The organism is Leisingera sp. ANG-S5, from assembly GCF_000813925.1.
In the GTDB taxonomy this organism is placed as follows: domain Bacteria; phylum Pseudomonadota; class Alphaproteobacteria; order Rhodobacterales; family Rhodobacteraceae; genus Leisingera.
This window is the reverse complement of sequence record NZ_JWLH01000014.1, coordinates 1-55860: the sequence shown is the minus strand read 5'-3', so window position 1 is coordinate 55860 and position 55860 is coordinate 1. Positions and strand designations below refer to the sequence as shown.

The following is a 55860-nucleotide window of genomic DNA, read 5'->3' as shown; positions in this document are numbered from 1 at the left end:
CAACGCTGTCCACGCCGCTTGCAACGGAGGTGTAGGCAACACCGGCCAGGGCTGCGACAGCTGCGGTCAGAACGACCCAGTCAACAGTCACGGCGCCGTCTTCGTCTTTGCGGAAGTTTTTGATGAACTTGATCATGGTATGGTCCCTCCAAAGGATCTCTGAATTTGCTTCACCTTGCCGTCGCTCTGGAACCTGCTCTCTCACCAGCTTTGGTTCCTGTCCGGCTTGGATGAATACATATAGCCAGTGCAGCGTGGCAGGATTTGGGCTGAAAGCCGGAAATTGCTGCCCAAATTTAACTTTTCAAAAAGAAATGCCTTAACGCCTTGTTTTTGCGGCGTTAAAAAATCGTTACTGGCGGGAGTCCCGTGGTAATTCCGCGCCAGTTGGGGGCAAATATGGCGAATACGCCAGATTCTGGTGCGGAAATGCTGGATTTTGCGGCCCGGTTTTCCGAGTCTTAGGCCAAAGAAAACCAAAAGCAGGCCGAGCAATGTTTGTGCGTAACGCAGTTTTGGCGCTGGCCCTCTGCGCCATGCCCCTGGCCGCGTCTGGGCAGGAGGCGGCGACTCCCTTTCCCGAGTTTGAGGCAAAGCGCGTCAAACCTCCGGCGCCGGGAACGGGCAAGCGTATAACTGTGCAGATCGAACCAGAACCCGAAGCAGAGAGTGCCCCAGCTGCAGCGCCTGCTGCCGGGGACCCGGCCGCTGTGCCGCCCGCGGGACGTTACGGCTGGTTCTGGGACAAGGTCGCGTCGGGGATTGAGGGCGCGGGGCCGGGACGTTTGGACGATGCGATGCAGGCCCTGAACGGCGCCAAGGGGCTGAAGGCACCGCGGCTGCAGCTGATGCAGGACATTGTGCAGGAGCGCGGCGTGCAGATCCTGACCGAAAGCATTGGCACAGAGGTGTCACCTGCCTTGGTGCTGGCAGTGATTGCCGTCGAATCTGCGGGCAAGCCCGATGCTGTCAGTTCCGCAGGTGCGCAGGGGCTGATGCAGCTGATGCCCGACACCGCCGCGCGGTTCGGGGTCAGCGATGCCCTGGAAGCCAAGCAGAACATCTCCGGCGGCATCCGGTACCTGGACTGGCTGATGAAGGAATTCGGCGGCGACCCGATGCTGGTTCTGGCAGGGTACAACGCAGGCGAGGGCGCGGTGCGCAGCCATCAGGGCGTGCCGCCCTATGCCGAAACGCGCGATTACGTGCCCAAGGTCCTGGCCGCTTACCAGGTGGCGCGGGGCCTGTGCATGACGCCGCCGCTGTTCCTGTCGGACGGATGCGTGTTCCGGATGCAGAACTGACCCCCCCTGCGCGCCCCTTGGTTCCAGCAGCCAGTGGCCGGGGAGGGGGAGCCGGGCGAACCCCGCCCGGAATCAAGCCGCAGACGCCGGGCGAGCGCCTGCCGGCAGCGCATTGCGTTGCAATGCGCGAGAGGCCGCCCCACCGGGCTGGCGCTTTCGAGAGTGCTGCGCGCCTTTGATAGCTTGTACGGACGTTGCCGGGATAATTTGCCCTGCACCAGCGTTGCGGCGCCACGCCGCGGGCAGGCGCCCGCCCTTTGCATCAAGCTGTGGGAACGGCACACCGCAGGGTGTTGCGCACCCAGCGTACGCCCCCTTCACGCGATCCTCATTTCCCTGTGCCACACTCCCAAATGATCGCGATCCCCCAGCCATGGATCCCGCGCGCGGGACCATGATACGAGGCCCAGGCATCTGTGCGGCTGAATGGGCAACACCCGGAGACCGGCCCTGATAAAAAGGGGGTCGTCCAAGCGAGCTTGTCCGAGCAGGCCCCCTGTGGGGTCTGTCCACCTCCACCCCGGCGGCGCCGCCCCCTTAATTGGGACCTCAGGCACAACCGAACGGACCGAAGAAAAGAAACAGGGACCTGCAAGGAAAAACCGCCAAGGGCAAATTGCCCCCGGCGGCCAAATCTGCTGCGTATCCGGGGGGGGGGCGCATGACGCCGCCGTTGGTCCTGTCCGATGGCTGCGCAGTCCTGACCCTAGGTGCGCTAAGCCTTTGATCAGGCTGACGCTGCGTTTTTTCGGAAAATTGCCGGTGTCCCTGACGGCTGGCCTTGTTGCTGCCCCAGTTGACTGATTTCTGACCGGTATTTTCAGACGTACAAGTCATTGGAGACAGATTTTGGATTTAGGTATTGATCCGTCGGCGGTGGCCGCGGGCTCGCAAGAGGTGACCAGCACATTTGTCATGTTCGGAACCATTGCGTTTGTTGGTTTCTTCGGCCGGATGATTTTTGTGGCCTTTGGCCCCGGCCTCGCAAAGTCCAACCCGTTCCGGAACTTTTCGGGCGGCGGTTTCATTCTTCTGGCGGCGGCACTTTTTGCCGGCGGGCTTTATGCCTCAGGCAAGATGACCAAAGCCACCGTGCTATTCAAACGGCACCTGGCCGATCCCGTCATTGTAACCTTGCTGGGCAAGGACAGCTGTGATCCGGCGGATGGCAGCTACTGCGTTGTGGTGTTCGAAGACGGGCAGGAAAAGATCGTCAACTGGTACAACAAGCGGGTCTACATGTACGAGATCGTCAACCCGCCAGAGGGGGCAGTCTGGCACACCCTTCGCCCCCGCCACCGGCCCGGCCTTGCCGCCGGAGTATAGGCTGCAACAGAAAGCGGCCCGCCTGAGACAGGCGGGCCGTTTCAAATTCAAGAAAAGAAACTCAGTTCACGATGGTGGCTTCGGTGGCTGCACGCAGCTCGTCTTCGCTGACGCCCTCAGCGCATTCCACGATTTTCAAGCCGCCCTCGACCACATCCAGAACGCCCAGGTTGGTGATGATCCGGTCCACTACGCCCCGGCCTGTCAGCGGCAGGGTGCATTCCTTCAGCACCTTGCTGTCACCATGCTTGTTGGCGTGATCCATCACCACCACCACACGGCCGACGCCCGCCACCAGGTCCATGGCGCCGCCCATGCCCTTCACGAGCTTGCCGGGGATCATCCAGTTCGCCAGGTCGCCGTTCTCGGCCACTTCCATCGCGCCCAGGATCGCCATTGCGATCTTGCCGCCGCGGATCATCGCAAACGACTGCGCTGAGTCGAAATAGGCGGTCTGCGGCAGTTCGGTGATGGTCTGCTTGCCGGCGTTGATCAGGTCGGCATCCTCTTCGCCCTCGTAGGGGAAGGGGCCCATGCCCAGCATGCCGTTCTCCGACTGCAGGGTCACTTCCACACCCTCGGGGATGTAGTTGGAAACCAGTGTCGGGATGCCGATGCCGAGGTTCACATACCAGCCGTCCTGCAGCTCCTGCGCGGCGCGTGCCGCCATCTGATTGCGGTCCCAAGGCATTATGCTTGCTCCTTCTTCTGACGGACGGTGCGCTGTTCGATGCGTTTTTCGTGGTCACCCTTGATGATGCGGTGCACGTAGATGCCGGGCAGGTGGATCGAGTCCGGATCGAGCGAGCCGGTGGGCACGATTTCCTCGACCTCAACCACGCAGACCTTGCCGCAGGTCGCGGCCGGCGCGTTGAAGTTGCGGGCGGTCTTGCGGAACACCAGGTTGCCGGTCTCATCCGCTTTCCAGGCCTTGACGATGGCGAGGTCGGCAAAGATGCCTTCCTCCATGATGTAATCCTCCATCGCGCCGTCCGGCCCGGTGGGGAACTGCTTTTCCATCTTGCCCTCGGCAATCACGGTGCCAACGCCGGTCTTGGTGAAAAAGCCGGGGATGCCCGCGCCGCCGGCGCGCATGCGCTCGGCCAGGGTGCCTTGCGGGTTGAACTCCAGTTCCAGCTCGCCGCTCAGATACTGGCGCATGAATTCGGCGTTCTCGCCCACGTAGGAGGAGATCATCTTCTTCACTTGCCGGGTCTGCAGCAGGATGCCGATGCCGAAATCGTCAACGCCCGCGTTGTTGGAGGCAAAGGTCAGGTCCTTGGTGCCCGCGTCCTTGATCGCCTGCAGCAGCAGCTCGGGAATGCCGCAGAGGCCAAAGCCGCCCGCGGCGATGAACATGCCGTCGTGAAGCAGCCCGTCGAGCGCTTCAGCGGCGCTGGAATATACCTTTTTCATGGAGATCTCCCATTATGCCGGTTGCAGGGAGTTCTGGCGCTCAGCCGGTGCAGAGTCAATGAATACGGAGACGGCTGCGTATTTCTACGGAGCCGCTTTGACGGCCCGCCAGTTCCGGCAGACCGTCAAGGCCGGAAGTCATACAGGCAGGGCGTCTTCGGCGTATTGCGCCGCGAATTCCGCGCTGGGCGGGATCGGGGTGATCACGTCGATCAGCACACCGTTCGGGTCTGCCGTGATGAAGTGGCGCTGCCCGAAGTCTTCGTCGGTGAGCGGCTTCAGCACTGGCAGGCCTGCGCTGGTCAGCCGGGTGTATTCGGCCGCGGCATCCTCCACCTCGAAGTTCAGGATGACACCGGCACTGCTGCCGCGCCCGGCCTCAGGGATCGTGGGGTGCGTGCCATCCAGGATGGCCAGGTTCACGGCAGGATCAGTGCTCGACTGAAGATGCACGTACCAGTCCGATTCAAACGCCGGCTGGAATCCAAAATGGGTTTGGTAAAACGCGGCGGTGCCCGCAACATCGTTTGTTTGCAGCACCGGATAGTATTGAGTGACTTTCATCTTGCACCTCATTTGAAAAACATACAATCTGTATGTATGTGGAAATAAACATACAGGCTGCATGTATGCAAGAGAGAAGTGCTCCCGTCCCAAACACCGCGCGCCGGGCCGCCATGCGGGAGCGGCTGATCGCTGCCGCCCGCACTCTGTTTTCGGAAAAGGGCTACGCCGAGACCTCAACGCCGGAAATCGTCAAGGCCGCGGAGGTCACGCGCGGCGCGCTCTACCATCACTTCGATGGCAAGGAGGCGCTGTTCCGCGCGGTTGCCGAGGCCGAGGCCCAAGCGGTTACCAAGGCAATCGAGGCCGCGGCCAAGGTGCCGGGCGGGGAGGGGCTGGAGGCGGGCAGCCGGGCCTTCTTTGCCGCAATGGCGAAGCCGGGCCGCGCCCGCATACTGCTGGTGGACGGGCCTGCTGTGCTGGGGGCCGCTGCGATGGACGAAATTGATGCCGGCGGCGGGCGCAGTGCGCTGCGCGCGGGGCTGGCGTCTGCGGGCACGGGCCTGAAAGAAGGTGAGCTTGATGCGCTGGCAGCGGTGATGTCGGCGGCCTTCGACAGGGCGGCGCTTGCCATTGCCGAAGGTGCTGGGTCCGCGCCTTATGAGGCGGCGATGGCGGCACTGATGCGCGCCGCCATCGGACCGGAGACCTAGGTCGAGGCTTTCTTGGCGGCAGGTTTCTTCTTGGCGGCGGGCTTTTTCGCCGCTGCTTTCTTCTTGCCGCCCTTCGACGATTTCTCGGCAATCAGCTGCACTGCCATCTCCATGGTGACGTCCTTGGGTTCCACGTCCTTGGGCAGGGTGGCGTTCACCTTCTCCCATTTGACATACGGCCCGTAACGCCCGTCCATGATGTTGATGGCGCCGCCGCTGTCGGGGTGTTCACCCAGTTCCTTCAGCGGCTTCGCAGCCGCCCGGCTGCCGCGGCGGCCTGGGTTGGCGCGTTTCTCGGCCAGCATCTCCACCGCCCGGTTCATGCCGATCTCAAAGACGTCCAGCGTTTCCTTGAGGTTCACGTAAACCGGCTTTTCCTCATCCGGCAGCTGGTGCGCGATATACGGCCCGAAGCGCCCCAGGTTGGACTGGATGGCGCCGCCGTCCGGGTGCTGGCCGATCTCGCGCGGCAGGGTCAGCAGGGTCAGCGCCTGTTCCAGCGTGATCTCATTCGGGCCCCAGCCGGGCAGGAAATCCTTGCCCTGTTTGGGCAGCGAGGAGCGCGGCGGCTTCTTGTTCTCGGGCGTCGCCTCGCCGCGCTGGACATAAGGCCCGAAACGGCCGGATTTCAGGTGGATCTCGTCGCCGTCGTCCTCGCCCAGAATACGCTCATAGCCTTCGGCGCCTTCGCCGGAGATCGGCCGGGTGTAGTTACATTCCGGGTAGTTGCCGCAGCCGACAAAACCGCCGGTGCGCGAGGTCTTGAGGTGCAGCTGGCCTGCGCCGCACTTCGGGCAGGTGCGCGGGTCGGTGCCATCTTCACGCGGCGGATAGAGCTGCGGTGCCAGCGCATCATCCAGCACATCCAGCACCTCGGTGATGCGCAGGTCGGAGGTTTCCGAAATGGCAGCGGAGAAATCCCGCCAGAACTTGCCCAGAAGCTCTTTATAGTCGCCGTCGCCCGCGCTCACGTCGTCCAGTTCTTCTTCCAGATTGGCGGTGAACTCGTAACCGACGTATTTGCGGAAGAAGTTCAGCAGGAAGATGGTAACGATCCGGCCCTTGTCCTCCGGGAACAGGCGGTTCTTTTCCTTGCGGACGTATTCGCGGTCCTGGATCGTGGTGATCACGGACGCATAGGTCGAGGGGCGGCCGATGCCCAGCTCTTCCATCCGCTTGACCAGCGTCGCTTCGGTATAGCGCGGCGGCGGCTGGGTGTGGTGTTGCAGCGCCAGCACGGCACCGTCCTCGGACAGTACAGAGGCGTCCTTGCCTGCCTTCTCTGCCTGCGCTGCCAAGGAGGACGCGAATTTCAGCGCCTCGCCCTGCATGATCTGCGGCAGGCGCTTGTCGTCCTCATCCGCCACATCGTCGCGGCCTTCCTCATAAACCCGCATGAAGCCGTCAAACAGTACCACCTGACCGGTGGCGCGCAGCACGACCTGCTGGTCGCTGGAGCCGATATCGACGGTGGTGCGCTCCAGCCGGGCGCCTTCCATCTGGCACGAGAGGGTCCGTTTCCAGATCAGGTCATAAAGCTTGCGCTGATCGTCGTCCGAGACCTTCAGGCTGGCGGCATCGCGGCTCATGTCGGTGGGGCGGATACACTCGTGCGCTTCCTGCGCGTTCTTTGCCTTGTTCTTGTAGATCCGCGGCGAGGACGGCACGTATTCTGCGCCATAGCGCTTCTCGATCTCGGCGCGGGCTTCCTGCACGGCCTCCGGCGCCATGTCGATGCCGTCGGTCCGCATATAGGTGATGAGGCCGGCCTCATAGAGCCGCTGCGCCGCGTTCATGGTCTGGCGCGCGCCCATGCCGAACTTGCGGCTGGCTTCCTGCTGCAGGGTCGAGGTCATGAAGGGAGCAGACGGGTTGCGGGCCGCGGGCTTGGCTTCGACCGACAGCACCGACAGCTTGCGCGAGGCCACCGCCTGCACCGCCATTTCAGCAGAGGTCGAGTTCTTGAGGCTGTATTTATCGAGCTTGTCGCCGCCCATGACGGTCAGGCGGGCCTCAAACTCCTGGCCGCGGGGGGTGGCCAGCTGGGCGCGCACGGACCAGTATTCCTGTGCGTTGAAGGCCTCGATCTCCATCTCACGCTCGACGATCAGGCGCAGGCAGACGGATTGCACACGGCCCGCCGAACGCGCGCCCGGCAGTTTGCGCCACAGCACCGGCGACAGGTTGAAGCCCACCAGATAGTCCAGAGCGCGCCGCGCCAGATAGGCCTCGACCAGCGGCATGTCGACCTGGCGCGGGTTCTGCATCGCCTCGGTCACCGCTTCCTTGGTGATCGCGTTGAAGGTCACCCGGCTGACGGCAGTGTCCTTCTTGATCGAGCGCCGCTTGGTCAGCGCCTCCTGCAGGTGCCAGCTGATCGCCTCTCCCTCGCGGTCGGGGTCGGTGGCGAGAATCAGCGCATTGTCGTCTTTCAGCGCGTCGGCGATGGCCTTCACATGCTTGCGGGAATCGTTGGCGACCTCCCAGGTCATGCCGAAATCATTGTCGGTGTCGACCGATCCGTCCTTGGGCGGCAGGTCGCGCACATGCCCGTAAGACGCCAGAACCGTATAGTCGGGGCCAAGATATTTATTGATTGTTTTTGCTTTGGCCGGGGATTCGACAACTACTACTGGCATAAATTCTGATACCTCTTCGGACCGGTTTGCCGGGGTCTATGGCGGGGCAGGATGTGGGGCGCAAGGGGAGAATGTCAATCCGGGTGCAATGGACGCGGCGCAATTCCTGCCTTTGCGGACCTGCTGCAGAGCGATTTGCCTGGTTCCGGATGCCGCTTTGCCGCCGTTTCAGAGACAGGGGATTAATCGTCGTCCTCAGGGTAGGCCCGGGACAGCAGGCCGCCGGGTTCGCGGCGGATCGCGCCGTCCAGTTCCAGGTCCGTCAATGCGGGGGCCAGATCCTGCGGCGGCAGGGACAGGTCGCGGATCAGCTGCGTCTCGGATGTGGGGGAGGGGCCGAGACTGCCGAGGATCTGCTGATGCAGGGCGTGCGTCTCTGCCAGACTGCGCCGCTGCGGCGGGGGCGGCGGCAGGGCGGCAAGCGCTTGCTGAAGGTCCTGCGGCGCGCAGGCCGGCGCGGCTGGCATTTCCTGCGGCGGCAGCGCCTCCAGCACGTCGCTTGCGTCGCGGACCAGGGTGGCGCCGTCGCGGATCAGCCGGTTGCAGCCGGAACTGCGCGCATCAAACGGGTGGCCGGGCACGGCCAGAACTTCGCGGCCATAGTCGAGGGCGTCGCGGGCGGTGATCAGGCTGCCGGATTTGCCAGCTGCCTCCACCACCACCACCGCGCGGGACATGGCGGCGATGATCCGGTTGCGTTTGGGGAAATCGCGGGCCTGCGGTGTGAGGCCCATGGGCTGCTCTGACAGCCGCAGCCCGGTCTCAGTGATGTCAGCCGCAAGTTTGGCGTTTTCCGCCGGGTAGATCACGTCCGCCCCGCCTGCCAGCACGGCGATGGTGCCGGTTTTCAGGGCAGCCTGATGCGCCGCCGTGTCAATGCCGCGGGCCATGCCGGAGACCACAGCATATCCGGCCTCACCAAGGGAATGGGCCAGTGACCGGGCCATCCGTACCCCCAGCGAGGAAGCATTGCGGGCGCCCACCATTGAGATCATCGGGCGGTCCAGGACCTTAAGATCGCCGATGGCCCACAGCAGGGGCGGGGCATCTTTGATGCCTTTGAGCAGAGCTGGATATTCGGGGTCCGAAAAGCACAAAAGCCGCGCTTTGGCGGCTTTTGCGGTCTTGAGTTCCTTGTCCACCGCCTTGGCAGGGCATGTTTCATACCCTTTGATGCCTGCGGAGCGTGCCACTTCGGGCAGCGCATCCAGCGCGTTCTGCGCTGAACCGTATTCTGCGAGCAGCCGGTGAAAGGTCACCGGGCCAACCCGTTTGGAGCGCAAAAGGCGAAGCCATGAATACCGGTTATCTTCCGTGGTGGGTGGGAGTGGGGGGTGAGTGGAAGAAGGTGTTTCTTCGGTCATCCGCAGCTCCGCCTGTTTGCAGGACAAGAATTAACCTTGAGGGGGTTAACAGGTGGTGAACGGCTGGAAAGATTTTGGCAATGCCCTGAAAATTTTTGCTAAGTTGTGAAAACTGCTTAAGAAATTCACATGCAAGCAAAGGTTGTGCGACTGTGCTTGCAGCGTTTTGGCCCGGCTGGCTGTACAGCCGGGCCCCGGATTTTGCGGCAAGCATATGGTTTTGCCGCGAATTTATGCAGCAGAGCCGCCAACTGTCAGCCCGCCCATCAGCACAGACGGCTGGCCAACGCCGACCGGAACCCATTGCCCGGCCTTGCCGCAGTTGCCCATGCCGGGGTCCAGCGCCATGTCATTTCCAAGGCCGCGAATCTGTTTGAGCGCGGTGGCGCCGTCGCCGATCAGGGTGGCGCCCTTAACCGGTTCACCGACCTTGCCGTCCTTCACGCGGTAGGCCTCGGTGCAGGAAAACACGAACTTGCCGTTGGTGATATCGACCTGGCCGCCGCCAAAGCCCACCGCCCAGATGCCGTTCTTGATGCCCGCCACCAGGTCGCCGGGGTCAGTCTCTCCGCCCAGCATGTAGGTATTGGTCATCCGCGGCATCGGTGCATGGGCATAGCTTTGCCGCCGCCCGTTGCCGGTGGGGGAGACCCCCATCAGCCGCGCGTTCTGGCGGTCCTGCATGAAGCCGACCAGAACCCCGTCCTCGATCAGCGTGGTCTTCTGGCTGGGGGTGCCCTCATCATCCACGGTGATGGAGCCGCGCCGGTCGGGGATGGTGCCGTCATCCAGCACCGTGACGCCCTTGGCGGCGATCTGCTGACCCATCAGCCCGGCAAAGGCAGAGGAGCCCTTGCGGTTGAAATCGCCCTCCAGCCCGTGGCCGATTGCCTCGTGCAGCAGGATGCCGGGCCAGCCGGGGCCAAGCACCACGTCCATTTCCCCCGCTGGGGCAGGGACTGCATCCAGGTTAACAAGCGCGATGCGCAGCGCCTCTTGCACCTGCGCCTGCCAGTGCGCGGGATCAACCAGCCCGTCGAGGCCCAGCCGCCCGCCGCCGCCGGCGGAGCCGCTCTCGCGGCGGCCGTCCTTCTCGACGATGACGGATACATTCAGGCGCGCCATCGGGCGGGTGTCGCGCACCCGCACCCCGTCGGCGCGCAGGATCTCCACTTCCTGCAGCGAGGCAGCCAGTGACGCGGACACCTGCACCACGCGTTTGTCGAGGTTGCGGGCGTAATCATCAATCTCGCGCAGCGTCTCCACCTTGACCGGGAACGGCATGGCGCTGATCGGGTCGGCGTCGGTATAAAGCTTCTTGTTGGTGGCCAGCGGCGCGTCCGAGTAGGTGCCGCCGCCGGTGCCAACCGCCAGCTTGGCGGTTTCCGCCGCCCGCCGCAGCGAGGCGATGGAGACGTCGGTGGAATGGGCATATCCAGCCACATCGCCGTTCACGGCCCGCAAACCAAAGCCTTCGGAGGCATCGTAGCTGGCGCTGCGCAGACGCCCGTCATCAAAGGACAGCGCCTCCGACTTGCGGCGTTCGGCAAAGATCTCGCCGTCCTCGGCACCGTTCAGGGCATCACGCAGGGTGGCCAGCGCCTCATCCTCCGGAAGCGCGGTTTCGAAGGGTCGGAAGGATGGGTTTTCCATGGCACGGTCCTCAGATTTTTTGATCTAAATCAAGAAAGCGACGGTTTGACGCTTGGCTGCCTCTTTATCTGTACGCCCGAATATGGTTTTAAGCTGCATCAAAGACAACGGGGCAGGTGCGTTTTGCGGAATCATTGATTCCCGTGCATTTCGTGCTGCCGCAGGAACAATACGATCAACCGATCAGGACAGAACATGAAAAACGCTTTGATGCTTTCGGGCCTTTTCGCCGGCCTTTCGAGCCTTCCAGCAATGGCGCAAGAAGGCCTGAAAACCATTGGTAAGCCGGTGGACGGCGGCCTGAACTTCCAGCCGGCGGCGACCTCGCTGATGGAAGGGATCCACAAGCTGGACTGGATGATCCTGGTGATCATCACCGTGATCTGCATTTTCGTTGCTGCGCTGCTGCTGTGGGCGATCGTCCGGTTCAACAAGCGCGCCAACCCGACCCCGGCCAAGTTCAGCCATTACACCCCGATCGAGATCGCCTGGACCGTGATCCCGATCCTGGTGCTGGTGTTCATCGGCTCCTTCTCGCTGCCGCAGCTGTTTGCGCAGCAGGAAATCCCCGAGGGCGACATCAACATCAAGGTGACCGGCTACCAGTGGTACTGGGGCTATGAGTATTCCGACCACGAGTTCGGTTTTGAAAGCTTCATGCTGCCGAAAGAAGACCTGGCCGCAAACGGCTATGCCGAGGATGAGTACCTGCTGGCCACCGACACCGCCGTTGTGGTGCCGTCGGGCAAGACCATCGTGATGAACGTGACCGGCGCCGACGTGATCCACTCCTGGACCATCCCGGCCTTCGGCGTGAAGCAGGACGCGGTTCCCGGCCGTCTGGCACAGCTGTGGTTCAAGGTCGAAGAAGGCAAGGAAGGCATCTACTTCGGCCAGTGCTCTGAGCTGTGCGGCAAGGACCACGCCTATATGCCGATCACCGTCAAAGTGGTGACCCAGGCAGAATATGACGCCTGGCTGGAAGGCGCCAAGGAAGAATTCGCGGGCATCCCGCAGGCCTACCAGGTCGCTTCCAACTGATAGCCTGGCCGCATGGGGCCTGCAGGGGCGCCGTGTGGTACAGTGACAAGATCTGGGTGCGCAAGCTTGCGCACCCGTTGCCGCCAAAGGACCCAAGATGAGCGACGCAAGCATCAACGCAAGCCGGGCATATGAGGACGAGGCCAGCTTTGGCGATTATTTCGCCCTGCTGAAGCCCCGTGTCATGTCGCTGGTGGTGTTCACCGCTCTGGTCGGCCTGCTGGCCGCGCCGGTTTCTGTGCATCCCGTTGTCGGCTTCTGCGCGATCCTGTTCATTGCCATCGGCGGCGGTGCCTCCGGCGCGCTGAACATGTGGTGGGACGCGGATATCGATAAGGTGATGAAGCGCACCAAGTCGCGCCCGATCCCGGCGGGCAAGGTTGAGGCCGGCGAGGCGCTGGCGTTCGGCCTGGCGCTGTCGGGCCTTTCGGTGATCATGCTGGCGCTGGCCGCCAATGTCTTTGCCGGTGCGTTCCTGGCCTTCACCATCTTCTTTTACGTGGTGGTCTACACCATGTGGCTGAAGCGGGCGACGCCGCAGAACATTGTGATTGGCGGTGCCGCTGGAGCCTTCCCGCCGGTCATCGGCTGGATCGCCGCCACCGGCACCATGTCGGTTGAGCCCTGGCTGATGTTCCTGCTGACCTTCATGTGGACGCCGCCGCATTTCTGGGCGCTGGCGCTGTTCATGCGCTCTGACTATGACGACGCGGGCGTGCCGATGCTGACCGTGACCCACGGCCGCCGCGCCACCCGCATCCATATCCTGGCCTATACCGTGCTGCTGGCCGTGCTGGCCGTTGGCACCGCGTTCTCCGGCATTGGCGGGCCGATTTACCTGGCCGTTGCCGTGGTGCTGAACGCGCTGTTCCTGCATGGCGCCTGGAAGATCACCCGCCGCGACGAGGACGATTCCGAGGGTGACAATTTCAAGGTGGAGCGCAGTTTCTTCAAGCTGTCGCTGCTGTATCTGTTCCTGCATTTCGGCGCCATCCTGGCCGAGGCCCTGCTGAAGCCCTATGGCTTGGGGGGCTGGTAAGATGGCCCTGCGCAAGGAACATGAGATCCACAAGCGCCGGTCCGGCCTGAACAAGGGCGTCGGCATTCTGCTGGCGGCCTTCGTGGTGCTGATCATGGCGCTGACCATGGTCAAGGTGACTTCGGCCAGCTTCAAGTTTCCCGATGCACAGTCTTCTGGTGAACAGGGGGAGCAGAGCTGATGGCGCTGCAGGGGCCCCAAAAGACTGTTGTCCAGCTGGTCGGCGTTGTCGTCCTGATGGGCGGGCTGTCCTGGGCGTCGGTGCCGTTTTATGACTGGTTCTGCCGCGTCACCGGCTTTGGCGGCGTCACCGGCGTGGCCAGCGCGGGATCGGACACGGTTCTGGACCAGACCATCAAAGTCCGCTTTGACGGCTCCAAGGAACGCGGCATGCCGTGGGAATTCAAGCCAATGCAGCGCGAGATGGAGATCAAGCTGGGTGAAACCGGCCTGGCCTTTTACGAGGCCTATAATCCAACCGACCGCCCCGTGGCGGGGCAAGCGTCCTACAACGTGGCGCCCTATCAGGCCGGCGGGTTCTTTGAGAAAATCGACTGCTTCTGCTTTACCGAGCAGGTGCTTCAGCCGGGGGAGCGGGTGCAGATGCCCGTGACCTTCTATGTTGACCCGGAAATCATTGACGACCGGGACGCAAAATACGTGCATACGATCACGCTGTCGTACACGTTCCATGAAATCGATCTGCCCGAGGGCGTTGCCGCTCTCGACACCGGGGGTAACACCGGGGCAGGCACAACCACGAACTAGGCCGCTAGGTGAGGGACACTTAAATGGCGCATGCTAAAAATCACGATTATCACATTCTGCCGCCGTCGATCTGGCCGCTGGCTGCCGCAGTGGGCACCTTTGTCATGCTGGTTGGCGCAGTGTTCTGGATGAAGGGCATCACCGCCTGGGCGTTCTGGATCGGCTTTGTTGCTGTTCTCTACTCGGCCTATGCCTGGTGGGCGGAAGTTGTTGCCGAGAGCAAGGGCGGCGACCACACACCCGTCGTCCGCATCGGCCTGCGCTATGGATTCATCCTGTTTGTGATGTCCGAGGTGATGTTCTTCTTCGCCTGGTTCTGGTCGTTCTTCAAACACGCCATGTACCCGATGGAGACCTATGTCGGCACTGAATATGTGGCCCCGGCGATCTATCCGGTCGACCCGTTCCACCTGCCGCTGATCAACACCTTGATCCTGCTGCTGTCCGGCTGTGCCGTGACCTGGGCGCACCATGCGCTGGTGCACAACAACGACCGCAAGGCGCTGATCCAGGGCCTGGCGATCGGTATCGCCTTCGGCATCGCTTTCACCGCGCTGCAGGGCTATGAATACGCCCACCTGCTGCACGAAGGCTGGAAGTTCGGCGAAGACGAGTTCTACTCCAACTTCTTCATGGCAACCGGCTTCCACGGTTTCCACGTGATCATCGGCACCATCTTCCTGACCGTCTGCCTGATCCGCGCGATGAAGGGCGACTTCACCCCGGAGCAGCACGTCGGCTTTGAGGCGGCTGCCTGGTACTGGCACTTCGTGGACGTTGTCTGGCTGTTCCTGTTCGTGGCCGTCTACATCTGGGGCACCTCCGGTTTGTAATGGTTACATGTTTGCGGTTCCAAAAACCGCAGACAGACCTTAATGAGCAAGGCGCGCAGGGGACACCTTGCGCGCCTTGTCTTTTGAAGCGGAGCGGCCCGGATGCGGCGTGTCATCTTCCTGTTGATCATCGGAGGCGCGGGCCTGGCGATTCTGATCGGCCTTGGCACCTGGCAGCTGCAGCGCAAGGCCTGGAAGGAAGACCTGCTTCAGACGATTGAGGCCAGCATCGCGGCTGCACCGGCGGCTTTGCCGCAAGTCCCGGTTAAGGAGCAAGACCGCTACCGGGCCGTTACCGTCGAGGGTGAAATCGAAGGCAATGCGCTGCATGTGTTCTGGGTCACCAAAGACGCCGAGACGGGGTACCGTGTCATAGCGCCGTTTGTGACCAGCGATGGCCGCCGGGTGCTCTTGGACCGGGGGTTCATCCCTGCCGCTGAAAAGACCACATCTCTCAGCATCGGGCAGGCAACCGTCACCGGCAATCTTCTCTGGCCGGATGAGGGCGACTGGACGACGCCCGCGCCGGAAGTGGACACCAATATCCTCTATTCCCGGGACGTGGCATATATGGCAGAGCGCCTGAACACCGAACCCGTTTTGATTGTCGCCCGCAGCACAGCGCCTGAGGCGGCGGTCATTCCGCAGGCTGTGACAACTGCGGGCATCCCGAACAACCACTTGCAATATGCGATCACCTGGTTTTCGCTGGCCTTCATCTGGGCCGCGATGACCGTCTACTTCCTGCGGCGCAGCCGCCCCTGAACCCGAAAGAGCTGAAGGCGATGAAATATATCTCGACCCGGGGCCAAGCGCCCGAGCTGACCTTTGAAGACGCAATGCTGACGGGCCTTGCCCGCGACGGCGGGCTGTATGTCCCGGCGGAAATTCCGCAGATGTCCCACGATGATATCGCGGCGCTGGCGGGGCTGTCCTATGAGGAAACCGCGTTCCGCGTCATGCGGCCCTTCGTCGGCGATTGCTTCACCGATGAGGAATTCCGCGCCATCATCGCCCGCGCCTACGAGGGCTTTGAACACGCCGCCCGGGCACCGCTGAAGCAGCTGGCGCCGAACCATTTCCTGCTGGAGCTGTTCCACGGCCCCACGCTGGCGTTCAAGGACTTTGCGATGCAGCTGATCGGCCAGCTGTTCCAGGCTGCACTGGAACGCCGTGGCGACCGGGTGACCATTGCAGGCGCCACCTCCGGCGACACCGGTTCTGCCGCCATGGAAGCCTTCCGCGGGCTGAACAATGTGGATGTGTTCATCCTCTACCCGCATGGCCGCGTGTCTGAGGTGCAGCGCCGCCAGATGACCACGCCGCAGGACGCCAATGTGCACGCGCTGGCGGTTGATGGCGACTTTGACGACTGCCAGGCGCGCGTCAAGGATATGTTCAACGACTTCGATTTCCGCGACGGCGTCAAGCTGGCGGGCGTCAACTCGATCAACATCGCGCGGGTGCTGGCGCAGGTGGTCTATTACTTCTCCTCCGCCGTGAGCCTCGGCGCGCCGCAGCGCAAGGTGAGCTTCACCGTGCCGACCGGCAATTTCGGCGACATCTTTGCAGGCTTCATCGCCAAGCAGATGGGCCTGCCCATTGACCAGCTGGTGGTGGCCACCAACCAGAACGACATCCTGCACCGCTGCCTGTCGGGGCAGGGCTACTACAAGGGCGACACCCAGCCCTCGATCTCGCCGTCGATGGACATTCAGGTGTCTTCGAACTTTGAACGCGCGCTGTTCTATGCCTACGGGCAGGACAGCAAGGCGGTGGCGCTGTTGATGGATGAACTGAAGAACGGCGGCTTTGACGTGTCGCAAGGCGCGATGCAGGCGCTGGCGGAAAATTACGTCTCCGGCCGCACCTCCGAGGAAGAGACGCTGGCGACCATCAAGTCCGAGCTGGCGTCCTCGGGCGAGCTGATCTGCCCGCATGGTGCGGTTGCCGTGAAAGTGGCAAATGAGCACCGCAAGGCGGATGTCCCGATGATCACGCTGGCCACTGCGCATCCGGCGAAATTCCCGGCTGCGGTGGAAGAAGCCAGCGGCATTCATCCGCCCTTGCCTGCGCGCATGGCAGACCTGTATGAGAGGCCGGAACGGGTCACCCGGATCGCCAATGATCTGGCTGCCCTTGAGGATCACATCAGAAAGAACATCGCGAATTGACAGTTCAGCAGCACACACTCGCCAACGGATTCCGTATCGTCTCCGAGCATATGCCGGGTCTGGAATCCGCGGCGGTCGGGATCTGGGTGAGCGCCGGCGGCCGCCACGAGCGGCTGGAGCAGAACGGCATTGCCCATTTCCTGGAGCACATGGCCTTTAAGGGCACCAAGCGGCGCTCGGCCCTGCAGATCGCAGAGGAGATCGAGGATGTGGGCGGCTATATCAACGCCTACACCTCGCGCGAGGTGACGGCCTATTACGCCCGGGTGCTGAAGGATGACGTGCCGCTGGCGGTGGACGTGATCGGGGATATCCTGCTGAACCCGGTGTTCGACCAGCGCGAGATCGAGGTTGAGCGCGGGGTGATCCTGCAGGAGATCGGCCAGTCGCTGGACACGCCGGACGACGTGATCTTTGACTGGCTGCAGGAGGAAAGCTATCGCGGGCAGCCGCTGGGGCGGACCATTCTGGGGCCTGCGGAGCGGGTGCGCAGCTTCAGCCGCGAGGATCTGCAGGGCTTTGTCGGCGAACACTACGGCCCCGGCCAGATGATCCTGGCGGCGGCGGGCGGCGTGGATCACGATGCGCTGGTCAAACTGGCGGAGCAACTGTTCGGCCATATGGAGGCCAAGCCGGAGTTCACCGCCGAGGGCGCGCAGTTCACCGGCGGCGAGGCGCGGCAAGTGAAGGATCTGGAGCAGGCGCATTTCGCGCTGGCTTTTGAAGGCCCCGGCTACCGCGATCAGTCGATGTACACCGCGCAGATCTATGCCAGCGCCCTTGGCGGCGGTATGTCCTCGCGGCTGTTCCAGGAGGTGCGCGAAAAACGCGGCCTCTGCTACACGATTTTCTCGCAGGCAGGGTCTTATGCCGATACCGGCTCGATGACCGTTTATGCGGGCACCTCCGGTGAGCAGCTGACGGAGCTGGCGGGCATCACCATCGACGAGATGAAACGCGCGGCGGATGACATGAGCGATGCCGAGGTGGAGCGCGCCCGCGCCCAGATGAAGGCCGGGATGCTGATGGGTCTGGAAAGCCCCTCAAACCGCGCCGAGCGGCTGGCGCGGCTGGTGCAGATCTGGGGCAAGGTGCCGTCGCTGGAGCGCACGGTGGAGCGGATCAATGCGGTCACCACCAAGGACGTGCGCGAGCTGGCGGAGACCATGGCGGTGACGGCGCCTGCGGCGCTGGCTTTGTACGGCCCGGTCGCGGATGCCCCGGCGCTGGAGAGGCTGCAGGAGAGGCGCGCCGCCTGATGCTGCTCAACCGCCGCAAGGTCCGTATTGAAACCGAGCGCCTGACCCTCAGGCCGCCGGTGCATGCGGATTTTCACGGCTGGGCGGCATTGAGGCTGCAGAGCCAGCCCTATCTTACCCCGTGGGAACCCAGCTGGGCGGCGGACCACCTCAGCCGCAAGAGCTTTACCAACAGGGTCTACTGGGCGCGGCGGTCGGTTTCCGGCGGCACCGCGCTGCCGCTGTTCCTGATCCGCCGGTCCGACAACCTGCTGGTCGGGGCGATTACCCTGGACAATATCCGGCGCGGCCCGGCCCAGGCCGGCACGCTTGGCTACTGGACCGGCCAGTCGTTTGCCCGGCAGGGCTACATGCGCGAGGCGATCGGCGCGGTGGTGCATCACGCCTTTACCAAACTGGACCTGAGCCGGATCGAGGCCGCCTGCCTGCCGGAAAACCAGGCGTCGCGCGGGCTGCTGGAGAAATCCGGCTTCAAGTATGAGGGCGTTGCCCAGTCCTATCTGCAGATCAACGGCCGCTGGCGCACCCATGTGCTCTATGCCTCCCTGCGCCACGACCGCCGCGGCAAGACGCTGGCGGGGCAGGCCTAGGCCGGACATTCTATCAGCCAAGTGCTCCCGCCCGTCGCAGGCGCATCAGAAGATGCGCCGCTCCCGTTGGGCCGGGCGCCGCCCCTGCGGTGCGGCGCGGCGCGTGGGGCAAACGGTGCTGCGCCCTGCGCTAGCAGGGCGCCACGCCCAACGGCGGTGCGGAATTTTCAATTCCGCTGGCGCAGGCGGGAGCGCTTGCAGGGCGAATTTTCTGCGGTAAGGGCTGACAATGGCGGTTTGCGCCCTAGAACCTGCCTCATGCGCGCGTTTGCCACTTTCCTGTGTTTCATTCTGTGTTCCGCTGCCCTCCAGGCGCAGGAGCGGAGGCAGAGCCATTGCATTGCCCTGGCAGAGGCGACGCCCGGTCTGGAGTACCTGCAGCAAGCCAGCTGGCAGGACCCGGTGGCAGAAGACAGCGTGCAGATCCGCTACATCGCCCATGCCTCGTTCCTGCTGCGCACCGAGGGCGGGCTGAATGTGGTCACCGATTTCACCGGCTTCACCGGCGCTGCGCCGCTGATCCCGGATGTGGTCACCATGAACCACGCCCATGAAACCCATTGGACCGCTCATCCCGACCCCGCGATCCCGCATGTGCTGGAGGGCTGGGGGCCGTTTGGTGCAGGCATCGAGCATCACCTCGACCTCGGCGAGATGCTGATCCGCAATGTGCCCACAGACATCCGCAACATGTTTGGCGGGGTGGAGGCGCGCGGCAATTCTATTTTTGTCTTTGAGGCCGCGGGTCTGTGCATCGGTCACCTCGGGCACCTGCACCATGTGCCGACACCAGAGCAATACGCGGCGCTAGGGCGGCTCGATGTGGTGATGGCGGCGGTGGATGGAGGCATAACCCTGCCGCTGGATCAGATGCTGGAGGTGCTGGGGCGGCTGCGGTCCTCGGTGATCATTCCGATGCATTGGTTCAGCGATTATTCGCTGCAGAGTTTCCTGTCCCGGATCGGCCCGGAGTTTGATGTGGTGGATGAGGGCAACAGCGAGTTGTCGGTGTCCCTGCGCAGCTTGCCCAGCCGCCCGACCATCCATGTGCTGCGGCCCAAGTACCTGCTGGACGGGGAGTGAGCTGCCTTGCCAGTTGCGGGGCCTTGCGGCATGGATAGGGCATGACGCTGAACCCCGCCGATCCCGCCTTTGCTGCCCGCCTGTCACCCCTGCTGCCAGAGGGCGTTTTGCGCGCTCCCGAACCGCGGTATCTGGAAGAGCCGCGTGGGCGGTACCGGGGGCAGGCGGGGCTGCTGGCCTTGCCGCGCAGCGTGGAGGAAGTGTCCATCCTGGTCCGCGAAGCCAATGCCGCGCGGGGGCCGGTTGTACCTTATGGCGGCGGCACCCGGGCGGGCGGCGGGCCGGGGGTGGGGGGCNNGCCGGTTGTACCTTATGGCGGCGGCACCGGGCTGGTCGGCGGCCAGGTGATGGCGAAGGGACCGGCGCCGCTGCTGATCTCGCTGGAGCGGATGGCGGCGATCCGGGCGGTGCACGCCCGGGAGAATGTCCTTATCGCGGAAGGTGGCGCCATTCTGGCGGACGTGCAGGCGGCGGCGCAGGAAGCCGGGCGCCTGTTCCCGCTGTCACTGGCGGCAGAAGGTTCGGCGAGGATCGGCGGCAACCTTGCGACCAATGCGGGCGGCGTTAACGTACTGCGCTACGGCAATGCCCGCGACCTCTGCCTGGGGCTGGAGGCGGTGCTGCCTTCAGGCGAGATTTGGAACGGGCTGTCGCGGCTCAGGAAAGACAATACCGGCTATGACCTGCGGAACCTGCTGATCGGGGCCGAGGGCACATTGGGGGTGATCACCGCTGCCGCACTGAAACTGTCGCCGATCCCGGCGTCGCAAGGCACCGCGGTCTTTACCGTGACGGACCCGCAGGCGGCCATTGATCTGCTGGCCCTGGCCCGGGATCACGCGGGTGAGGGCGTCAGCGCCTTTGAGCTGATCCACCGGCAGGGGCTGGATTTCCTGGCGGAGACGCTGCCGCAGGTCCGCCAGCCCTTTGCCGAGGCGCCGGAATGGTGCGTGCTGATCGAGCTGGGACTGCCGCGCGGGCTGGAGGCGGAGGACACTTTGGCCGCGCTGTTTGAAGCCGCCGAGGCAGCAGGGCTTGCCAGCGACGGGGTGATCGCCCAGTCGGACAGCCAGCGGCAGATGCTGTGGGCGGTGCGCGAGCATATCCCGCTGGCCAACAAGGCTATCGGCTCGGTGTCCAGCCATGACATTTCGGTGCCCATTTCGGAGATCCCGGCATTCATCGAACAGGGCCGGGCGGCGGTTGCCCGGCTTGGCGATTTCCGCATCAATTGCTTTGGCCACCTGGGCGACGGCAACCTGCATTACAACGTGTTCCCGGCCAAGGGCCGCAAGCGCGAGGAGTATGAGGCCGCGCGCGGTGCGGTGAAAGAAGCGGTGCATGATCTGGTGCAGGCCTTCGGCGGCTCCTTTAGTGCCGAGCACGGGGTGGGGCGGATGAAATCAGGTGATCTGGAGCGCTATGGCGACCCGGCCAAGCTGGCGGCGATGCGCGCCATCAAACAGGCGCTGGACCCCAATGGCATCATGAATCCGGGCGCGGTGCTGCGCGCGGAGTGATTTGGTCTGGTATCTTTGGGGGGCTCCCGCACCCGCGGCTGCCCGGCTGTGCCGGACCGCCTGGCGGCTTTGGGCCCGGCGCCGCGCAGATGCGCGGCGCGCCCCTTCCGGCCCAAGGGGCCTGAAGGGGCCATGCCCAACGGGAACAGTCTTTCCCTGGAAAGGCGCCTGACCGGCGGGAGCCTTTCGGCCACGCACAGATGCGGTCAGGAGGCGGGCTTCAGAGACCCTCGAACTCGCAGAGCACATGCACGTCCATGCCCATGTCCTCCAGAAGCTTGCGCCCGCCCAGTTCCGGCAGATCGACGATGAAGGCGCAGGAGATGATCTCGCCGCCCAGCCGTTCGATCAGCTTGATGCCCGCGCCCGCGGTGCCGCCGGTGGCCAAGAGGTCATCGACCACCAGGATCTTCTCGCCCGGCTGGATGGCGTCGTCGTGAATCTCCACAATCGCCTCGCCGTATTCCAGCTTGTAGTCCTGGCTGATGGTGGTGCCGGGCAGTTTGCCCTTCTTGCGGATCGGCACAAAGCCGGTGCCCAGCTGGTGGGCAATCGCGCCGCCGAGGATAAAGCCGCGCGCCTCAAGCCCCACGACCTTGTCGATCTGCTCACCGGCGTAGGGGTGCAGCATCTGGTCGATGGCCATGCGAAATCCCCGCGGATCGGCAAACAGCGTGGTCACGTCGCGGAACATGATCCCTTCGTGCGGGAAATCGACGATGGTGCGGATGTAATCCTTGACGGCGGGTTTCTTGGGCATCGGCGCGGCTCCCCTTGGCGAATTGAATGCGGCGCCCCGGGTTTCGCGCCCGGGGCCACAGCGGGTTTGGCCGATGCTGCCGGGCCATGCAAGGGCTTCCTTGGCAGCACAGGGCTTTTGCGGCGCGGGCTGTCCGCTCGTCAGCCCAGCACCCGGCCCGCCACCGCGTCCAGTTTGGCCAGCAGCGCCGGGTCGCGTTTCTCCGGGGCGGTCATGATGGCGTATTCCAGCGCTTTGTCGCAGCCGTGCGGGCAGTCCTGCCGCGCCTTGCCCAAGAGGCCGGGCAGGCGGCGCACCAGTTCGCGGGCGTTGGCGGAGTTGCCCTGTAAAGTGGCAATGATATCAGTGATTTCCACCGCGCCATGCTCCGGGTGCCAGCTGTCGTAATCGGTGACCATGGCGATGGAGGCGTAGCACAGTTCCGCCTCGCGGGCGAGCTTGGCTTCGGGCATATTGGTCATGCCGATCACGTCGCAGCCCCATTGCGCGCGGTACATCCTGCTTTCGGCCATTGAGGAGAACTGCGGCCCCTCCATGCACAGATATGTGCCGCCGCGGTGGACCTTGACGCCAGCCTCCCGCGCTGCCGCCTCTGCCGCGTCCGAGAGCCGTTCGCAGGTCGGATGCGCGACGCTGACATGGGCGACGCAGCCGGTGCCAAAGAAGCTTTTCTCACGTGCGAAGGTGCGGTCAATGAATTGATCCACAACAACAAAATCGCCCGGCGCCATCTCCTCGCGGAAGGAGCCGCAGGCGGAGACGGAGAACACATCGGTCACCCCCAGCCGCTTCAGCGCGTCGATATTGGCGCGGTAGGGAACTTGCGTCGGGGAATGCACATGGCCGCGGCCGTGGCGGGGCAGGAAGGCCATTTTGACGCCCTCAAGTGACCCGGTCAGGATCTGGTCCGACGGCGCCCCCCAGGGCGTTTCGACCGTGGTCCACTGGGCGCCTTCCAGCCCGTCGATCTCATAAATGCCGGAGCCGCCGATCACGGCGATCATGGTTTCCCGGGTCATGTCCTGCCCTCCTGTTGCTGTTGGTTTTGGATATGCGCAAGCGGGGGCGGATTTGGCAAGAGCGGTGCGGTAAACAGGGGGTGACATGCGTGCACCGCCTGTGCACCCCGTGTGCGCCGGATGGGTGCCGGAGCGGGGATTGCCTGCCCTTATCGGTGGCAAAGCCGCCTGCCGGGCAGCGGGACATGAGTATTTGGGGAAAGATGAAAGAGCGGGGGGCTATTCGCGCCGGATGATCCCGGTCAGCGCCGCGGCACCAAGGGCGGTGACGATCCAGCCGAGGGTGGTGAAGACCCAGCGCAGCCACCAGAGCTGCTTGCCCCACCAGCCGCGCTCGGTCGAGGGCGCCCAGGCGTCGGTTTGGCCGAGGTCAAGAATGGGGATCACAAGGTCGGCTGCATAGGCGTATTTGTCGAAGCTCTCCCAATCCTTGCCGGGCACGGATTGGCCCCAGGCCTGAGCTGGGTTCGGGTCGGTTCTGGCGAGGGCCTTCCATTCGGGCGAGGTCAGGATTGGTCCGGAGTTTGGGGCGAAGCTGCCCTCCTCCCATGCCAGATGGGCAGGACAGACGGCCAAGACCCAAAGAGCAACGAGCGCGGCTACACTTTTTCCCGGGCGAAAACCGTGGTCGGTCAAGAGGCCAAGAGTGTTGTGCCAGATCCAAAGAAATGGATTGGTGAAATCGTACCATAGGCTTAGCCAGGCCGCGGCCCCGGTGCCGTCAAGTATAACGGTCCGACGCGCACGCGTTTGTATTGTCAGCTTCCGCGCAAGTGCGATACGCACCTTCTTGGCGTCGGCTTCATGTCCCATGTCGTGCAGGGTTTTAGCGAGTTGTTTGTATGGCTGTGGGTGGAAGTCTTGCTGGTGACGTTCTCCTAGATTAAGCCATTCTAAGCGAGAAGTGGAATCAGTAGCGCCGTGAATAATTGAGTATTTGAACCCATTGATGTTCAATGGCCCTTGGCAAGCAGTTTTCCAATCCACTTCGTTGTCAACTAAGTCTCTTATGAATGCTGCAGTTAGATCAAGGCCACCTATAAACGTGGTTTGGCCGTCAAGAAAAAGATTGGAGTTTATTCTAGAATCTTGCATGTCTAAAGCGACATCATTTTTTTTAGAGTAAATAAAGCTGGAACCACAGATGGACAGTTGGCCACTCACTCTACTGCCAACAAAATTGGAATGCCCTTTGACTTTCACGGAGCTAAGAAAACAATCGCTTCCGAAGCGGGCACCCTGGAAATTTAGCGGAGAAGGTCGAGCGGATTTTAAGTTTAGGCTCTCTAAAACTACCTGTGATCTAAATTCAGCCTCAGCAAAGTTCAATCCTGGTACCGCGCAGTTTACAATATGCACTGGATTACGCCAAAACGACCTCTCGGCCACTATGCCTGAAAAGAGACGGCAGTCGCATAAAGTAAGTGATCGTTGGATTTCCGCTTCTGTCAGGTCCAGTTCTTGAGATATGTATGCCCCAATAACTTTAATTTCGCGTTTGTAATTTGAAGATTTGCCTTCTTTTTCCAAAAAAAAACGTAGAACTCCGGCTCTGATAACGCGGTCTCGGTTGATACCAGTCCAGCCGTTGTGAAGTGGCGGGATTTCATTTCTGGGGCCAGTTTTACAAATGATCCCTGTACTAGCGGCATGTTTCAGTTCTATTTCCGCTTTTGTCGCGGTAGGCTCTATCTCTGCCCAAGAAGTAAATCGCTGCATCACAAATCCTTCAAACCGAATGGGGGGATCATCGGCGGCTTGGGGCGCGTTTGCAAGGCGGGGCGAGCGGTGAAATCCCAACAAGCGCAAAAGTTTACGTGAGCCCGTCTGACCAGATTTTCGCGCGCGAAAACACTGCGAGCGGGGGCGGGGAGAGGCACCAATAAAGGCACGGGAAAGCCGGCCCGGCCTGCGAACCGGTTTCGCAAGCCGCCCTGAAACGCGAAGACCCCGCCGGGGGGGCGGGGTCTCGGTGGTCTGCAGGGGCAGCGCGGTTGGGGTCAGCCCTCGTAGTCGGGCATTGCCTTCAGTTCGTCCTCGGTCATCGGGATGTAGACGCGCAGGCCGGAGCCGTCGTCGGCGCGCAGGATGTCGATCTTGGAGAGCTCCAGCTCAACCGGCTTTTCGCCAAGGCCCAGGAAACCGCCGACGTCGATGACTGCGGATTTGACCTTGCCTTCGTCGGTCAGCAGCAGTTCGGAGACCTCGCCGATCCATTCGTCGTTGGCGTCATAGGCGGCAGCGCCGGTCAGTTTCTCGGCGGTCAGGTCGGTTTCCTCCGCGGTCATGTAGCCGTCACGCTCAACCGGGGCGCGGGGCTGCATGGCGGCGGTGGTTCCGGTGTCGGACATGGTTTCGGTTTCAGCCGTTTCTGCTTCGGCTGCGGCTTCTGCCTCTGCGGCTTCTTCCGTCACTTCTTCTGCCGCAGCTTCCGCTGCCGCTTCAGCCTCAGCCGCTGCTTCGCTGGTTTCTTCGGCAATTGTCTCACCAGCCTGTTCAGCCGCGTTTGCGGCATCGGACGCCAGTTCAGCGCCCTGTTCGGCGGTTGCCTCGGCGGCTTCCCCGACGGTGGTATCGGAGGCAAAGGCGGGCAGGGCGGTCACGGCGGCAAGCGCCGTGGAAAGTAGCAGCTTTTTCATAGCGTTCACTCCTCGGTGTGTTGGTTGCTTGTGCGTGAGTACTCATCGGAGAAACGCCCTGCGCGGGGTTCGGTTCCCGCGGGATTTGAGAAAAGATGCTGCGGTGCTGCCGGGCAGAGGCAGGCGAAGGTTCACGGGGGACGCAAATATCCCGCGCCCTTGCCCCGTTGGCGGTTTTCCGCTAGGGGCGGGCAGCGAACACTCCTCCTCCCGAGCACAGGTACCTGACATGAGACGCGCAGCCGTGGCTTTGCTGGCCAAGCAGATTTCCCCGCCCAATCTTTCGATCATGCAGGACGAGGGCTTTACCGTGGGCCGCGTGCGCACCGAGTTGTTGTCGGGCCTGACCGTGGCGCTGGCGCTGGTGCCGGAAGCCGTCGCCTTTGCCTTTGTTGCGGGGGTGCATCCGCTGGTTGGTTTGTACGCGGCCTTTATGGTGGGGCTGATCACCGCTGTGTTCGGCGGGCGTCCGGGCATGATCTCAGGCGCGACCGGCGCGCTGGCGGTGGTGATGGTGGCGCTGGTGGCGCAGCACGGGGTGGAGTACCTGTTTGCCACCGTGGTGCTGATGGGGATTTTGCAGATCATTGCCGGTGTCATGCATTGGGGCAAGTTCATCCGCCTGGTGCCGCATCCGGTGATGCTGGGCTTTGTGAACGGGCTGGCGATTGTGATCTTCCTGGCGCAGCTGACGCAGTTCAAGGTGCCGGGCTCAAACGGGGCGGAATGGCTGAGCGGGATGCAGCTCTATATGATGCTGGGGCTGGTTGGCCTCACCATGCTGATCATCTGGGGGATGCCGAAGATCACCTCCGTGATCCCGGCGCCGCTGGCGGGGATCGGCGTTGTGGCGGTTCTGGTCATTGCGCTGAACATCGACGTGCCGACGGTTGGCGATATGGCCTCGATCAAGGGCGGGTTCCCGAGCTTCCACAACCCGTTCGGCACCGGTGAGGGGCTTTATGGCACTGCGCTGGCGCCCTTCACGCTGGAGACGCTGTGGATCATCCTGCCTTATGCGGTGATCCTGGCCGCCATCGGCCTGATCGAGAGCCTGCTGACGCTGAACCTGGTGGGGGAGATCACCGGCAAGCGCGGCGGTGCTTCGCAGGAGTGTATCGCGCAGGGTGCGTCGAATGTGGTCACCGGCTTCTTTGGCGGCATGGGCGGCTGTGCGATGATCGGCCAGTCGATGATCAATGTGAAATCCGGCGGCCGGACGCGGATTGCGGGCATTGCCGCGGCGCTGTTCCTGCTGTTGTTCATCGTGGTGGCTTCGCCGCTGATCGAGCAGATCCCGCTGGCGGCGCTGGTGGGCGTGATGTTCATGGTGGTGATCGGCACCTTTGCCTGGAACAGCCTCAAGATCATGCGGAAGGTGCCGATGATGGACGCCTTTGTCATCGTGCTGGTGACGGTTGTGACGGTTATGTCGGACCTGGCGGTGGCCGTGGTTGTGGGGGTGATCGTCTCAGCCCTGGCCTATGCCTGGAACAACGCGCGCCGCATCCACGCCTATACCCGCGAGTCCGAGAGCGACAAGGGCGCCAAGGTTTATGAGATCGAGGGGCCGCTGTTCTTCGGCTCCACCGACGGGTTCATCGAGCTGTTTGATGTGGCGAATGATCCGGAGCGCGTGATCGTGGATTTTGCCCGCAGCCGGGTGGTCGACCAGTCGGCGCTGCAGGCGATCGAGGCGGTGGCCGGCAAGTATGAGGGTGAGGGCAAGAAGCTGGTGCTGCGGCATCTGAGCCGCGACTGCCACCAGTTGCTGACCAAGGCGGGCCATCTGATGGTCGATAGCGACGACGACCCGGAATACGAGGTTGCGGTGGATTACTCGGTCAAGACCGGGATTCTGGGCGGCCACTGAGCTTTGATGGATTGAACACTGAGGCCCGCGGTTCTGGTGAACCGCGGGCTTCTTGGTTTCTAGGGGGAGCTTCTGGCTCACCGTACCAGCAAACGCGGGTCCGGATCCCCCATCCCCTGATCCGTGCCTGCCACCGGTCCTCGCGCCGCGCCAGCACAATGGCCGCATCCACGCCTGGCGGCGCGGAGCCTCGGCAATTCTGCTGGCCCGCCGCTGCGGGCGGTGCCTGTCCGGTTTCAGGCGACGGCGGCTCCGGACCAGCAAATGCCGGGCAGGGGTGTCAGTCGGGGGCGATGCTTTCGAGCATGTCGAGGTCGCCGGACAGAAGCGCCGGTTCGGCGCGGGTGATGAGGTCTGCGGGCCAGTCCCACCATTTGAGGGCCAGCAGCCGGGCGATCTGCGGCTTAGAGAAGCGGTGCCCATGCACCGCGCCGGGGTTGCCGGTGACGATGGCGTAGGGCGGCACCGTGCCGCGCACCACGGCGCCGGCGCCGATTATGGCGCCGTCGCCGATGCGCGCACCTGGCAGGATCAGCGCGCCGTAGCCGATCCAGACGTCATTGCCCACCGTGGTATCGCGGGTGTCGGGCTGGAAGCCAGCCATCTGCTCCGGGTCAAAAACCGGGAAGGGATAGCAGCTGAGGCCCTCCTGGGCGTGATTGGCCGAGGCGGTGATGAAGCGGACCCCGTGGGCGATCTGGCAGAAGCGGCCGATGACCAGCCGCTCGCGCGATCCGGGGAACAGGTAGGGGGCCAGGTGCTGCGCCCAGTCCTGCGGCGGATCGAAATCGGAGGCGTAGGAATAGTCGCCTGCCTTGATGTTCGGATGATCGAGGACCTGCGAAAGCATCACGGTGCCCGCGTGGGGCGTGCCGTCTGGCAGGGTGATCGGGTTGCGCTTACGGGGATCGGGAAGCGGCATCGCGGGCCTCACTCGCCGGGGCGGGACAGGGAAAACAGGTCGCGCACCACAGAATAATCGCGGTAGCCGAGGCGGGCCAGCGGCTGGAAGGTGGTGACGTCGAAGGCGCCATCGCGCAGGCAGTCGTCGCGCAGGTGCACGCCAGTGACCTCGCCGAAGACCACCTTGTTGGCTTCGCCCGGCAGGGTGACGATCTGGGTCAGTTTGCACTCCAGCGCCGCGGGGGCGGCGGCGACGCGGGCGCAGGCGATGGTTTCGCATTCCGCGGCTTCAAGGCCAGCATGGGCAAACTCATCGGTGCCCTTGGGCAGGGCGGCGGAGCTGGCGTTCATCGCATCGCGCAGCGCGTAGGAGACCACGTTGACACAGAAGACGCCGGTGGCCTCGATATTGGCGACCGAATCCTTGGTTCCCTGCTGGTCCGGCTTGGCGCTGGTGGAGGCAAACATCACCTGCGGCGGGGTATAGGCGACGGCGTTGAAGAAGGAATAGGGCGCCAGGTTGTTCACCCCGTCCGGTGAGCGGCTGGAAATCCAGCCGATCGGGCGCGGCGTTACAATGGCGTTGAACGGATTGTGGGGGAGGCCGTGGCCGTCCTCGGGCCGGTAGAACATTTCTGTTTCCTGCTCTGGTCATAGATGTTTGCCCAAGGCTTACGCGCATGCTAGGCCAAACGCCAGCCTGCAGGGAAGAATGCGGAGGCAGGGCAGCGTGATCGAATTGAGGGCAGAGCAGCCGGAGGACCGGTGGGAGGTCGAGGCGCTGTATGACCTGTGCTTTGCGCCCGGGCGCGAGGCGCTGTCGTCCTACCGTCTGCGCGATGGGGTGCCGCCGGTTGAGGGCCTGAGCGAGGTGGCACGCGACAGCGACGGCATTCTGGCCGCGGCAATCCGGTACTGGCCGGTTCTGATTGGCGGTGCCTCTGCGCTGCTGCTGGGCCCGGTGGCAGTGCACCCGACGCGGCAAGGCGAGGGGCTGGGCGGGTCTTTGATTCGCGACAGCCTGGCCAAGGCAGAGGAAACCGGCTGGGCCAGGGTGATGCTGGTAGGGGACGCGCCCTATTACCAGCGCTTTGGTTTTACCAAGCTGACGGGGGTGGAAATGCCGCCCCCGACCAACCCGGAGCGGGTTCTGGGGCTGGCGCTGCAGGTGGGTGCCTGGGACGGCGTGCGGGGGCCGGTGGGCCGCTGGCAGGCTTGAAATTGTGCCTTTCGCTGCCGATCTTTAGGAAGGCAGAGGAGACACATGTGGCAGATGTTCTGACAAACGCGCGGGCCTATACCCCGCAGGAGATCGACGCCGAGCTGGACGCACTGGCGGCGCGCTACCGGGCGGCTGGCGGGGCCGGCGTTGACTTGCTGAACCGGCTGGGCGGCAGCGGTGAGAGCCTGCTGGAGCGGCTGCCGGAACCGGTGCGGGCAGGGCTGACCGGTGCCACGGAGACCGCGTTGCGGGTGGCGATGAAGGGCGCCAGCCAGTCGCGCCGCCTGGTGCCGGATCAGAAACCCGGCGTTGACCGGATGGTGAGCGCGGCCATGGGGGCCGCGGGCGGCGCTGCCGGGCTGCCGGGCGCCCTGGTGGAGCTGCCGGCCACCACAGCCTTTCTGCTGCGCACCATCCAGAGCGCGGCGGCGGAAGAAGGGTTTGATCCCGATGCTGAAAGCGTGACCTTTGACTGTATCCAGGTGTTTGCCGCGGCAGGGCCGCTGGCGGAGGATGACGGGGCCGACCTGGGGTTTGTCTCTGTCCGGCTGGGGCTGCCCGGGGCCTTGCACAAGCTGATTGCGCAGGTGGCGCCCAAGCTTGGTGCGGTGCTGGGGCAAAAACTGGCGGCACAGGCGGTGCCGGTTGCCGGCGCAGTTGCGGGGGCGGCGGTGAACTATGTGTTTTCCGGCTATTACCGGGAGATGGCGCATGTGCACTTTGGCCTGAGAAGGCTGGCAGTGGAGGCGGATGTGGCGCCGGAGGAGCTGACAGCACGGCTGCGGCAGCGGCTGCAGAACCAGAATGGCGCGCGGTAGCTGCGCGGCGGACACAGAGACCTCTTGCGCTTGCCGGAAAGGCAGATTTAATCAGCCTTTCCTGCTAAGAGAGAAAGCATGATTCAATACAGCCTCAAATGTGCGGACGGGCATGCGTTCGACAGCTGGTTTCAGTCGGCGGCGGCTTTTGACAAGCTGGCGGCAGCCGGGATGGTGTCCTGTGCGGTCTGCGGCGGCGCCAAGGTGACAAAGGCCATCATGGCGCCGCGGGTGCGCACGGGCCGCAAGGCCGTGTCCGGTGTCGGCGAGCCGGAACCACAGGCCGCGCCGAAAGCTGCGCCAGTCCCTGTGCCCCCCGCACCTTTGCCTTCTGCGTCAGGGCCGGGCATGCTGAGCCGCCCCTCTGGCGAGGTGGAAAAGGCGCTGGCCGAGCTGCGCAAGAAGGTTGAGGAAAACTCCGATTACGTCGGCGGCAACTTCGTGCGGGAGGCGCGGGCGATGCATCTGGGCGAGGCGCCGGAGCGGGCGATCCACGGTGAGGCCAAGCTGGAAGACGCGCGGGAGCTGATCGAGGAAGGGGTGCCGGTGATGCCGCTGCCCTTCCGTCCCGGACGCAAATCAAATTGAGGGCCAGAAAACTGAAGGACAGGGCAGAATGCATGCAGTTGTAACGGGAACCAGCCGCGGGATCGGCAAGGAGCTGGTAAAGCAGCTGCGGGAGGCGGGTCATGAGGTGACGGGCACCTCGCGGGACCATTCCTCGGGCGTCAAGCTGGATGTCTCCGACCCGGGCCAGCAGGCGCGCTTTGCCGCCCAGATCAAGGGCCGCCCGGTGGACTTGCTGGTCTGCAATGCCGGCGTCTATATCGACAAGGCAATGGGGCTGGAGGATTATTCGGCCGAGGTCTGGACCAAGACGATGGCCGCCAATGTGACCGGCGTGTTCCTGACCGTGCAGGCGATGCTGCCGAACCTGCGGCTGGCGGAAAGCCCCAAGATCGCCATTCTGTCGTCGCAGATGGCCAGCCACACCAGAGCGCCGGGCGGCAGCTATGCCTACCGCGCGTCAAAGGCGGCGGCGCTGAATATCGGGCGCAACCTGGCAACCGACCTGAAGCCGGAAGGGATTGCCGTCGGCATCTATCATCCCGGCTGGGTGCAGACCGATATGGGCGGTTATGACGGCGATATCACGGTGCAGGAGTCGGTTACTGGGCTGATCAACGAATTCGACGTTCTGACCCTGGACACCACCGGCTGCTTTCACACCTGGGACGGCCGTATCCACCCGTACTGATCAGAGGCTTCAGGCAGCGGAGCGCTCCCGCGCCCGCAGGTGCCTGGCTGCGCCAGCCGCCTTGGCGGCCTTGGGCCGGGCGCCGCGCGGATGCGCGGCGCGGCACCGTGCGCAGGCACGGTGCCATGCCCAACGGGCTGAGGGCCTGAAAAGGCCCGGTGCCGGGCGGGAGCGCGCCACCGCATGGGAGACTGCGGGCACTGCAAAGAAGAAAGCCGGCGCGAAATCCGCGCCGGCTGTTTTGTGTCATCAGTTTGCTTGCAGGCGCAGGTTACTCCCAGCAGCTGACCAGAACGGTCATGCCGGAGGCCAGACGGGTGATCGCCGCGTTCGGCAGGCTGCCCGCGGAGGCCGGCTGTGCAGCCGGGGTTACACCTGCAGCGTCCAGGGCGCCGCGGATTACATCGGCGTTCACCGCAAAGCTGACACCATCGGGCAGCTGCTGGCCGCCGGTCTGCTGCGGCAGCAGCATTCCCAGCACCGCGCCGGTTGCATCCATCACCGGGCCGCCGGCATCGCCGGGCTGTGCTGCCAGCTCCAGCCGGGCAACATTGGTGTTGCCGTCCAGGCTTTTCACATCAGCGATCTTGCCCCAGGTGAGGCTGGGAGCGCCAAGCACGCCCTCGTAGGAGAAGCCGGAGACCGCAACCTCGGACTGCAGGCGGGGCGAGGCGGTACTGAGGCCGGCGACCGCCGCAGGCGCCAGCGCCTCCGCCGGTTTCAGGATAGCGATGCCGTCGGCGGCGTTGCTGGCCGCGACCTCCGCCTGGTAGCCGTGATCGAGGGTGATCCGGGTGCAGCCGGCCACCACGTCGGACGTGGTCAGGACGCTGCCGCGGTCATCCACGAAGAAACCGGTGCGCGACAGTTTCGGCTTGCGGACTTCGAGACCGGAGACCAGGTCGATATCCTGCACGGCTTCACCGCCTGCAGCCGGATCCAGCACGCCGTCGAGGCGGGTGAAGCTGGCTTGCATCGCGGCCAGAACACGGGCGCGGCGCTCTTCGTCACCGGCGGGCCAGACGAGGGTGAAGCCCTTGATCTCGCCGTTGTTCAGGCTGGCCTGAGTGAAGGAGACGATCTGATTGTTGCGGCCTTCGATCGTGAAGCTGCTGGCGCTGCGTTCGCGCGGGCCGTCCAGCGGCACGATTTCCAGCGTCTGCAGGATGTCGTAGAGGCCGAACAGGGTGCGCTTGTCGCCGGGCTGGCTGATCAGCAGCAGCTGGGCACCCAGGCCGCCTTTGCTGGAGTAGTGGGCAAAGGGCGATTCATAGCGGTCAAAGGCAACTTCCCCCGCCGGGATCTGCAGCGCGATGCCGGCCTTGGCGTCCTCAGCCCGGGCCATGCCCACGGAGATCAGCGGCGCGTTGTATTCATCCATCAGAACCTGGCGCTGGGCCGTGGTCAGCACGCCGGTCGGCTCAAAGCCGCGGGCCGCCTGCCAGTCGCTCATCGAGGCGCGGGTGCCGCGGCCAAAGGCGCCGTCGATGCCGGAATTGTAGAAGCCTGCCGCCTTCAGGGCGACCTGCAGCTCCATCCGCTGTTCACGGCTGAGCGCGCTTTCGCTGCGGCGTGCCTGTGCAGGGGTCTCATCCGGCAGGGTGGTCTGCAGAGCGGTTTGCGGCTGCGGTTCGGGCTCCTGCACTGCAGGTTCAGCCGGTGCGGGCGCCGGAGCCGGCTCTGCGGGCTGGGTGGCATCCGCGGCAACCGGGTAGAACTGGCTGCGCAGGTTGCGCTGGAACGCGATGAAGCTGTCGCGCGGGATCTGGCCCTCGGCGCGGTAGACCTGCAGCACGCGTTCCGCGTCCTCGCGGGCGTAGGGGCCCAGCACCACGCCGTACCAGCCGCCGCCAAGCGCATAGCCGGAGACATCGGGCAGGCGGGCGGCATAGCTGCGGGCCTCGTTTTCGGCCTCGCGCAGGGAGGGGCGGGCGGCAATCTGGATCCAGACACCGTCGCGGCTGCTTTGCGCCGAAACCGGCGCCGTGAACGCAATGGCCAGCGCAATCAGCGGCAGGGCCAGAGCGGCAAACAGTTTTTTCATGGTCAGGGCCTCGTATCCCGGAAGTACTCTTATTCTTTGAGGCGGAGATAAAGCATTTTGCGGCGGCAAAGGGAACTCCTCATGACAGGGGGAATTCCCCGCCCGTTGCCGCATTCCCGCACTTTTGTTGCCGATGCGCTGCGGGCATCGGGGCAGAGCCGGGGCCTGACGCGCCGCAGGGCGTTGACCCTGCCAAGAGCCTTGCATAGGAAGAACACCGCAATTGCTGCCCCAGATGCCCCCAAAGGGATAAGAGATGACCCAGACCAACGGCGCGCCGCGCTCCTTCCAAGAGATTATCCTGAGGCTCCAGAACTACTGGGCCGCCAAAGGCTGTGCGGTGATGCAGCCCTATGACATGGAAGTCGGCGCCGGCACCTTCCACCCGGCGACCACGCTGCGCTCCTTGGGGTCCAAGGCCTGGGCCGCGGCCTATGTGCAGCCCTCGCGCCGCCCCACCGACGGGCGCTATGGCGAGAACCCGAACCGGCTGCAGCATTACTACCAGTACCAGGTGCTGATCAAACCCAGCCCGCCGAACCTGCAGGAGCTGTATCTGGGCAGCCTTGAGGCGATCGGGGTCGATATGGCGATGCATGACATCCGCTTTGTCGAGGATGACTGGGAAAGCCCGACGCTTGGTGCCTGGGGGCTGGGCTGGGAAGTCTGGTGCGACGGCATGGAAGTCAGCCAGTTCACCTATTTCCAGCAGGTCGGCGGCCATGACTGCCACCCGGTGTCGGGCGAGCTGACCTATGGGCTGGAGCGTCTGGCGATGTATGTGCTGGGCGTCGATCACGTGATGGATATGCCCTTCAACGACCCGGACGCACTGATCCCGCTGAGCTATGGCGATGTGTTCAAGCAGACCGAGGAAGAATACGCCCGCTGGAACTTTGACGTGGCCAACACCGAAGTGCTGCTGCGCCATTTCGAGGAGGCCGAGGCCGAATGCGCAGCGATCCTGGCGCAGGAGCATCAGGATCCGAAGACCGGCAAACGTATCATCATGGCGCATCCCGCCTATGACCAGTGCATCAAGGCGTCCCACATCTTCAACCTGCTGGATGCCCGCGGGGTGATTTCGGTTACCGAGCGCCAGGCCTATATCGGCCGTGTCCGCGCGCTGGCCAAGCAATGTGCCGATGCATTCGTGCTGACCGAGGCCGGCGGGTTCACGCCCGAGAGCGCGGCCTGAGCAGGGGACAGCACGTTATGGGGAAACTTCTTGCCCTGATCCTGATCGTCTCCGGCCTCGCCGCCGGGGGGGCGATGTATTACCTGCAGGTCTATGGCTTCTATGATGAGGTCGCGCTGCAGCCGGGCCGCGATGTGATGCTGGTGCCGCTGGACGGCGGCGAGGCCCAGCCGATTGCCTATGCGGATTTCGAGGCGATTGACGCGGACAGCTCGCCGATCCGCTACCGGGCCTGTTTCACCACCAAGATGACGCCGGACGCGCTGGCGCAGGTCTTTACCCTGACGGACAAGACCGAGCCGCGCAATGCGCCGGATTGGTTCGAGTGCTTTGACGCCGCCGCTATTGGCGCCAAGCTGGCGGATGGCTCTGCCAAGCCGTTCCTGTCGGTCAAGAACATCTCTTATGGCGTCGACCGCATTGTCGCCGTCACCGATGAGGGCCGCGGCTATGTCTGGCATGAGCTGAATGACTGCGGCCAGAAAGCCTATGACGGAACCGTGGTGGGCGAGGAATGCCCGCCCCGGCCTGACGCGGGCGCAAGCGAATGATGTGCCTTCGCCCCATGCCCGCCTTTTCTGAATTTTCCGCTGCGCCCGCCCGCGCGGCCACGCCCGAGGATATCTGATGCCCGATCTGCTGATTGAACTGTTTTCCGAGGAAATCCCGGCCCGCATGCAGGCGCGTGCCGCCGAGGACCTGAAGAAGCGCGTGACCGATGGTCTGGTCGAGGCGGGCCTCACCTATGCCGGGGCCGCCGCACTGTCGACGCCGCGACGCCTGACCCTGGCGGTGGATGGCCTGCTGGCGGAAAGCCCGACCATCCGCGAAGAGCGCAAGGGGCCGAAAGTGGGCGCGCCGGACAAGGCCATCGAGGGCTTCCTGCGCGGCGCGGGCCTGACCCGCGAGCAGCTGGAAGAGCGCGAGACCCCCAAGGGCGCGGTCTATTTCGCGATGATCGAAAAGCCGGGCCGTCCGGCAGCCGAAATCATTGCCGAAGTGCTGGAAGACACCATCCGCAACTTCCCCTGGCCGAAATCCATGCGCTGGGGCGCAGGGTCCTTGCGCTGGGTGCGCCCCTTGCATTCGATCCTGTGCATTCTGTCGGATGAGGCAGGCGCCAGCGTGGTCGATCTGGACATCGACGGTATCAAGTCCGGCAACACCACCCGCGGCCACCGCTTCATGGCGCCGGAGGAGATCACCGTCACCGGCTTTGACGACTACGCCGCCAAGCTGAAGCGCGCGCATGTGGTGCTGGACGCCCGCGAGCGGGCGGAGGCGATTTGGCAGGAGGCGACCAATCAGGCCTTTGCCAACGGGCTGGAAGTGGTCGAGGACAAGGGCCTCTTGGCTGAGGTCGCCGGGCTGGTCGAATGGCCGGTGGTGCTGATGGGCGCGATTGACGAAGAATTCCTGGCGCTGCCGCCGGAGGTGCTGCAGACCTCTATGAAGGAGCACCAGAAGTTCTTCTCGGTGAAGAACCCCAAGACGGGGCGGATCGAGAAATTCATCACCGTCGCCAACCGCGAGACCGCGGACAATGGCGCCACCATCCTGGCAGGCAATCAAAAGGTCCTTTCGGCGCGTCTGGCCGATGCCAAGTTCTTCTGGGAGAACGACCTGCGCACGGCGAAGTCCGAGGCGGGCATGGGGTCCTGGGTGGAGAACCTGGGCAACGTGACCTTCCACAACAAGCTGGGCACCCAGGCGGCGCGGATCGACCGGATTGCCGCGCTGGCCCGCGAGATCGCACCGGTGGTGGGCGCCGATGCCGATCTGGCAGAGCAGGCGGCGCGGGTGGCCAAGGCTGACCTCAGCTCTGAAATGGTCTATGAATTCCCGGAGCTGCAGGGCCTGATGGGCCGCTACTACGCCGAGGCTGCGGGCCTGCCGCAAGAGGTCGCCAACGCCTGCGAGCAGCATTATTCGCCGCTGGGGCCGGGCGATGATGTTCCGTCGGAGCCGGTCTCAGTCGCCGTGGCGCTGGCTGATAAGCTGGACACGCTGACCGGCTTCTGGGCGATTGATGAAAAGCCCACCGGGTCGAAGGACCCCTTTGCCCTGCGCCGCGCCGCGCTGGGGGTGATCCGGCTGGTGCTGGAGAATGATGTGCGCGAGAGCTTGGAGCAGGTCGCTTTGAAGCATGTCAATGTGCTGAAGAATAGCGTTTTTTCAGCGTGGATGGCGGAGTTCTCAAACCCGAACAGTAAAGCCCGTTTGCAGTTCGTGGACTGGGTTCAGCAGCAGCCCTCTATTCAAGCCGTAATCGAGGAAGGCGAAGGAAACTTTGATATAGTCGAATTGATGGCGGCCAAGTCAGAAGAAGAACTTGGCAAGAAGATTTTTGAGTTCGCTCTGAAGGTGCGCGACTTGTCTGAGGAAAGCCTCGTGAATGTTCCTTCCGACCTCCTCTCCTTCTTCCACGACCGCCTCAAGGTCTTCCTGCGCGATCAGGGCATCCGCCATGATGTGATCGACGCCTGTATCGCCATGGACGGCAATGACGACCTGACCCTGCTGGTGAAACGCGCGCGCGCCTTGGAGGATTTCCTGAAAACCGAGGACGGCACCAACCTCCTGCAAGGCTTCAAACGCGCCAACAACATCCTCAGCCAGGCGGAGGAAAAGGACGGCGTGGAATACTCCTATGGCGCCGACCGCAAGTTTGCCGAGGACGAAACCGAAAAGGCGCTGTTTGACGCGCTGGAGGCCGGCGGGGCGGCGATCTCTCCGGCCATCGAGGCCGAAGATTTCGCGGCAGCCATGCGGGGCATGGCCGCCCTGCGTGCCCCCATCGATGCGTTCTTTGAGGCGGTGCAGGTCAATGCCGACAGTGACATTGTCCGCCGCAACCGCCTGAACCTCCTCAGCCAGATCCGCCAGGTCTGCGGCCAGGTGGCGGATCTCACCAAGGTCGAGGGCTGAGAGAGCCGCCGGCTCTTTCATCTTTCTGAAAATACCCGCCCCGCAGGGACCGGCCTTTCCGCAAGGGAAGGCCGGTTTTTCGTATCTGCGCCTGCCTGATCCGTCACCGGCCCGTTACAAGACTCTTGCGCCGTCGCGTCTTGGCCTTATGGTGACTTTCAAAGGAGACGTGCTGCAGTGCAGAAAGATTTCGAACAGATCCCGCCGGCCTCGCTGATCACTTCGACAGCGCCTATTGCCACCGCCACCCATGGCGGCCGGGCGAAATGCCTGCAGCGGCTGGTGCGGCTGGACCTGCCGGTGCCGCGCACAGTGGCGCTGTCGTTTGACGCAGTGCATTCCATTGCCGAAGGGCAGATGCCGGATCTGAACGCGGTGCTGGCTGAATTTGATCCGGAGGCATTGCTGTGCGTGCGCCCGTCCTCGGAGGACCCTGATTGGGGCGGGCCGGGGGCAATCCTGAACATCGGTATGAACGATGCGCGTTACGTCGACCTCTGCGATAGCCTGGGGCGGGAGGCCGCGGCGGCGCTCTATCTGCGGTTCGTGCAGTCCTATGCAGTGCATGTGGCACGGCTGGACCCGGATGTGTTCGACGATGTCGAGGACGGCGGCCCGGATGCGCTGAGCGAGATCCTGCATGCCTATGAGGCGGAAACCGACGAGCAGTTCCCGCAGGACCCGGGTGAGCAGCTGGCGGCGGTGCTGCGCTCGATGGCGCGGGCGTGGGAGGGCACCTCAGCCCGGCTGCTGCGCCAGGCCAAGGGCGCGCCTGCCGATGCGGGCCTGGGCCTGGTGGTGCAGGAGATGATCCCCGGTGTCGGCCAGGGCGAATGCGGATCGGGCGTATTGCAGCTGGTGAATTCCACCACCGGCATGCCGCAGCTGACGGGGCGTTACCTGAGCCAGAGCCAGGGGCGCGATGCGCTGGGAGCCGGGGCCGGGGCGCTGTATCTGGCGAAAGATGCGCGCGGGCTGTCGCTGGAGGAACTGGCGCCGGAGGCCTTTGCCGACCTGAAAGCCCATGCAGCCTTGATGCGGGTGAAGCTGCGCGAGGAGATGCAGCTGGAATTTGTCGTTGAAAACGGCCGGGTGCATATTCTGGACGGGGTGCGGGTGACGCGCAGCGCCCAGGCGGCGGTGCGGATTGCGGTCGCGCTGGCCGAGGACGGTGTGATTCCAAGGGAAGAGGCGCTGATCCGGGTCGACGCGCATATCCTGAACGAGCTTTTGCACCGGCAGGTGGCGCCGGATGCTGAACGTGATGTGATCGGCCGCGGCATTGCCGCCAGCCCCGGTGCGGCCACAGGCAAACTGGTGTTCACTGCCGCCGGGGCGCAGGCCAGTGCCGCGCGCGGGGAGCCGTGCATCCTGGTGCGCCGGGAAACCTCGCCCGAGGATGTGCGCGGTATGCATGCCGCCGCTGCGGTTCTGACCGAAAAGGGCGGCATGACCAGCCATGCGGCGGTGATCGGCCGCGGTCTGGGGCTGCCGTGCATCGTCGGCGCCTCGAACATGAAGTTCCACAGCAAGCGCAAGATGCTGGAGGCGGCAGACGGGCGGATCTTCAAGCCGGGCGACACGATCACCATCGACGGCAGCAGCGGGCAGGTTCTGGCAGGCCAGCCGCGTATGCTGGAAGCGGCTGAGGATGGCGCGCTGCTGACCTTGCTGGCCTGGGCGGACGAGGCCCGTGATATCGGTATCCGTGCCAATGCGGATACACCGGAAGATGCTGAAATGGCGCGGAAATTCAATGCTCAGGGCATTGGGCTGTGCCGCACGGAGCATATGTTCTTTGAACCCGGCCGGCTGACGGTGATGCGGGAGATGATCTTTGCCGAGACGCCCTCGGGCCGGGAAGCGGTGCTGGAGCGGCTGCTGCCGATGCAGCGCGACGACTTCCGCGAGCTGTTCCGGATCATGGAGGGGATGCCGGTCTGCATTAGGCTGTTCGACCCGCCGCTGCATGAGTTCCTGCCCGCGACCAAGACCGGCCAGCGCGAGCTGTCGGAGGCTTTGGGCATTCCGGTAAGCGATGTGACCCGGCGGGTGGAGGAGATGGACGAATACAACCCGATGCTGGGCCTGCGCGGTGTGCGGCTGGGTGTTACGGTGCCGGAAATCTATGACATGCAGGCGCGCGCCATCTTCGAGGCCACGCTGGAAGCCTCTAAATGGGGTGAGCCGGTGGTGCCGGAAATCATGATCCCGCTGGTCTCGGCCAAGCGGGAGGTGGAGCTGGTGAAGGCCCGCATTGATGCGGTGGCCTCGGCGGTCAAACTGGAACGGGGCGAGGATTTCACCTACCGGCTGGGCGTGATGGTGGAGACACCGCGCGCCGCCCTGCGGGCAGGGGAGATTTCGCCGCACACGGCTTTCCTCAGCTTTGGCACCAACGACCTCACGCAGATGACCTATGGGCTGTCGCGCGACGATGCCGGGCGGTTCATGTCGGAATATGTCAACCAGGGGGTGTTCCCGGAGGATCCGTTCCATGTTCTGGATACCGACGGGGTTGGCGAGCTGCTGAAACTTGGGGTTCAGCGGGGCCGGGCAGAGAACGGCGAAATAACGCTTTCGATCTGCGGAGAGCATGGCGGCAACCCCGAATCGATTGCATTCTGCCGTGACGCGGGCTTTGATTACGTTTCCTGCTCGCCGTTCCGCGTGCCGGTTGCGCGGTTAGCCGCCGCCCAGCTGGCAATTGGCAGCAAAACCGGTCAGATCGCGCCAACTTACACAAAATATTAGGAAAATTCAGGTCATCCAGCCGCAGGAAACGGGGACGGCTCCGCACTTGCGTTAACCATGCTGTCGCACCCCGGGGCGGCAAGCTGGACGTTTGGGGCTGTTTCCATTAAGGGATGCGACCGCATGTGGCCGGGGAAACCGGTTGCAGGCTGTTAGGACGGGGGAACCCTGAATGAAATTGTTGACTATGATTGCCGTGATGGCTGCCACCATCACGATGGGTAAGAGTGTTGCTGCCGAAACCGGCCTGGATACGCTGATCGAGCGTGAGCAGGCCAGTCTCAACGCGGTGCCTGCGCGGAAGTTCAGCGGATTTTTCGGATTCCGCTCCAATCCGTTCAAGAACCGCAAGACCGGCACGCAGCAGGTGGAGTACTCCAAGGCCTGGCTGGATGACCAGCCGAAAGCTACCGGGGGCGAGCAATTCGCCTGCCTGGCTGAGGCCCTGTACTTCGAGGCGCGCGGCGAGACCGTGAAGGGCCAGTTTGCGGTGGCCGAGGTGATCCTGAACCGGGTCAGAAGCGAGCAGTTCCCGAACACGCCTTGCGGGGTGATCAACCAGGGAACCGGGCGCAAGTATCAGTGTCAGTTCACCTACACCTGCGATGGCCACAAGGAAGTGATCCGCGAGAAGAAAGCGTATCAGCGGGTAGCCAAGGTGGCGCGCGCGGCGCTGGACGGGCTGAAGTCGGAGCTGACGGAAGGTGCAACCTACTATCATACCACCGCGGTGCGCCCGCGCTGGAGCCGCACCTTCACAAACACCACGCGCATTGGTGTGCACCTGTTCTACCGCGACGATCGCTACCAGACCGCGATGAGCAACTGATGGCCTGAAGGCGGCATCCCGGTGCCGCTTTCTGCTACTGGCATGGCGTATGCGGGACTGTTAAGAAGCCGCCGAAAGTCTATTGTTGGGTCCCACACCTGACACAGCCAGCCAAAGGCCCGTTCTGCCATGCCCTCTGAAATCCGCCTTGCCTTTGCGCATCCGTCCGAGCGTTCGATGGCCACTGCCGCGCCCGGCCTGCTGGACCGCATTTCGCTGCGCGATCATACTGTCGAGGTGGAGATCGGCGCGTTCCAGGCGGAGCGCGGCACAACCCAGCGGATCAGTTTCAATGTGGTGGTCGAAATCGCGCCGCTGCCCAAGGACCTGGATGACGATGTCGACCGGATCCTGTCCTATGACAAGCTGACCGAAGCCATCGCCCATGAGCTGGCGGCGGAACGGCTGAACCTGCTGGAGACGCTGGCAGAACGCGTGGCTGAACGGATTCTGCTGGAGCATCAGGCGGTGCGCGCCTTCGTGCGGATTGAGAAGCTGGACCGCGGCCCCGGCGCTCTGGGCGTCGAAGTGGTGCGCTCCAAGGACCAGATTACCCATTTGGCGGAAGAGCAGGACCGCCCGCATCCGCGGCTGATGTATCTGTCCAATGCGGCCATCGACAGTGAAAACCTGACCGGATGGATCGACCAGATGGAATGCCGCCAGCGGCCGCTGATCCTGTGTGTCGGGACGCATCCGCTGGCGGTGCCCGAGACGGGCCACAAATGGACCCAGCGGCGGATCGATTTGCTGGCGATTGAGCAAAACGCCTGGCGCCTGGCGGCCAAGGATGACCGCTGCGTCGTGGTTTCGACCCGGACCGAGCTGGACTGGGCGATGAAGAACCGCCAGATCTGCGTCTGGGCACCGTCCAAGATCGTGCTGGACGCGGTGGACGGCCCTTCGGCGCCGCCATCGAACTCGGTTGCGCTGGCGGCCTGGTTTGCAGCGACCTTTGAAGCGGGTGAGATGATTGTGCTTGGCGGGGATTTGCCCGATAATCCCGGTGTCCCCCTGCGGGATGTCAGCGTGGAGCAAGCACAACTGTGACATATTACCGGCCGTTGGTTCAGCACGGCGAGGCGCGCCCCGAAGGCGCGGTTCCGCTGGCGGGCAGTGCCCTGTGGTTTACCGAGGTTGAGATCCTGAGCCGCGATGCGCCGCCGCGGATCGTGCCTGCCGGTCTGGTGCCGGAGGCCGAGCGCCGCCGCCTGAGCGCGCGGCGTGCCTCGATCGCCGGGCTGGACATGACCCAGCCGCAGATCATGGGCATTTTGAATGTGACGCCGGACAGCTTCTCGGATGGCGGCAAGCATGCCGGTATTGAGGCTGGAAAGGAAGCGGCGCTGCAGATGGTGGCTGATGGTGCCACGATCATCGACGTGGGTGGCGAATCCACCCGGCCCGGGGCTGCTGAGGTTCCTGAAACCGAGGAAATCGAGCGCACGGCGCCGGTGATCGCGGCCATTCGCGCGGAGTGCCCGGTGCCGGTCTCCATCGACACCCGCAAGGCCACGGTGGGCATGGAGGCGCTGGAGGCGGGGGCGAACCTGCTGAATGATGTCTCCGGCTTTACCTTTGACCCGGCGCTGGCGCCGCTGGCGGCGCAGGCCAGCGTGCCGGTCTGCATCATGCATGCGCAGGGCGACCCGGCGACGATGCAGGATGATCCGCAATACGGAAATGTGCTGCTGGATGTCTATGACTTCCTGAGCGACCAGATCGACCGGCTGGAGGCCATCGGCGTGGTCCGTGAGCAGATCGTGATCGACCCGGGCATCGGCTTTGGCAAGACGCAGGAGCATAATCTGACGCTGCTGCGCAATCTCAGCCTGTTTCACGGGCTTGGCTGCCCGGTGCTGCTGGGGGTTTCCCGCAAGAAATTCATCGGCACCATCGGCGATGCACCGCGCGCGGATGCCCGGGCGCCGGGTTCAATTGCGGTGGGGCTTGCGGCCCTGGCGCAAGGCGTGCAATTCCTGCGGGTGCATGACGTGGCTGAGACGGTTCAGGCTCTGCGGCTTTGGCAGGCGGTCCGGTAAGGCCTTTTAGGCAGGAAAGCATAATGCGGAAACTCTTTGGAACCGATGGCGTGCGCGGCACCGCCAACACCCATCCCATGACCGCCGAGATGGCGCTGCGCATCGGTGCGGCAGTCGGGCGGTATTTCCGGCGCGACGGCACCGGGGTGCACCGTGTGGTGATCGGCAAGGACACCCGGCTGTCCGGCTACATGTTTGAGAACGCGCTGACCGCGGGGCTGACCTCGACCGGTATGAACGTGCTGCTGCTGGGGCCGGTGCCAACGCCGGCGGTCGGGCTGATGACGCGCTCGATGCGGGCGGACCTTGGTGTGATGATTTCTGCCAGCCATAACCCGTCCGAGGACAATGGCATCAAGTTCTTCGGCCCCGACGGCTTCAAACTGTCGGACAGTGCGGAGATGGAGATCGAGGCGCTGGTTGAAGCCGGGGTTGAGCCGGCCCAGGCCGCAAACATCGGCCGCGCCAAGCGGATCGACGATGCCCGGTTCCGTTATGGTGAGCGGGTCAAAAGCTCGCTTCCGCGAAACCTGGGTCTGAATGGCCTGAAGGTTGTGATCGACTGCGCCAATGGCGCGGCGCACCGGACCGCGCCTGAGGTCCTGTGGGAACTGGGGGCGGAAGTGATCCCGGTTGGGGTATCGCCGGATGGTTTGAACATCAACCGCGGCTGCGGTTCGACGCATCCGCAGACCGCGGCAGAGGCGGTTGTGGCGCATGGGGCGCATGTCGGCATCTGCCTGGACGGCGATGCAGACCGGGTGATCCTGATCGACGAGACCGGCACTGTCGCCGATGGCGACCAGCTGATGGCGCTGCTGGCAACCCGCTGGGCCGAGCAGGGGCAGCTGGACGGCGGCGCACTGGTGGCAACGGTGATGTCGAATCTTGGTCTCGAGCGCCATCTGGAAGCCAAGGGCCTGGGGCTGGAGCGCACGGCTGTTGGTGACCGCTACGTGGTGGAGCGGATGCGCGAAGGCGGCTTCAACCTGGGTGGCGAACAGTCCGGCCATATCGTGATGAGCGATTATGCCACCACTGGCGACGGACTGATGGCGGGGCTGCATTTCCTGGCGGAGATGGTGCAGACGGGGCAGAAGGCTTCTGCGCTGGCGCATCAGTTTGAAACCGTGCCGCAGCGGCTGCGCAACGTGCGCTTCCAGACGGGTCAGGTGCCGCTGGAGGAAGCCCGGGTGCAGGAGGCGATTGCCGCGGCTGAGAAGATGCTGGACGGCCAGGGCCGCCTTTTGATCCGCAAGTCCGGCACCGAGCCGCTGGTGCGGGTGATGGCTGAAAGCGAAGACGCTGAGCTGATGACGCTGGCAGTCGACAGCGTGGTTGCCGCGGTTGAGGCCGCCGTCGCCGATTAAGGCGGCGGGCGCTCAGCCCTGTTTTCCGAACAGGCGGCTGAGCCTGCCGAACTGGCTGAGGCCAAGGCCGCCCAGGATCATCACCATTGCCAGCAGCATCGAGGGCGGCAGCTCCTCGCCCAGGAACACCGCGCCCAGCACCACGGCCCAGACCGGTACCTGGTAGTTAGTGAGTGTCATGAAGGTGGGGCCCGCCTCGCGCACCACGATGACTCGCAGCAGGTTGGCGGCGGCTGTTGGGATCAGGCCGAGCACGGCGGCAATCAGCAGGGTCCGGGTGTCCGGCATCACTGGCGGTCCTTCGGCAGCCCAGGCGGCTGGAAAGATGATGAAACAGCCTATCACCAGGAAGATGGCTGCCAGCCCGACCGGGTCGGCCGGCGGCAGGCGGCGGGTCAGGATGGAGCTGACCGAGTAGCAGGCTGCCGCAGACAGACAGGCGGCACGGCCATAGGCCTCCAGTTCGGCGCCGCTGGTTTCAAATGCCTTGCCGCCGATCAGCAGCGCGACGCCTGCAAAGCCAATGCAAAAGCCGATGAGGCGGCGCAGGGTCATCTGCTCGCCCGGCACAAAGACATGCGCCAGAGGCAGCACCATCAGCGGGATTGCGGCCATGCTGACGCCAGTGAAGCCGGAGGAGACATGCTGCTGACCCCAGTTGATCAGCATGAAGGGCAGGGCGGTGCTGAGGATGCCGATCAGGATCAGCGATGGCCAGTTGGCCTCGCCCTTGAACAGCTTGAACCCGCGCCAGCCCCAGACCGCGCACAGCAGCAGCGCGGCAAATCCGATCCGGCTGGCCGCCAGCCAGAACGGGGTGATGCCGTCCAGCGCCAGCTTGATCAGCAGAAAGGTTCCGCCCCAGACAAAGCCCAGGGTGGCAATCATCAGCCAGTAGCGCGGGGCGATATCGGGCATGGGGTCCTCTTGCCGTTCACCGCGCGACAAGACCCCGCCGGGCGGGCGGGGTCAATGGCAATTGCTTTGTTACCGATCGAAGCGTTTGCGCTTCACGCCACGCGCGGGCGGCGGCTGCGGCTGAGGAGCAGGCCGCCGAGGATCAGCGCCAGGGCGGCAAACAGCTGCGGCGGCAGGGTTTCGCCCAGAAGGGCTGCGCCGAAGATCACCGACCAGACCGGCACCTGATAGTTCACGGTGGAGAGAAACGCCGGGCCTGCGCTGCGGGCGACTTGCACCAGCAGCACCTGGGCGAGGGCAGTGGGCAGCAGGCCAAGGTAGATAACGGCACCAAGCGGCAGGACGGCGGGCAATTCCGGCACACCTTCGGCCCAGAGCGCGGCCGGGGTCATCATGGCGGCACCGCAGAGGAGAGCGGCGGCGGAGAGCGACAGCATGTTCACCTGCGGGCAGAGCCGGGTGATGATTGAGCCGATGGCGTAACAGAGCGAAGCGCCCAGGCAGGCCAGGCGGGCCAGCGATTCGAAATCCGTGCCGGCAGAGCGGAAGGCGTCGAGGCCGATCAGCACCACAACGCCGGCAAAGCCGATCAGGAAGCTGATGGTGCGGCGCAGGGTCATGCTTTCGCCCGGAACCAGCAGATGCGCCAGCGGCAGCACAAACAGCGGCACCACCGCCATGCAGACCCCGGCAAAGCCACTGGCCACATAGGTCTGCCCCCAGCTGAGCAGGGTGAAGGGCAGGGCGTTGGTGAAAAATCCCATGCCGATGGCGCAGGCCCAGATGATCCGGCCGTCAGCTGTGCGTAAAGAGGGCAGGCCAATGCCCATCGCATAAACAACGCCCAGGAGGCAGAGCGCGCCGATGGAAATCCGCAGCGCGGCGATGGTCATCGGAGGAAAGCCTCGCAGTGACAGCGACACCGCCATGAAGGAAGCGCCCCAGATCACACCGAGAAACAGAAGCTTGGCCCAATTGGCGGCGCCGGGGGAGTCTGGCATCGGATAACCTCAATAAAATAAATGAAAAAGGGCGCCCCAAAACCGGAGCGCCCTGCAGAGGTAAGGTCAGCGGAGGGTTCCGCGGGCGCCTTAGTTCTTCTCTTTGTCGACCATCTTGCCGGCCGAGATCCACGGCATCATGCCGCGCAGCTTGGCGCCGGTTTCTTCGATCAGGTGCTCGTCGTTGGCACGGCGGGACGCCTTCAGGGTCGGTTGGCCAACCTGGTTTTCCAGCATGAAGTCGCGGACGAATTTGCCCTGCTGGATGTCTTCCAGAACCGCTTTCATGCGGGCTTTGGTCTCGTCGTACTTCAGGATGCGCGGGCCGGTGACGTACTGGCCGTACTCGGCAGTGTTGGAGATCGAGTAATCCATGTTGGCGATGCCGCCTTCATAGATCAGGTCAACGATCAGCTTCACTTCGTGCAGGCACTCGAAGTAGGCCATTTCCGGGGCGTAGCCGGCTTCGACCAGGGTCTCGAAACCGCAGCGGATCAGCTCAACCAGGCCGCCGCAGAGAACCGCCTGCTCGCCGAACAGGTCGGTTTCGCATTCTTCGCGGAAGTTGGTCTCGATGATGCCCGAGCGGCCGCCGCCGATGGCGGAGCAGTAGGACAGGCCGGTTTCCAGCGCTTTGCCGGTGGCGTCGGTGTGAACCGCGACCAGGCAGGGCACGCCGCCGCCTTTGGTGTATTCGCCGCGCACGGTGTGGCCCGGGCCCTTGGGTGCCATCATGATGACGTCGACGCCTTCTTTCGGCTCAATCAGGCCGAAGTGCACGTTCAGGCCGTGGGCAAACGCGATGGCTGCGCCCGGACGGATGTTGTCGTGGACGTATTTCTTGTAGGTCTCTGCCTGCAGTTCGTCGGGCATGGTGAACATGATCACGTCGCACCAGGCCGCGGCTTCCGCGATACCCATGACCTGCAGGCCTTCGCCTTCGGCCTTCTTGGCGGAGGGGGAGCCTTCGCGCAGGGCGACGACAAGGTTCTTGGCGCCGCTGTCGCGCAGGTTCAGCGCGTGGGCGTGGCCCTGGGAGCCATAGCCCAGGATGGCCACTTTCTTGTCCTTGATCAGGTTCACATCGCAATCGCGGTCGTAATAAACGCGCATGATCCACGTCCTTTCGTTTGGTGTTTGAGGGCATCATAGGCATGTGGGCAGGGAAGGCGATTGCTGTTGCGCATGAATTTCGCAGTTTCTTTGCAGTGGTCATTCGTCATTCGGCCTGATAGTGGTGAAATCATGCTTGATGATCTCGACCGGCGCATTCTGCGCTATATGCAAAGCGACCCGGAGCAATCGATTCCGGATCTGGCGGAACGGCTGGGGCTTACGGCCTCGCGCCTGTCGCGGCGGCTGGAGAAGCTGCGCGACGCGCGCGTGATCCTCGGCCAGCGGGCGGTGATCGACTGGCGCGCCTTGGGGTATGAGGTGGAGGTCTCTCTGCGGGTGACGCTGGACAAGACCAACCCGCGCGCTTTTGACGAATTCATCGAGGCGGCCCGGGGCATTGCCGAGGTGATCGAAATCCAGACCTTCCTGGGGCAGGTCGATGTGCGGCTTTCGGTGATTGCGCGGGACATGCCGCACTACCAGCAGATCTACCGCGCCGCCATTTTGAACCTGCCGCATATCACCGACATCGAGGCGCTGATGCATGTGGCGCGGATCAAATCGGACGAGGTGCTGCCGGTATGAACGCGCTGGATGATCTGGATTTCGCCATTCTGCGGGCGCTGTCGGAGGATGCGACGCTGTCGGCGGGGGCGCTGGGGCGGCAGTTGGGGCTGAGCCAGCCCGCCACCTGGCGGCGGATTAAGCGGCTGCAGGAGGCGGGTATCATCGCGGGCCGCAGGCTGGAGCTGGACAAGGAAAAGCTGGGTTTTGGCGTGACCGTCTTTCTGGGGGTGAAACTGGCGACCAAAGGCCGGGTCTCGCTGGAGGATTTTGAACGTGCAGTTTCCGCCATCCCCGAGGTGCAGACGGTGGAGCATGTGCTGGGCATGTATGACTACCGCCTGCGGGTGACGGCGCGGGACATTTCCGACTTTGAGCGCGTGCTGCGGCGCCGGGTGATGACCCTGCCAGGAGTGGGCAATGTCGAGGCCAATGTGCTGCTGAGCGAGGAGCGTCGGCCGGGGCCGCTGGGATAACGGCGCACCTTTGTTGCCGATGTGAAACCCGCTTGGCGCAAATGCGGGTGATTTCTGTCGTGACTGGGCTGTCTTTTCTCTTCCATTCCGTCAGTATCACCCTTCGGAGAACGGCGGCGGTGCTGTATGCCATTGTAGGCTTTGCCAAAGCCTGCGGCACCGGCTAGCCGTTAGTAAAGGAAGACAAGGGAGGCCCAGATGGCACTGCTCGATACCGTGGACCCGCAGGGTCTGGATGAATTCTCGGTGGTTTTCACCGACCGCTCGCTCAACCACATGTCCAAGGCCTTTCAGACCGTGATGCTGGACATCAACGCGATGCTGAAAGAGGTCTATAACGCCGAGGCTGTGGCGCTGGTGCCGGGCGGCGGGACTTATGCGATGGAGGCGGTGGCGCGCCAGTTTGCCCGTGGGGCAAATGCGCTGGTCGTGCGCAATGGCTGGTTCTCCTACCGCTGGAGCCAGATCTTTGAAGCCGGCGGCTTCACCGCGTCCTCCATCGTGATGAAGGCACGCCGCACCGGCAATGAGAGCGCCTCGCCGTTTGAGCCCGCGCCGATTGCGGATGTGGTGGCTGCGATCAAGGAGCAGAAGCCGGACATCGTCTTTGCCCCGCATGTGGAGACCGCGGCCGGCGTGATCCTGCCCGATGACTATGTGACTGCCATGGCCGCGGCTGCGCATGAGGTGGGCGCGCTGATGGTGCTGGACTGCATCGCGTCGGGCTGTGCCTGGATCGACATGAAGGCAACCGGTGTCGACGTGCTGATCTCTGCCCCGCAAAAGGGCTGGAGCGCGTCTCCGTCTGCCGGCCTAGTGATGTTCTCGGACCGTGCGCTGGCGCGGTTGGAGGAAACCACGTCGGACAGTTTCGCCATTAACCTCAAACAGTGGCGTACCATCATGAAGGCGTATGAGGATGGCGGCCACGCCTATCACGCGACCATGCCGACCGATGCGCTGAAGGCCTTCCGCGACACCATGCTGGAGACCAAGGAATACGGCTTTGGCAAACTGCGCGATGCGCAGTGGGCGCTGGGCAACGGCGTGCGGGCGATGCTGAAGGAGAAGGGGATCACCTCAGTTGCGGCGGATGGCTTCGGTGCGCCGGGCGTGGTGGTGAGCTATACCTCTGATCCGGACGTGCAGAACGGCAAGAAGTTCCTGGCACTGGGTACCCAGATCGCCGCCGGCGTGCCGCTGCAGTGTGATGAGCCTGCCGATTTCCGCACATTCCGGCTGGGCCTCTTTGGTCTCGACAAGCTCTATGACGTGGAGGCCACCATCGCACGGCTGAAAACAGTCGTGGATCAGGTGCTTTAACGCAAAATCTGGACTGGGCTGCGCAAGGGGATATTGCTTGTGCGGCCCAATCCGTGGCGCAGGGTGAGCCAGATCACCCCGAGGCTGATTGCCAGCCAAATCCCGCCCCACAGCATGGTTGCGCCGCCGAACTCCTCCGCCATCATCCGCGCGTCGGAGCGCAGGTAGGATCGCGCGATGGTGTCGTCCCAGATATCAAGCGGCACGTAGATCATGCTGCCGACCCCGATCACCCGCAGGATCATGTCGTTGATATTGAGGCTGAGATAGCGCGATGCGGCGAGCATCAGCGCGCCGGTGGCAAGGGTAAAGCCAAGCGCAAAGAGGTCGCGGACATAGAAGGCGGCAACAGCGAGGGTGATTGCGCCGAAGAAGGCGAGCACCTTGCGGTCCCAATCGGTACGCAGGGCAATCACGAACAGGGCAGAACCGATCAGCAGCGATCCGGTGTAGCCTGCCGTGAGCGTCAGGAAGCGGCTGCCGCCGCGCGAGACCACCCTGCCGCCCTCGTAGGGGTCGATGGTCAGGCTGACCACATCACCGCCGGTCAGCAATGTCATGCCTGCATGGGAGACTTCATGCAGGAACACGGTCAGGATCCGCAATGGAAGCAGTGCCGGGGTTTGCCACAAGGCGGCGATGGCCAGCGTCAGGCAGAGGAGCTGCCAGTGGCCTTTCAGAAAGCGTCCGGCAGCCTGCATGTTATTTAACACCCAGCCCCATCTGCATCAGCTTTTTGCGCACCGGGGCCAGCGAATACAGCGCGTTGAGGCCAAAGGCGCGCAGGTCGCGCAGCGGGCGCGGCGCCAGCATCGAGGTGCGGTTCAATAGGTCGATGCCCTTCACGCGCAGCAGGATCTCGTTGTGGCGGGCCTTGTGGTAGGCGGCCAGCATCTGCGCATCGCCCAAGCCCTCGGGGCGGGCCTCAGCCAGGTCCAGCAGGCTGCGCAGATCGCCCAGGGACATGTTCAAACCCTGGGCGCCGATCGGCGGCACCACATGGGCGGCTTCGGCCATCAGCGCCAGCCGCTCGCCGTTCAGCCGCTCTGCCGACTGGCTGATGATCGGCCAGATGGTGCGGCGCGACGCCAGTTTCAGATCACCGAACAATCCGCAGCTGCGTTTGGTCATCGCGGCCTCAAAGGCAGCGGCTTCCAGGTTCAGGAGTTCCTGTGCCCTGGGGCCGCGCTCCATCCAGACAATGGCGGAGGACGGCTGGCCCTGGTAGTCGGGCAGAGGCACCAGCGTGAACGGCCCGCCGGAGCGGTGGATCTCGGTGGAGACGTTTTCATGCGGCACCGGATGGGTGACGGCAAAGGCCAGCGCCTTTTGCCCGTAGCGGGTGGTTTTCACCGGAATGCCTGCGGCCTCGCGCATCGGGGAGTTGCGGCCGTCGCAGGCGACCACTAGTTTTGCGGTCACCTGGCTGCCGTCGCTGAGGGCAACGCGTGCCTCGTCCGTGCGGGTGAACAGGCCCGTGGTGCCGGTGCCGAAACGCAGATCCACATTCGGGAGTTCCGCCAGCCGCGCAATCATCTCGCGCCGCAGCAGCCAGTTGGGCAGGTTCCACCCGAACGGCTGGTCAGAGATGTCAGCGGCGTTGAAGTCCTTGACCACCCGCGGTTCGGGCCGGGCGCCGCCGGCATCGACGATGCGCATGATCTGCAAGGGGGCGGCGTGGTCCGCCAGCCGCGCCCAGATCCCGCAGCGCTCCAGCAGCGCCTGCGCCGGTTGCAGAAAGGCGGTGGTGCGCAGGTCGGAGCCTTCGGCGTCGCGCTCAGTGACCGGCGGGGCCGGGTCGGCGCAAATGACGCTGAAGCCCTTGGAGGCAAACGCGGCGGCTGCGGTCAGTCCCGCAATGCCGCCGCCGGAAATCAGGATGTCGCAGGTCTCGGCCATGGTCTCAGCCCTCCGTTGTTGCCCTGAAATAGGCCCTGACGGAGGGGGAAGACAAGCCGCAACCTGCCGCGCGGGGAATTAGCCGCGGGTGATGGACAGCAGGACCAGGAACATCACCGGCACCATGCACAGCGCGGGGATATACAGCCCCGGAATACCGAACAGCAGGACCGAGCAGCCCCAGAGGCTGACAAAGGTTGCCAGGGCGTAGCCGATGTTCTCCTCCGGGCCGTAGGCGACTTCCTTGAAGATCCGCCCCAGCAGCGGCACGGCAAACAGGATGCGCTGCCACAGGGTCAGGCGGGCGGGGAGGGTGTATGCGCTCATCGGTCATGCTCCATCAGGTCGTTTCGGGGCGCATATAGAGAGGAAAACATGCAGCAAACAGGTATATTTTGCCGCAGTTGCGAAGTTTTGCCGGAATGCAATTGCACACATTTTGCGATGCGGCAAACGGCTGCGCAAAAGCGTCCTGGCGCAGGCTTTGCGGTCAATTCAGTGCGGCCAGAAAACCCGCCAGATCGTCCGAATGATGATGGATATGGTCCGCCTTGACCGGCTCTGGCGCCACATGGACGGTGCGCATGCCCATCTCATGCGGGGCGGCCAGGTTGCGCGGATCATCCTCGAACATGGCGGCCTGCTGCGGGGCGATCCCGGCGCGGGCAAACACCCGGTCAAAGGCGCGGCGTTCGGGCTTCGGGTGGTAGTCCGCATGTTCGACGCCGTAAACCTCATCGAACAGTCCGGACAGTCCGCGCGCGGCCAGTACCCGCTCGGCATAGGGGGCAGAGCCGTTGGTATAGACGATCTTCTTGCCGGGCAGATTGCGGATCGCGGCCGCCAGCGGCGCGTCCTCCTCCAGATGGTCCATAGAGATGTCGTGGACTGCGACCAGATAGGGGTCCGGGTCCAGATCGTGTTCGCGCATCAGCCCGGCAAGGGTTGTGCCATGCTCGCGCCAGTAATGGCTGCGCAGGCGGTCGGCCTCTGCCCTGTCGACCTTGAGCGCGTCCATCACATAGGCCGTCATCTTGACCTCGATCTGGTCGAACAGCCGGGCGGAGGGGTGATAGAGGGTGTTGTCGAGATCGAACACCCATTGGCGGACGTGGGAAAAGGCGTGTTTGGGCATGGTGCCGAAGTAGGGGTCCCAAGCGGCATTTGCAATCAAAAGCACATTTTGCCTGCGGGTTTTCAGCGCGTTGGCGCCATCAGGGTTGATTGCTGGGGGATGCGCTGTAGAGATTGTCGGATCAAAACAGACGAGGGGCGACCATGAGCCAGAGCCGCAGCAACCAGAAAGATGCCTATGCGCTGATCCTCGAGGCGATCGACTCGGGGATCTACAAGCCGGGCGACCGGCTGGTGGAAAGCGATCTGGCGGAACGCTTTGGCGTGTCGCGTACGCCGATCCGCGAGGCGCTGCAGCGGCTGGAGACGCAATCGCTGCTGGAGCGCGACGGGCGGTCGCTGATTGTGGCCTCGCTGGATCACAACCAAATGGCTGAGCTGTATGTGGTGCGGCGCGAGCTGGAAGGGCTGGCGGCACAGCTGGCGGCGCGCCATGCCACCGAGGAAGAGATCAAGGTGCTGAAGGAGATGGTCGAGTCTGACGACAAGCTGGTCGGCGATCCGGCGGCGCTGTCCAAGGCCAACCGCCGGTTCCATGAGCAGATCCATCTGGCCTCGCACAACCGCTACCTGGTGCAGCAGCTGGATCTGGTGCACCGGACCATGGCGCTGATGGCGACCACCTCGCTGGCGGCTGAGGGCCGCAGCGAGATCGCCCAGTCGGAGCACAAGGGCATTGTCGACGCGATCAGCCGCCGCGACGAAGCGGCAGCGGGTGAAGCGCTGAAGGAGCATATTTCAATCGCGTTCATGACCCGGCTGAAGCAGGACGCCAGCGGGCGGGGATAACCTGCCAGCGGCGGCGGCGCTTGGCGGCGGGTTTGATGCCGTGGGCCGTCTTGTCCCAGAAAAATGGCCGGGCAAGCAGTTCATGCACAGCCTTGGCAACCGCAACGGCGCCCATCGGGAAGTAAAGGATCATCGCCGGCGCCCAGGCTGCCAGCCACGGGCGGCCCATGGCAAAGGCCGCGGTGATGCTGATCACCAGCCCCAACCCTTCAAAGAACACCAGCATTGCCGCGGCCAGCGTCAGCAGCAGCGGCGGCAGGCTCTCGTCGCTGGGGTGCGGCAGGCCCAGGGTGAACAGCCAGAACGACCACAGCACCGGGGCAAACAGGAACTGCCCGATGGTGCCCAGAAAGAACGCCTGAAAGCCCAGAAAACGCTTCCAACCCAGTTCCGCTAGCAGCCGCAGCGGCTGGCGCATATGCACCAGATAGGTCACCATAAACCCCTTGAGCCAGCGGGAACGCTGCTTGATCCAGGGCCAGGGGCGCCAGTTGGCTTCCTCATATGTCGTGCTGGGCAGCATTTCCGTGCGGTATCCTGCCCGGTACAGGCGGACGCCCAGATCAGCGTCTTCGGTGACGTTGTGGGCATCCCAGCCGCCCAGTTCCTCCAGCACCTTGCGGCGCACAAACATGGTGGTGCCGCCCAGAGGCACAACAAGGCCGAGCCGGGCGATGCCATGCAAAACGATGCGGAACCAGCTGGCATATTCCAGCGTGAAGCAGCGTGATATCCAGTTGGTGCCCGGATTGTAGTAGTCCAGCACTCCCTGAAAACACGCCGTCCGTTTATCAGCGGCGGCAAAGGCCTGCGCGACCTGATTCAGCTGCTCGGCCTGGGGCGCATCCTCGGCGTCCCAGACCCCGATGATGTCGCCGCGGCAGAAATTCAGCGCGTAGTTCATCGCCCGGGGTTTGGTCGTCAGCCCGCCGAAGGCCGGCACTTCCACCACGCGGATCCAAGCGGGCAGGCGGGCGTTCTGCAGGGCAGCACGGGTTACGCTGTCGTGCTCCTCCAGCACCAGGATCACGTCCGTCTGCGCCCGCGGATAGCTGAGTTTCCGGATCCGGGTGAGCAAGGCGCGGCTGATCTCGGCCTCCTGATAGAGCGGAATCAGGATTGAAATCATAGGGCAGGAGGTGCGGGGAGGCGTGGCAAGCTCGGGCTTGGTGGATACCCGGTGCGCGCGTGCATGCCAGTAAGAGGCGAGTCCGCAGAGCTTGAGCGCGGTAAACAGAAATACAGAGAGCAGCGCCAATGCGCTGAGAGAGGTGAAAACCGCTGCCGGAGCGTGCCAGGACAGAAAGAGCGCCGGGGCGGCCAAGGTGGCCAGCAGAGCGCGGCCCCGCGCAAGCCGCAGGGTGCGGCAGCTTAGCTGCGGGGCCACGCTGCAGCTGGCCTGCTGCACCAGGGCGGGGCTGAAATGGGCGGTAAGCAGTGCTGTAATCTGGGCTTCACTGGCCAGAACCGGGGTGACCTGCTGGAAACTGTCCCGCAGTTCCTGCTGCAGGGTCTCAAACCGGTCGGGGTGGGCAACCGCCACTGTGACGGTCCGGCCCAGCTGCATCCAGGGAACCGCGCAGTGGCGCAGCCAGAACCGCGCGGGTTTGCAGGCCAGCAGCCGGGAGTTGGCCATCTGGCCGGACAAGTCAGCGCGGGGCATCCGGTACTGGCGGGGCAATGTGTCCTGGACCTGGTCCTCGCTTGCCAGCCCTTCGGCAACCAGCACCCGTCCAAGCGCGGCTTTCTGGTGCTGC

General features: G+C 64.0%; 53 protein-coding genes and 1 pseudogene (1 of these 54 only partly in view). 32 read left to right on the top strand and 22 right to left on the bottom strand.

Translation table 11 applies throughout. The features are described 5' to 3' along the window. Positions 1-136, bottom strand: partial view of a hypothetical protein gene (locus tag RA25_RS18265; protein WP_019298338.1) — the 5' portion only. 71 nt of this gene lie to the left of the window's left edge; only the first 136 of its 207 coding nucleotides appear in the window; it begins with the start codon at positions 134-136; its stop codon lies off the left edge, out of view. Between the two features lie 358 nt (positions 137-494). Here RA25_RS18265 and RA25_RS18260 point away from each other — a divergent pair, with 358 nt between their 5' ends. Both RA25_RS18260 and RA25_RS18255 read left to right on the top strand, forming a co-directional pair. Beyond that, complete coding sequence (locus tag RA25_RS18260; protein ID WP_152612235.1) at positions 495-1304, top strand: lytic transglycosylase domain-containing protein; 810 nt, start codon at positions 495-497, stop codon at positions 1302-1304. An 849-nt stretch (positions 1305-2153) separates the two neighbouring features. Continuing rightward, positions 2154-2630, top strand: a complete 477-nt coding sequence (locus tag RA25_RS18255; protein WP_019298340.1) for a hypothetical protein — start codon at positions 2154-2156, stop codon at positions 2628-2630. Between the two features lie 61 nt (positions 2631-2691). Here the strand turns inward: RA25_RS18255 and RA25_RS18250 are convergent, their stop codons facing one another. From RA25_RS18250 to RA25_RS18240, 3 genes are all read right to left on the bottom strand, one after another. Next, on the bottom strand, positions 2692-3321 hold the full coding sequence (locus tag RA25_RS18250) for a CoA transferase subunit B (protein ID WP_039174324.1): 630 nt from the start codon (positions 3319-3321) through the stop codon (positions 2692-2694). Continuing rightward, positions 3321-4046, bottom strand: coding sequence for a CoA transferase subunit A (locus RA25_RS18245; protein WP_019298342.1), 726 nt, complete (start codon positions 4044-4046; stop codon positions 3321-3323). The genes RA25_RS18250 and RA25_RS18245 overlap by 1 nt, the downstream gene beginning before the upstream one ends. A gap of 138 nt (positions 4047-4184) precedes the next feature. Further along, the gene (locus RA25_RS18240; RefSeq protein ID WP_039174322.1) at positions 4185-4610 is read right to left on the bottom strand and encodes a VOC family protein; all 426 of its coding nucleotides are present in this window, start codon (positions 4608-4610) and stop codon (positions 4185-4187) included. Between the two features lie 65 nt (positions 4611-4675). Between RA25_RS18240 and RA25_RS18235 the strand changes: the two genes are divergently transcribed. Further along, the gene (locus RA25_RS18235) at positions 4676-5263 is read left to right on the top strand and encodes a TetR/AcrR family transcriptional regulator (RefSeq protein ID WP_039174321.1); all 588 of its coding nucleotides are present in this window, start codon (positions 4676-4678) and stop codon (positions 5261-5263) included. On the opposite strand, the gene topA is transcribed toward RA25_RS18235, so the two are convergent. From topA to tldD, 3 genes are all read right to left on the bottom strand, one after another. Next, complete coding sequence (gene topA, locus RA25_RS18230; RefSeq protein WP_039174320.1) at positions 5260-7902, bottom strand: type I DNA topoisomerase; 2643 nt, start codon at positions 7900-7902, stop codon at positions 5260-5262. The two genes, RA25_RS18235 and topA, sit on opposite strands and share 4 nt — an antisense overlap. Positions 7903-8084: 182 nt before the next feature. Next, positions 8085-9266, bottom strand: a complete 1182-nt coding sequence (gene dprA, locus RA25_RS18225; protein ID WP_039174347.1) for a DNA-processing protein DprA — start codon at positions 9264-9266, stop codon at positions 8085-8087. Positions 9267-9497: 231 nt separating this feature from the next. Continuing rightward, complete coding sequence (tldD, locus tag RA25_RS18220) at positions 9498-10919, bottom strand: metalloprotease TldD (RefSeq protein WP_039174319.1); 1422 nt, start codon at positions 10917-10919, stop codon at positions 9498-9500. A 195-nt stretch (positions 10920-11114) separates the two neighbouring features. On the opposite strand from tldD, the gene coxB reads away from it, so the two are divergent. The 12 genes and pseudogenes from coxB to RA25_RS18165 all read left to right on the top strand — a co-directional run. Beyond that, on the top strand, positions 11115-11960 hold the full coding sequence (gene coxB / locus RA25_RS18215; protein WP_019298348.1) for a cytochrome c oxidase subunit II: 846 nt from the start codon (positions 11115-11117) through the stop codon (positions 11958-11960). 97 nt (positions 11961-12057) lie between these two features. Beyond that, positions 12058-12999 (top strand): heme o synthase, encoded by a 942-nt coding sequence (gene cyoE / locus RA25_RS18210; RefSeq protein ID WP_039174316.1) that lies wholly within the window; start codon positions 12058-12060, stop codon positions 12997-12999. 1 nt (position 13000) lies between these two features. Beyond that, on the top strand, positions 13001-13180 hold the full coding sequence (locus tag RA25_RS18205) for a hypothetical protein (protein WP_039174314.1): 180 nt from the start codon (positions 13001-13003) through the stop codon (positions 13178-13180). Continuing rightward, positions 13180-13767: a cytochrome c oxidase assembly protein gene (locus RA25_RS18200; protein WP_019298351.1), complete on the top strand. Its 588-nt coding sequence runs from the start codon at positions 13180-13182 to the stop codon at positions 13765-13767. The genes RA25_RS18205 and RA25_RS18200 overlap by 1 nt, the downstream gene beginning before the upstream one ends. A 23-nt stretch (positions 13768-13790) precedes the next feature. Continuing rightward, a complete protein-coding gene (locus RA25_RS18195) occupies positions 13791-14600 on the top strand; it encodes a cytochrome c oxidase subunit 3 (protein WP_039150106.1) in 810 nt (269 codons plus the stop codon). Positions 14601-14702: 102 nt separating this feature from the next. Next, complete coding sequence (locus RA25_RS18190) at positions 14703-15365, top strand: SURF1 family protein (RefSeq protein WP_039174312.1); 663 nt, start codon at positions 14703-14705, stop codon at positions 15363-15365. A 20-nt stretch (positions 15366-15385) separates the two neighbouring features. After that, complete coding sequence (gene thrC, locus RA25_RS18185; RefSeq protein ID WP_039174310.1) at positions 15386-16774, top strand: threonine synthase; 1389 nt, start codon at positions 15386-15388, stop codon at positions 16772-16774. Further along, positions 16771-18033 (top strand): M16 family metallopeptidase, encoded by a 1263-nt coding sequence (locus tag RA25_RS18180; protein WP_019298355.1) that lies wholly within the window; start codon positions 16771-16773, stop codon positions 18031-18033. Before thrC ends, RA25_RS18180 begins: the two co-directional genes overlap by 4 nt. After that, positions 18033-18623 (top strand): GNAT family N-acetyltransferase, encoded by a 591-nt coding sequence (locus RA25_RS18175; RefSeq protein WP_019298356.1) that lies wholly within the window; start codon positions 18033-18035, stop codon positions 18621-18623. Before RA25_RS18180 ends, RA25_RS18175 begins: the two co-directional genes overlap by 1 nt. Positions 18624-18881: 258 nt before the next feature. Beyond that, a complete protein-coding gene (locus RA25_RS18170) occupies positions 18882-19706 on the top strand; it encodes an MBL fold metallo-hydrolase (protein WP_019298357.1) in 825 nt (274 codons plus the stop codon). Between the two features lie 41 nt (positions 19707-19747). Then, positions 19748-20002: pseudogene (locus tag RA25_RS23330) on the top strand (hydroxyacid dehydrogenase); the annotation flags it as partial. Positions 20003-20004: 2 nt separating this feature from the next. After that, on the top strand, positions 20005-21226 hold a 1222-nt coding region (locus RA25_RS18165), incomplete at its 5' end, for an FAD-binding oxidoreductase (RefSeq protein WP_241477443.1). Between the two features lie 220 nt (positions 21227-21446). On the opposite strand, the gene RA25_RS18160 is transcribed toward RA25_RS18165, so the two are convergent. The 4 genes from RA25_RS18160 to RA25_RS18145 all read right to left on the bottom strand — a co-directional run bounded on the left by RA25_RS18160 (position 21447) and on the right by RA25_RS18145 (position 25644). Continuing rightward, positions 21447-21986, bottom strand: a complete 540-nt coding sequence (locus RA25_RS18160) for an adenine phosphoribosyltransferase (protein ID WP_039174305.1) — start codon at positions 21984-21986, stop codon at positions 21447-21449. A 140-nt stretch (positions 21987-22126) separates the two neighbouring features. Beyond that, positions 22127-23005, bottom strand: coding sequence for an S-methyl-5'-thioadenosine phosphorylase (locus RA25_RS18155; RefSeq protein ID WP_039174303.1), 879 nt, complete (start codon positions 23003-23005; stop codon positions 22127-22129). A 219-nt stretch (positions 23006-23224) separates the two neighbouring features. Further along, the gene (locus RA25_RS22805) at positions 23225-24724 is read right to left on the bottom strand and encodes a hypothetical protein (RefSeq protein ID WP_152612234.1); all 1500 of its coding nucleotides are present in this window, start codon (positions 24722-24724) and stop codon (positions 23225-23227) included. 281 nt (positions 24725-25005) lie between these two features. Continuing rightward, positions 25006-25644, bottom strand: a complete 639-nt coding sequence (locus RA25_RS18145) for a PRC-barrel domain-containing protein (RefSeq protein WP_052254292.1) — start codon at positions 25642-25644, stop codon at positions 25006-25008. Positions 25645-25873: 229 nt separating this feature from the next. On the opposite strand from RA25_RS18145, the gene RA25_RS18140 reads away from it, so the two are divergent. Further along, positions 25874-27517 (top strand): SulP family inorganic anion transporter, encoded by a 1644-nt coding sequence (locus RA25_RS18140; protein ID WP_039174299.1) that lies wholly within the window; start codon positions 25874-25876, stop codon positions 27515-27517. A 280-nt stretch (positions 27518-27797) separates the two neighbouring features. Here the strand turns inward: RA25_RS18140 and RA25_RS18135 are convergent, their stop codons facing one another. Further along, positions 27798-28439 carry a CatB-related O-acetyltransferase gene (locus tag RA25_RS18135; protein WP_039174297.1) on the bottom strand — a complete coding sequence of 214 codons (642 nt, stop codon included), beginning with the start codon at positions 28437-28439 and terminating at the stop codon, positions 27798-27800. A gap of 8 nt (positions 28440-28447) precedes the next feature. Next, positions 28448-29053 carry a flavin reductase family protein gene (locus RA25_RS18130; protein WP_039174295.1) on the bottom strand — a complete coding sequence of 202 codons (606 nt, stop codon included), beginning with the start codon at positions 29051-29053 and terminating at the stop codon, positions 28448-28450. Between the two features lie 79 nt (positions 29054-29132). Here RA25_RS18130 and RA25_RS18125 point away from each other — a divergent pair, with 79 nt between their 5' ends. From RA25_RS18125 to RA25_RS18110, 4 genes are all read left to right on the top strand, one after another. Then, complete coding sequence (locus RA25_RS18125; RefSeq protein ID WP_446720386.1) at positions 29133-29639, top strand: GNAT family N-acetyltransferase; 507 nt, start codon at positions 29133-29135, stop codon at positions 29637-29639. A gap of 47 nt (positions 29640-29686) precedes the next feature. Next, entirely contained in the window at positions 29687-30460 is a 774-nt protein-coding gene (locus RA25_RS18120) for an EcsC family protein (protein ID WP_039174341.1), read from the top strand. A gap of 78 nt (positions 30461-30538) precedes the next feature. Continuing rightward, a complete protein-coding gene (locus RA25_RS18115) occupies positions 30539-31048 on the top strand; it encodes a DUF1178 family protein (RefSeq protein WP_039174293.1) in 510 nt (169 codons plus the stop codon). A 28-nt stretch (positions 31049-31076) separates the two neighbouring features. Next, a complete protein-coding gene (locus RA25_RS18110) occupies positions 31077-31718 on the top strand; it encodes an SDR family oxidoreductase (protein WP_019298369.1) in 642 nt (213 codons plus the stop codon). 271 nt (positions 31719-31989) lie between these two features. On the opposite strand, the gene RA25_RS18105 is transcribed toward RA25_RS18110, so the two are convergent. Then, complete coding sequence (locus tag RA25_RS18105; protein WP_039174291.1) at positions 31990-33762, bottom strand: trypsin-like peptidase domain-containing protein; 1773 nt, start codon at positions 33760-33762, stop codon at positions 31990-31992. Between the two features lie 256 nt (positions 33763-34018). On the opposite strand from RA25_RS18105, the gene RA25_RS18100 reads away from it, so the two are divergent. The 8 genes from RA25_RS18100 (at position 34019) to glmM (ending at position 44883) form a co-directional block, all read left to right on the top strand. Next, positions 34019-34960 carry a glycine--tRNA ligase subunit alpha gene (locus RA25_RS18100; RefSeq protein WP_039174289.1) on the top strand — a complete coding sequence of 314 codons (942 nt, stop codon included), beginning with the start codon at positions 34019-34021 and terminating at the stop codon, positions 34958-34960. Between the two features lie 17 nt (positions 34961-34977). After that, the gene (locus RA25_RS18095) at positions 34978-35511 is read left to right on the top strand and encodes a DUF6446 family protein (RefSeq protein ID WP_039174286.1); all 534 of its coding nucleotides are present in this window, start codon (positions 34978-34980) and stop codon (positions 35509-35511) included. Between the two features lie 76 nt (positions 35512-35587). Next, positions 35588-37888, top strand: a complete 2301-nt coding sequence (glyS, locus tag RA25_RS18090; protein ID WP_039174284.1) for a glycine--tRNA ligase subunit beta — start codon at positions 35588-35590, stop codon at positions 37886-37888. A gap of 177 nt (positions 37889-38065) precedes the next feature. Then, the gene (locus tag RA25_RS18085; protein WP_039174282.1) at positions 38066-40642 is read left to right on the top strand and encodes a putative PEP-binding protein; all 2577 of its coding nucleotides are present in this window, start codon (positions 38066-38068) and stop codon (positions 40640-40642) included. 172 nt (positions 40643-40814) lie between these two features. Beyond that, complete coding sequence (locus RA25_RS18080) at positions 40815-41471, top strand: cell wall hydrolase (RefSeq protein WP_029205058.1); 657 nt, start codon at positions 40815-40817, stop codon at positions 41469-41471. 129 nt (positions 41472-41600) lie between these two features. Further along, positions 41601-42521, top strand: a complete 921-nt coding sequence (locus tag RA25_RS18075; RefSeq protein WP_019298377.1) for a dihydroneopterin aldolase — start codon at positions 41601-41603, stop codon at positions 42519-42521. Beyond that, complete coding sequence (gene folP, locus RA25_RS18070) at positions 42518-43513, top strand: dihydropteroate synthase (protein ID WP_039174279.1); 996 nt, start codon at positions 42518-42520, stop codon at positions 43511-43513. The genes RA25_RS18075 and folP overlap by 4 nt, the downstream gene beginning before the upstream one ends. A 23-nt stretch (positions 43514-43536) precedes the next feature. Further along, positions 43537-44883, top strand: coding sequence for a phosphoglucosamine mutase (gene glmM / locus RA25_RS18065; RefSeq protein ID WP_039174277.1), 1347 nt, complete (start codon positions 43537-43539; stop codon positions 44881-44883). A gap of 12 nt (positions 44884-44895) precedes the next feature. Here glmM and RA25_RS18060 read toward each other — a convergent pair whose 3' ends face one another. The 3 genes from RA25_RS18060 to ilvC all read right to left on the bottom strand — a co-directional run bounded on the left by RA25_RS18060 (position 44896) and on the right by ilvC (position 47915). Further along, positions 44896-45801, bottom strand: coding sequence for a DMT family transporter (locus RA25_RS18060; RefSeq protein WP_039174275.1), 906 nt, complete (start codon positions 45799-45801; stop codon positions 44896-44898). A 92-nt stretch (positions 45802-45893) separates the two neighbouring features. After that, positions 45894-46802, bottom strand: a complete 909-nt coding sequence (locus RA25_RS18055) for a DMT family transporter (RefSeq protein WP_039174274.1) — start codon at positions 46800-46802, stop codon at positions 45894-45896. Positions 46803-46892: 90 nt separating this feature from the next. Beyond that, positions 46893-47915: a ketol-acid reductoisomerase gene (gene ilvC / locus RA25_RS18050; RefSeq protein ID WP_019298383.1), complete on the bottom strand. Its 1023-nt coding sequence runs from the start codon at positions 47913-47915 to the stop codon at positions 46893-46895. Positions 47916-48047: 132 nt separating this feature from the next. Here ilvC and RA25_RS18045 point away from each other — a divergent pair, with 132 nt between their 5' ends. From RA25_RS18045 to RA25_RS18035, 3 genes are all read left to right on the top strand, one after another. Further along, positions 48048-48503: an Lrp/AsnC family transcriptional regulator gene (locus RA25_RS18045; protein ID WP_039174272.1), complete on the top strand. Its 456-nt coding sequence runs from the start codon at positions 48048-48050 to the stop codon at positions 48501-48503. Further along, on the top strand, positions 48500-48958 hold the full coding sequence (locus RA25_RS18040; protein WP_039174270.1) for an Lrp/AsnC family transcriptional regulator: 459 nt from the start codon (positions 48500-48502) through the stop codon (positions 48956-48958). The genes RA25_RS18045 and RA25_RS18040 overlap by 4 nt, the downstream gene beginning before the upstream one ends. 198 nt (positions 48959-49156) lie before the next feature. Next, positions 49157-50281: an aminotransferase class V-fold PLP-dependent enzyme gene (locus RA25_RS18035; protein ID WP_039174268.1), complete on the top strand. Its 1125-nt coding sequence runs from the start codon at positions 49157-49159 to the stop codon at positions 50279-50281. Here RA25_RS18035 and RA25_RS18030 read toward each other — a convergent pair. The 4 genes from RA25_RS18030 to RA25_RS18015 form a co-directional block, all read right to left on the bottom strand. Further along, the gene (locus tag RA25_RS18030; RefSeq protein WP_039174266.1) at positions 50278-50982 is read right to left on the bottom strand and encodes a M50 family metallopeptidase; all 705 of its coding nucleotides are present in this window, start codon (positions 50980-50982) and stop codon (positions 50278-50280) included. The two genes, RA25_RS18035 and RA25_RS18030, sit on opposite strands and share 4 nt — an antisense overlap. 1 nt (position 50983) lies before the next feature. Continuing rightward, on the bottom strand, positions 50984-52180 hold the full coding sequence (locus tag RA25_RS18025) for a UbiH/UbiF family hydroxylase (protein ID WP_039174265.1): 1197 nt from the start codon (positions 52178-52180) through the stop codon (positions 50984-50986). A gap of 78 nt (positions 52181-52258) precedes the next feature. Next, entirely contained in the window at positions 52259-52507 is a 249-nt protein-coding gene (locus tag RA25_RS18020) for a hypothetical protein (RefSeq protein WP_039174263.1), read from the bottom strand. Between the two features lie 163 nt (positions 52508-52670). Further along, positions 52671-53315 carry a pyrimidine 5'-nucleotidase gene (locus tag RA25_RS18015; protein ID WP_039151717.1) on the bottom strand — a complete coding sequence of 215 codons (645 nt, stop codon included), beginning with the start codon at positions 53313-53315 and terminating at the stop codon, positions 52671-52673. A 143-nt stretch (positions 53316-53458) separates the two neighbouring features. Here RA25_RS18015 and RA25_RS18010 point away from each other — a divergent pair, with 143 nt between their 5' ends. Continuing rightward, positions 53459-54103 (top strand): GntR family transcriptional regulator, encoded by a 645-nt coding sequence (locus RA25_RS18010; protein WP_039151715.1) that lies wholly within the window; start codon positions 53459-53461, stop codon positions 54101-54103. Here RA25_RS18010 and RA25_RS18005 read toward each other — a convergent pair. Further along, the coding region (locus RA25_RS18005) for a glycosyltransferase (RefSeq protein WP_052254291.1) at positions 54063-55860 on the bottom strand (1798 nt) is incomplete at its 5' end. The genes RA25_RS18010 and RA25_RS18005 overlap by 41 nt on opposite strands.

Bases quoted from the DNA above. Each gene is read 5' to 3' on its own strand.
- RA25_RS18260 (WP_152612235.1), top strand. From the start codon at position 495: ATGTTTGTGCGTAACGCAGTTTTGGCGCTGGCCCTCTGCGCCATGCCC.
- RA25_RS18250 (WP_039174324.1), bottom strand. From the start codon at position 3,321: ATGCCTTGGGACCGCAATCAGATGGCGGCACGCGCCGCGCAGGAGCTG.
- RA25_RS18245 (WP_019298342.1), bottom strand. From the start codon at position 4,046: ATGAAAAAGGTATATTCCAGCGCCGCTGAAGCGCTCGACGGGCTGCTT.
- RA25_RS18240 (WP_039174322.1), bottom strand. From the start codon at position 4,610: ATGAAAGTCACTCAATACTATCCGGTGCTGCAAACAAACGATGTTGCG.
- RA25_RS18235 (WP_039174321.1), top strand. From the start codon at position 4,676: ATGCAAGAGAGAAGTGCTCCCGTCCCAAACACCGCGCGCCGGGCCGCC.
- topA (WP_039174320.1), bottom strand. From the start codon at position 7,902: ATGCCAGTAGTAGTTGTCGAATCCCCGGCCAAAGCAAAAACAATCAAT.
- dprA (WP_039174347.1), bottom strand. From the start codon at position 9,266: ATGACCGAAGAAACACCTTCTTCCACTCACCCCCCACTCCCACCCACC.
- tldD (WP_039174319.1), bottom strand. From the start codon at position 10,919: ATGGAAAACCCATCCTTCCGACCCTTCGAAACCGCGCTTCCGGAGGAT.
- coxB (WP_019298348.1), top strand. From the start codon at position 11,115: ATGAAAAACGCTTTGATGCTTTCGGGCCTTTTCGCCGGCCTTTCGAGC.
- cyoE (WP_039174316.1), top strand. From the start codon at position 12,058: ATGAGCGACGCAAGCATCAACGCAAGCCGGGCATATGAGGACGAGGCC.
- RA25_RS18205 (WP_039174314.1), top strand. From the start codon at position 13,001: ATGGCCCTGCGCAAGGAACATGAGATCCACAAGCGCCGGTCCGGCCTG.
- RA25_RS18200 (WP_019298351.1), top strand. From the start codon at position 13,180: ATGGCGCTGCAGGGGCCCCAAAAGACTGTTGTCCAGCTGGTCGGCGTT.
- RA25_RS18195 (WP_039150106.1), top strand. From the start codon at position 13,791: ATGGCGCATGCTAAAAATCACGATTATCACATTCTGCCGCCGTCGATC.
- RA25_RS18190 (WP_039174312.1), top strand. From the start codon at position 14,703: ATGCGGCGTGTCATCTTCCTGTTGATCATCGGAGGCGCGGGCCTGGCG.
- thrC (WP_039174310.1), top strand. From the start codon at position 15,386: ATGAAATATATCTCGACCCGGGGCCAAGCGCCCGAGCTGACCTTTGAA.
- RA25_RS18175 (WP_019298356.1), top strand. From the start codon at position 18,033: ATGCTGCTCAACCGCCGCAAGGTCCGTATTGAAACCGAGCGCCTGACC.
- RA25_RS18170 (WP_019298357.1), top strand. From the start codon at position 18,882: ATGCGCGCGTTTGCCACTTTCCTGTGTTTCATTCTGTGTTCCGCTGCC.
- RA25_RS18160 (WP_039174305.1), bottom strand. From the start codon at position 21,986: ATGCCCAAGAAACCCGCCGTCAAGGATTACATCCGCACCATCGTCGAT.
- RA25_RS18155 (WP_039174303.1), bottom strand. From the start codon at position 23,005: ATGACCCGGGAAACCATGATCGCCGTGATCGGCGGCTCCGGCATTTAT.
- RA25_RS22805 (WP_152612234.1), bottom strand. From the start codon at position 24,724: ATGCAGCGATTTACTTCTTGGGCAGAGATAGAGCCTACCGCGACAAAA.
- RA25_RS18145 (WP_052254292.1), bottom strand. From the start codon at position 25,644: ATGAAAAAGCTGCTACTTTCCACGGCGCTTGCCGCCGTGACCGCCCTG.
- RA25_RS18140 (WP_039174299.1), top strand. From the start codon at position 25,874: ATGAGACGCGCAGCCGTGGCTTTGCTGGCCAAGCAGATTTCCCCGCCC.
- RA25_RS18135 (WP_039174297.1), bottom strand. From the start codon at position 28,439: ATGCCGCTTCCCGATCCCCGTAAGCGCAACCCGATCACCCTGCCAGAC.
- RA25_RS18130 (WP_039174295.1), bottom strand. From the start codon at position 29,053: ATGTTCTACCGGCCCGAGGACGGCCACGGCCTCCCCCACAATCCGTTC.
- RA25_RS18125 (WP_446720386.1), top strand. From the start codon at position 29,133: ATGCGGAGGCAGGGCAGCGTGATCGAATTGAGGGCAGAGCAGCCGGAG.
- RA25_RS18115 (WP_039174293.1), top strand. From the start codon at position 30,539: ATGATTCAATACAGCCTCAAATGTGCGGACGGGCATGCGTTCGACAGC.
- RA25_RS18110 (WP_019298369.1), top strand. From the start codon at position 31,077: ATGCATGCAGTTGTAACGGGAACCAGCCGCGGGATCGGCAAGGAGCTG.
- RA25_RS18105 (WP_039174291.1), bottom strand. From the start codon at position 33,762: ATGAAAAAACTGTTTGCCGCTCTGGCCCTGCCGCTGATTGCGCTGGCC.
- RA25_RS18100 (WP_039174289.1), top strand. From the start codon at position 34,019: ATGACCCAGACCAACGGCGCGCCGCGCTCCTTCCAAGAGATTATCCTG.
- RA25_RS18095 (WP_039174286.1), top strand. From the start codon at position 34,978: ATGGGGAAACTTCTTGCCCTGATCCTGATCGTCTCCGGCCTCGCCGCC.
- glyS (WP_039174284.1), top strand. From the start codon at position 35,588: ATGCCCGATCTGCTGATTGAACTGTTTTCCGAGGAAATCCCGGCCCGC.
- RA25_RS18080 (WP_029205058.1), top strand. From the start codon at position 40,815: ATGAAATTGTTGACTATGATTGCCGTGATGGCTGCCACCATCACGATG.
- RA25_RS18075 (WP_019298377.1), top strand. From the start codon at position 41,601: ATGCCCTCTGAAATCCGCCTTGCCTTTGCGCATCCGTCCGAGCGTTCG.
- glmM (WP_039174277.1), top strand. From the start codon at position 43,537: ATGCGGAAACTCTTTGGAACCGATGGCGTGCGCGGCACCGCCAACACC.
- RA25_RS18060 (WP_039174275.1), bottom strand. From the start codon at position 45,801: ATGCCCGATATCGCCCCGCGCTACTGGCTGATGATTGCCACCCTGGGC.
- RA25_RS18055 (WP_039174274.1), bottom strand. From the start codon at position 46,802: ATGCCAGACTCCCCCGGCGCCGCCAATTGGGCCAAGCTTCTGTTTCTC.
- ilvC (WP_019298383.1), bottom strand. From the start codon at position 47,915: ATGCGCGTTTATTACGACCGCGATTGCGATGTGAACCTGATCAAGGAC.
- RA25_RS18045 (WP_039174272.1), top strand. From the start codon at position 48,048: ATGCTTGATGATCTCGACCGGCGCATTCTGCGCTATATGCAAAGCGAC.
- RA25_RS18040 (WP_039174270.1), top strand. From the start codon at position 48,500: ATGAACGCGCTGGATGATCTGGATTTCGCCATTCTGCGGGCGCTGTCG.
- RA25_RS18035 (WP_039174268.1), top strand. From the start codon at position 49,157: ATGGCACTGCTCGATACCGTGGACCCGCAGGGTCTGGATGAATTCTCG.
- RA25_RS18030 (WP_039174266.1), bottom strand. From the start codon at position 50,982: ATGCAGGCTGCCGGACGCTTTCTGAAAGGCCACTGGCAGCTCCTCTGC.
- RA25_RS18025 (WP_039174265.1), bottom strand. From the start codon at position 52,180: ATGGCCGAGACCTGCGACATCCTGATTTCCGGCGGCGGCATTGCGGGA.
- RA25_RS18020 (WP_039174263.1), bottom strand. From the start codon at position 52,507: ATGAGCGCATACACCCTCCCCGCCCGCCTGACCCTGTGGCAGCGCATC.
- RA25_RS18015 (WP_039151717.1), bottom strand. From the start codon at position 53,315: ATGCCCAAACACGCCTTTTCCCACGTCCGCCAATGGGTGTTCGATCTC.
- RA25_RS18010 (WP_039151715.1), top strand. From the start codon at position 53,459: ATGAGCCAGAGCCGCAGCAACCAGAAAGATGCCTATGCGCTGATCCTC.